This is a genomic window from Cellulomonas sp. P4_H4 (assembly GCF_056400865.1).
Genome location: NZ_JBFUKL010000002.1, coordinates 682,600 through 739,064, shown reverse-complemented (window position 1 = coordinate 739,064; position 56,465 = coordinate 682,600). Strand labels below are relative to the sequence as shown.

Here is a 56,465-nt window from a genome sequence, read left to right as displayed (position 1 = left end):
TCATCGAGAAGACCGACGGGGCCCAGCTGCTCTTCATCTAGCAGCTGGTCCCCTGCCGCCTACGAGAGGTGATCAGGCCGGGCAGCAGGCGACTGCCGCCCGAGGTGCCGGCCGCGCGGCCCGGGCTCGCTGCGCCAGCTGAGCGAGCACGTCGCCCAGCTGCCGACGAGCTCGGGGGGCGCTCGGTACGGGTGCGCGCTCCGCGACAGCCCGGCTGTGCCGCAGGCGCGCCTCCAGCTCGCGCTCGCGCTGCTGGTGGACGACGTAGTACAGGTCGGGGTGCATCAGTGCTCCTCGGTGGGCTTACGGGCGCGGACGACGGCACCGTGCATGCCGTCCGCGACCTGGTGGGTGAAGGTGACCTCGGTGTCGACGAACCCGGCGTCGGCCAGGCCCGTCAGGTACTCGGAGCGGGACAGCGCGCCCGCGATGCAACCGACGTAGGAACCGCGCTCTGCGCGCTCCGCGGGGGTCAGGTGGTCCTCGGCGACGACGTCGGAGATGCCGACCCGGCCGCCGTCGGCCAGGACCCGGAACACCTCGCCCAGGACGGCCTGCTTGTCGGGCGACAGATTGACGACGCAGTTCGAGATGACGACGTCGACCGAGCCGTCGTCGAACGGCAGCTCCTCGATCGTGCCCTTGCGGAACTCGACGTTGGTCGCACCCGCGCGGTCGGCGTTGGCTCGCGCGAGGTCGAGCATCTCGTCGGTCATGTCGACGCCGTACGCGAAGCCCGTCGGGCCCACGCGCCGGGCGGAGAGCAGCACGTCGATGCCGCCGCCCGAGCCGAGGTCGAGCACGCGCTCCCCTGCCGACAGCTGGGCGACGGTCAGCGGGTTGCCGCAGCCCAGCGAGGCCGCGACCGCCTCGACGGGAAGCCCTGCGACGTCGGTGGCGTCGTACAGCGCGGCACCGAAGGTCTCGTCGACCTCGGCCCTGGCTCCGCACGAACCGCCGCAACAGTCGTCGTTCGAGGTCTGCACAGCCGCCAGAGCGTAGCGCTGGCGGACCTGCTCGCGGACGTCGTCCATGGTTCCTCCTCAGATATTGATCACCGTCGATGTCATCTTGGACCCAGACATTCACCGGTGTCAATATCGACAACCGTCAATTTCTGTCTCATACTTGCCGCATGGCTCTCGATCTCCTTCCCGTCGTCTCTCCGGCCGCCTGCTGCACGCCCGCCACGAGCACGGCGATGAGCGAGCAGGACGCCATCCAGCTCGCCCGCACGCTGAAGGCTCTGGCGGACCCCGCGCGCCTGCGCCTTCTCTCCCTGATCGCCGCACAGGACGGCGCAGAGGCGTGCGTCTGCGACCTCATCGAGCCCGTGGGCCTCAGCCAGCCGACCGTGTCGCACCACCTGAAGGTGCTGACCGACGCGGGCCTGATCACGCGCGACAAGCGCGGTGTGTGGGCGTACTTCGCGCTCGTCCCCGGCGCGCTCGACTCCGTCACCCGCCACCTCGGCACGCACCTGACGAGCGGTGCCGCATGACCGGGTTCCACCTGCGCCCGCTGGCCGCCGAGGACTGGCCCGAGGTGGAACGCATCTATGCCGCCGGGATCGCGACGGGGCACGCCACCTTCGAGTCGGCCCCGCCGACCTGGGAGGACTTCGACGCGGGCAAGGTCCGCGAGCACCGGCTCGTCGCCGTCGACGACGACGGGCGGGTCCTCGGCTGGGCGGCGGCGGTGCCGGTGTCCGACCGGTGCGTCTACGCCGGGGTGATCGAGCACTCGGTGTACGTCGACCCCACAGCCCGCGGCCGTGGCGTCGGTCGGGCGCTGCTCGACGCGTTGCTCGACTCGGCGGCCACCGCCGGGGTCTGGACCGTCCAGTCCGGGATCTTCCCCGAGAACACCGCGAGCATCGCGCTGCACACCGCCGCCGGGTTCCGTACCGTCGGCACCCGCGAGCGCCTCGGCCGGATGACCTACGGCCCGTTCGAGGGCCGGTGGCGCGACGTCGTCCTCATGGAGAAGCGGCTCGACACCGTCTCCTGAGAGCACGGGGCATCAGTCGAGCAGGTGGATCGTGAAGGCGACGGCGAAGCCGAGCGTCGTGGCGATCCCGACGAGCTTGCCGCCCTCGTCGAACGCCTCGGGCATCATCGTGTTGGCGAGCATGGTGAGGATCGCACCGGCCGCGAAGGTGAGCACGAAGGCGAGCACGCCCGGGGACGCGTCCTGGAAGAGGCCGTAGCCGGCCGCCGAGGCGAGGCCCGACACGAGGGCGATCGCAATCCACATCCCCAGGATCCGCGCCCGGCTCCACCCGGCGGTCGCGAGACCGGTCGTCGAGCCGATCGACTCCGGCAGGTTCGAGATGAAGACGGCCGCCAGGTAGGCGGCTCCGACCTCCCCGCCCTGGAAGATGGTCAGCCCGATCACCATCGACTCCGGGATCCCGTCCAGGACGGTCCCGAGCACGATCGCGAGGGCCGAACCGCTCTGCTGGCCACCGGTGAGGTCCTTGCGCTGACCTCCACCGAAGCGGTCGATCAGCAGGTCACCGCCGAAGAAGACCAGGCAGCCCGCGAACAGGCCGCCGATCAGCGCACCGTTCCCCGTGGACATGCCCGAGGCGACCTCGACCAGGTCGAACGCCACCGCGCTGATCAGCACGCCGGCGCCGAAGGCCATGATCAGGCCGATCACCCGGACGCGAATGTGCAGGAACAGCGCGACGAGGGCGCCGATCACCAACGAGCTGGCCGCGAGCAGCCCCCACCCGAACGCACCCGCCATGAACGGATCCTCTCAGGGCGACGGAACAGATGTCCGGGCTCTGAGGCGTGTCACGGGTTGCACGCGTACGTGCGGAAGACGTCCGGTGCGCCGCCTGACACGTACCCGTCGTCCAGGAAGAGCACCTGACCGGGCTCGATCGACGCGAGGTCCTCGGCCGTGAACTCCACGCCCGACGCCTCGAACGTGTCGTCCTGCGTCCACCCGTGGACCCTGTAGGTCACGCCCGGCTCGAGCTCGCGCATCGGGTCCACCGTCGTCCAGCCGTCCTGCGGATCGGCCATCACCCAGCTCGCCGAGTGCGTCACCGGCGTCGACGACTGCCAGCGCCCGACGACATCCTCGTCATCGGGACCCGTGATCGTCACGCCGTCGATGTGATCGCTGCAGACCTCGAGGTAGCCCACCAACCGACCCTCGTCGTCCAGGCCGACCCCGGCCCGGCCGACCGGCGACGCGCTGCACGCGGCGAGGGTCGCGACGAGGACGAGGGCGGCGCCGACGCCACGGGCGACCATCGGGCGACCGTCAGTCCGCACGCGTCGCGGCCACGTCGGCCGAGCGCCTGCTGGATCGCGTGAGGTTGACGCCGGCCAGCACCAGGTCGGTGAGGGCCGCGACGGTGGTCGGCGCGGCGACGGCCGCCGTCAGGTCGGTCAGGACCGTGGCCGGGAACCCCGCGGCGGTCGCGTCGAGAGCCGTCGCCCGGACGCAGTGGTCGGTCGCGAGGCCGACCACGTCGACACGCTCGATCGCTCGCCCGGTCAGCAGATCCTTCAGGTCCGTCGCCTCCTGGTCGACGACCCGGCCCGAGAAGCCCGAGTAGTCCTGCCGGGACTCTCCCTTGACCACGTGCACCGTGCCGGTCGGCAACCCGAGCGACGGGTGGTACTCGGCGCCCGGCGTCCCCGCGACGCAGTGCACCGGCCAGGTCGTGACGTAGTCGGGATCGTCGTCGACGGCGAAGTGTCCCTCGTTCGTGTCGGGCAGCGCGGCGTGCCAGTCGCGCGTGGCGACGACGACGTCGTACGGGTGCTGCTGCAGGTAGCCGGTGATCCCGGCCGCGACGGCCGCACCACCGTCGACGGCGAGCGCGCCGCCCTCGCAGAAGTCGTTCTGCACGTCGACGACGATCAGCGCGGTGCGTCTCATGATGCCCTCCGGTCGTGGCCCTCCACCGAGCGTAGGACGACGCACCGCTTGTAGGGTCGCCGAGACCCGTGGTTGCCGAGCGGAGGGCCTGGCATGGAGCACGTCCAGGTGTTCGCACTCGTGGTGGTCGCCGTCGTCGTCACGGCGCTGTGCCGCAACCGTGGATGGCCGGCTCCCCTGGTGCTCGTCGGCAGCGCGATCGTCGTCTCGTTGATCCCCGGGGTGCCCCGCTACGAGATCGAGCCCGAGCTGCTCCTCGAGTTCGTCCTCCCGCCCCTGCTCTACTCGGCCGCGCTGTCGAGCTCGTACCGCGACTTCCGGAGCTCGTGGAACTCGATCACGCGGCTCGGCGTCGGGCTCGTGCTAGTCACGGCGTTCGTCGCGGCGCTCGTGTACTGGTGGCTCGACGAAGCCGCGATCCCCCTGCTCGCCGCTCTCGCGCTGGGTGCGGTCGTCGCGCCGCCGGACGCGGTCGCCGCGGCGGCCGTCGGCAGGCGGCTCGGCCTGCCCCGGCGGGTCATGACGCTGCTCTCGGGCGAGAGCCTGATCAACGACGCCACGTCGCTGACGCTGTACAAGGTCGCGCTCACGGGCGTCGCGACGGGCGCCTGGGCACTCGGCGAGGGCCTCGCGATCTTCGGCCTGGCCGTCGTGGTGGGCGTCGGGGTCGGCATGGCCATCGGGCTCGTCGTGCACGTCGTGCGGCTCCGGCTCGACGACCCGGTGGTCGCCTCGGCGATCGGCCTGCTCACGCCCTTCGCCGCCTACTGGGGTGCCGAGCAGATCATGGGGTCCGGCGTGCTGGCGGTGGTGACGGCGGGGCTCTACCTCGGGCACACCTCGCCGCGCGCCGGGTATGCCACGCGGCTGTACGAGGAGCCCATCTGGTCGACGGTCGACCTGCTGCTGGAGTCCTTCACGTTCGCGCTGATCGGCATGCAGCTGCCGTGGCTGGTCCGTGACGTCATCGCCTCCGACCAGGGGCTGCGGCACGGGATCGCGCTGTCGGTCGCGGTCCTGACGGCCGTGATCCTCGTGCGGCCGGTCTACATCTTCGCGACCGCCCGCTTCGACAACCTGCGCCTGCGCGGGAGCCACCGGCCGGCCATGGACTCGCTCTCCGCGAGGGAGTCCGCCGTCGTGTCCTGGGCGGGGATGCGCGGGGTCGTGACGCTCGCCGCGGCGGCCGCGATCCCGGTGACCCTGTCGAACGGCGACCCCTTCCCGGAGCGTGCGACCCTGCAGCTCGTCGCCTTCTCGGTGGCCATCGGGACGCTGCTCATCCAGGGGCTCACGCTGCCCTGGGTCATCCGTCGGCTCAAGGTCGGCAGTGCCGACGAGACCGCGAGCGACGCCGCGCAGGAGGCCTCGCTCCGTCTGGCGACCGCCGACGCGGTCGAGCAGGTGCTCGAGCGGCAGCGAGCCGACTGGAGCCGGCGCCTCGGGCCGGAGCGTGCGGGCGAGCTCATCGACAAGCTCTCGGCCGGCTGGCGGAACCGGGCGACCGCCGCCGCGGTGATGCTCGACCCCGAGTCCGCCGACGACCGCGTCCCCGAGGAAGGCCTCCGGCCCGAGGAGGTCTCGGGAGTCACCAGTGCCCTGCGGACGGTGAGCTCGTCGGACGTTCCGACGCCCGCCGAGGGGAAGAAGACCCAGAAGCTGCAGAGGGAGATCGTGTCCGCCCAGAGGGAGGTCCTCATGGACTGGCGCGACTCCGGTCAGCTCGACGAGGTCGTCATGCGCCGGGTGATGCGCGAGCTCGACCTGGAGGACGAGAGCCTGTCGTCGTCGTGGTTGTCGCGGGTCCGGACCTGACGTCCTGGAGCGTCGAAAGAGGCTCTCGCGGGCGCTGCCACGGACCGGTCATGCCCCAATAGGGACCTTTGCCTTTATCGCGGCCCCGGGCCCGCTCCGTAGCGTCGTAGCCATCAGCCACCACCCCGGCAGCGACAGGAGCATGACCGTGACCGTCACGGACCGCCCGGCCCGAAAGAGCAACTCCCAGACCTCGACCAAGGCGCCTGCCGGTGACGCAGCAGACGCGATCGCGACTCCCGACCCGATCGACGAGCTCGTCTCTCGTGCGACCGTGGCGCTCGCCGAGTACGCGCACTTCACGCAGGAGGACGTCGACCGCTTCGTCAAGAAGGGGTCCGTCGCGGCCCTCGACCAGCACGGCGCTCTGGCCCGCCTGGCGGTGACCGAGACCGGTCGTGGCGTCTTCGAGGACAAGGCCGTGAAGAACATCTTCGCGTGCGAGCACGTCACCAACTCGATCTCCGGCCTCAAGTCGGTGGGCGTCATCTCGCACGACGAGCTGACCGGCATCACCGAGATCGCCGAGCCCGTGGGCGTCGTCTGCGGCGTCACCCCCGTGACCAACCCGACGTCGACCACGATCTTCAAGTCGCTCATCGCGCTGAAGACCCGCAACCCGATCATCTTCGCGTTCCACCCGAGCGCGCAGAGCTCGTCGGTGGCGGCAGCCCGCGTCGTGCGTGACGCCGCGGTCGCGGCGGGTGCTCCCCAGGACTGCATCCAGTGGGTCGAGCAGCCGTCCATCGATGCGACGACCGCCCTCATGCAGCACCCGGGCGTGGCGCTCATCCTGGCCACCGGCGGCAACGCGATGGTCCGCGCCGCGTACTCGTGCGGCAAGCCGGCACTCGGTGTCGGCGCGGGCAACGTCCCGGCGTACATCGAGAAGTCGGCCAAGCTGAAGCGCGCCGTGAACGACATCGTGCTCTCGAAGGCGTTCGACAACGGCATGGTCTGCGCCTCGGAGCAGGCCGTCATCCTCGATGACGAGATCTACGACGCCGCCATGGCGGAGTTCGACGTCCTGCACGCCTACCGGGCGACACCGGCCGAGAAGGCGCTGCTCGAGCAGCTGATCTTCGGCGTCACCGCCGAGAGCACCAACTGCGCCGGCGCCAAGCTCAACGCCTCCGTCGTGGGCCAGTCGCCGGCGTGGATCGCGGCGCAGGCCGGCTTCTCGGTGCCCGACGACACGTCGATCATCCTGGCCGAGGTCCCCTCGGTCGGACCGCAGGAGCCGCTGACCCGCGAGAAGCTCGCGCCCGTCCTGGCGGTCCTGCGCGCGACGAGCACCGAGCACGGCATCACGCTCGCCGAGCAGATGGTGGAGTTCGACGGTCTGGGTCACTCGGCCGCCATCCACACCCGCGACGAGGCGCTCGCCGAGCGGTTCGGGATCCGGGTCGAGGCCACGCGCATCATCGTCAACGCGCCCTCGTCGCTCGGCGGCATCGGCGACATCTACAACGCGTTCATCCCGTCGCTCACGCTCGGCTGTGGCTCGTACGGCCACAACTCGGTGTCCAACAACGTCTCGGCGGTGAACCTCTTGAACATCAAGCGCGTCGGTCGCCGGAACAACAACCTGCAGTGGTTCAAGGTTCCGTCCAAGACCTACTTCGAGCCGAACTCGATCCGGTACCTCTCCGACATGCCGGACGTCGAGCGCGTCACCATCGTCACCGACGCGACCATGACGACCCTCGGCTTCGTCGACAAGATCATCGACGTCCTGAACCGCCGCCCCAGCAAGGTCGCGCTCCAGATCATCGACCAGGTCGAGCCCGAGCCGTCGGTCAAGACCGTCCAGGCGGGTGCGGCGCAGATGCGTCACTTCCGTCCCGACACGATCATCGCGCTCGGCGGTGGCTCGCCCATGGACGCCGCGAAGGTCATGTGGCTGCTGTACGAGCACCCCGAGATCGAGTTCTCCGACCTCAAGCAGAAGTTCTTCGACGTGCGCAAGCGCGCGTTCAAGTTCCCGGTCCTGGGTGAGCTGGCGCAGCTCGTCTGCATCCCGACCACGTCGGGCACCGGTGCCGAGGTCACGCCGTTCGCGGTGATCTCCGACCCCGACGCGGGCAAGAAGTACCCGCTGGCCGACTACGCGCTGACCCCGTCCGTCGCGATCATCGACCCGGTGCTCACGTCGCGGATGCCGGCATCGCTCGCGGCCGACTCGGGCTTCGACGCCCTGACGCACGCCACCGAGGCCTACGTCAGCGTCTACGCCAACGACTTCACCGACGGCATGGCGCTGCAGGCGATCCGCTTGATCTTCGCCAACCTCGCGACGTCGGTGAACGGCAACCCGAACGACCCTGCCACGCAGGACGCCCGGGAGAAGATGCACAACGCCGGGACGATCGCGGGCATGAGCTTCGGCAACGCGTTCCTCGGGATCGTGCACGCGATGGCCCACGTGGTCGGCTCCACGCACCACCTGGTGCACGGCCGGACCAACGCGACGCTCCTGCCGCACGTGATCCGCTACAACGGCACCATCCCGACCAAGCTGACCAGCTGGCCCAAGTACGAGCACTACGTGGCTCCCGAGCGGTTCCAGCAGATCGCGGCCATGCTCGGGCTGCCTGCGGCCACGCCGGCGCAGGGTGTCGAGTCGTACGCACAGGCCGTCGAGGAGCTGCGCGCAGCGGTCGGGATCCCTGCCTCGTTCCAGGCGCAGGGTGTCGACGAGGCCTCGTTCCTCAACCAGCTCGACGACGTCGCGATGGGTGCCTACGAGGACCAGTGCGCACCGGCCAACCCGCGCATGCCGATGATCGACGACATGAAGGACCTCATGGTCGCGGCCTACTACGGGAGCTCCGTCCAGGACGTGCGCGCACGTCGCACGCAGGACGCCCTGGCCTGACCAGCACGATCAGGACCCGCGCACCGCGCGGGTCCTGATCCACAAGCAGCCGCGGCGGGTGGGTTTCCGGGGTGGCGCCCACCCGCCACGGCGATAGTCTCGGGGACCTCACGCACTGTCCAGATGTGACGACGGAGGATCCCATGCACGGCGCGGCCACCCCGACCTCCCGACGACTGGCACGGCTCCTGCTGCCAGTCGTCGCAGGCACGCTGGCTCTCGGTCTGACCGCTTGCTCAGACGTCGACGATGCCGCGCAGAAGGCCAAGGATGCAGCATCGCAGGCGAGCGCCGCGGTCGACGACCTGACGGCGAAGGTCGACGAGGCGAAGTCGGCGGCGAGCGACGCGAAGGCCAAGGTCGACGAGCTCGCGGCCGACCTCCAGTCGTTCGACGCGAACGGCCAGCAGGCGGTCAACGACGCCAGCGCCGCCGTCGCCGAGGCACAGACGGCGATCGACGACGCCAAGGCGGACGGTGCGGCCGACGCACAGCAGAAGCTCGACGACGCGAAGCAGAAGGTCGAGGACGCGCAGGCGGAGGTCGACTCCGCGAAGGCGTCGGCGTCCGGCTCGGCAGCAGATGCCCTCGATGCGCTCTCCGCACAGCTGGCCGCCCTGAGCGACAAGCTGGACAGCGCCGGCTCCTGACGCGACGCGGAATCTCACGGTTCGCGCGGTTTGGGGCCCTGTGAAGGGGTGAATTCACTGCTCGACGGCGCGGGATGTTGTATGCAGCCGCCTCCCTGCCGATCTTGAAGGTATGGCACATCGTCAGGCGACACGCGAGCTGCGGCACCACCACGTCGAGTGGTGGATCGTGACTGCGTGGGCGTCCCTCGGGCTGGTCGTCGCGGCAGGCTTCACCGCTGCCGCGGGACTGGTGAGCTGAGCGCAACCGCTCCTCGGCCCGCTCCGGCGGGTCTCGATCGCCGCACGGCAGACGCGCTCCCGCTCCCCGACGACGAGCCGTCTACGCTCACCCGCATGACTGACGCTCGTTGGCAGGCGGTTGCACGCGCCACCGGTCTGCTCGGTGCCGACGGGGTCCCGCGTGCCACGGTGTTCGCGGAGATGTCGGCCCTGGCCGCCCGCACCGGTGCCGTGAACCTCGGGCAGGGCTTCCCCGACGTCGACGGTCCGCAGTCGGTCGCACGCGCCGCTGCCGACGCGATCATGGACGGCGCCAACCAGTACCCGCCCGGCCCGGGAATCCCGGCGCTGCGGGAGGCGGTCGCACGCCACCAGCTCGACCGCTACGGCCTGGCCTGGGACCCCGACACCGAGGTGCTCGTCACCGCGGGTGCCACGGAGGCGCTCGCGGCCGCTGTGCTCGCGCTGGCCGGTCCCGGCGACGAGGTGCTCACGCTCGAGCCGTTCTACGACTCCTACGCCGCGGTGATCGCGATGGCGGGCGCGAGGCACACGACCGTCCCGCTGCGCGCGACCGCGGACGGTTTCCGCCTGGACCTGGATGCGCTCGCCGGCGCGTTCACGCCGCGCACCCGGATCGTCCTGGTCAACACCCCGCACAACCCCACGGGCACGGTCCTGACGCGGACGGAGCTCGAGGCGATCGCCCGGCTGGCCACGGCGCACGACGCGATCGTGCTGACCGACGAGGTGTACGAGCACCTCCTCCTGCGCGACGGCTCGGGCGTGCGTCCCGTGCACGTCCCGATCGCGACCCTGCCGGGGATGGCGGAGCGGACGCTCACCGTGTCTTCGGCAGGCAAGACGTTCTCGTTCACGGGTTGGAAGATCGGCTGGGTGACCGGCCCGGAGCGCCTGGTCACCGCGCTGCGGACGGTCAAGCAGTTCCTGACCTACGTCTCCGGCGCACCGTTCCAGCCCGCTGTCGCGTTCGCGCTGGGCGACCCGGACGTCGCCGCCTGGGTGGACGACCTGGCCGACTCGCTCTCCCGCCGTCGCGACCTGCTGTGCGCCGGGCTCCTCGATGCGGGCTTCACCGTCGTGCGGCCGCAGGGGACGTACTTCGTGCTCGCCGACGCCGCACCGCTGGGCTACGCGGACGGGACCGAGCTGTGCCGCGACCTGCCGGGACTGGCCGGGGTCGTCGGCGTCCCGGTGAGCGCGTTCACGCACGCCGGCTCCGACGTCGACACGGCCCTGCGCTCGTGGGTGCGCTTCACCTTCGTGAAGCGCGACGACGTGCTCGAGGAGGCGGTGCGCCGGCTGCACCGGCTGCACCACGGACCGCCGTCAGTCCAGGACGGGCGTCCCGCCTGACCATGCTCCGTCGCGCCGGTAGGCGGGCGTGAGGAACGCGAGGACGAGGAGCGCGCCGACCGCCGAGGCGAGCATGACCGCCGCCATCGCGACGGCGTCGCCGCCGAGCATGCCGGACAGTGGGCTGACGACGCCCGCGACGCCCGACTGGGTCGCCCCGATCACGGCGGCGGCGGTGCCGGCGATGGCTCCGTGCCGCGTCAGCGCGAGGGCCGACGCGTTGGGCGGCACGAAGTTGACCATGAAGAGGATCAGCCACAGGACGACGAGCAGTGCCGCGAGACCACCCCAGCCGGTCAGCGCGATGCCGAGCAGCACCACGGCGAGCGTCACGGAGACCGGGAGCACGACGCGCAGGATGCGGATCGGTGCGACGCGGCGAACGAGCGACGCGTTCACCTGCGCGCCCAGGACGAGCCCGATGCCGTTGAGCGCGAACAGGCCGGCGAACTGCGTCGACGAGAGCCCGTACCCCTCGCGCAGCACGAACGGCGAGCCGACGACGTAGGCCATCAGGACGGCGACGCCGAGACCGGGCAGGATCGAGAGCGCGACGAAGTGCCGGTCCCGCACGAGCCGGCCGTACCCCGCCAGCGCAGTGCGCAGCCCACCGACCCGTCGGCGCTCGCGCGGCAGGGTCTCCGGCATCCGGAACCACACGACGACCCACAGCGCGGCACCGAACAGCGCGAGCGCTCCGAACACCGCGCGCCAGCCCAGCTGGCCCGCGATCAGGCCGCCGATGGACGGCGCGAACAGCGGAGCGACACCGATCACGAGCATGAGCCGGGACATCAGGCGCGACGCGTCAGCACCTACGAACCGGTCGCGGATGATCGCCATCGCCACGACCGACGCCGACGCGTTGAAGAAGCCCTGGAACGTCCGCAGCACGATCAGCGGGATGATCGCCGGCGCGACCATGCACAGCAGCGAGGTCACGACGTGCATGGCGACACCGAGGAGGACGGGCAGACGCCGCCCGAACCGGTCCGAGACCGGTCCGATCACGAGCTGCCCGACCGCGCCCCCGATGAGCATCGCGGTCATGGTCAGCTGCGCCATGGTCGCGGTGGTGTCGAGGTCCCGTGCGACGTCGGGGAGCGACGGCAGGTAGATGTCCACCGAGAAGGCCGGCAGCGCGCACATCAGGCCCAGCAGCAGGACGTACCGGAAGTCTGGCGTGTACGTCCGCCGGGGTGCGTCGAGGCCGACCGCTGCGGGAGCCGGGGCGGTCGGTGCGGTCATGCGGGGGGCGGTGGTGCGCAAGCTCATCGCGAGCCATGTTTCCATTGCGCCGGGCAGTTTGTCGAATCGATTCGATGTGATGTTCGTCGTCGCTCGGTCGTCGCTTCGCGTGGTCTTGGCACCGTCTTGGCCCCGTCGTGACGTCGGCCCGTTGTCCGCTTGACGTCGGCGCGCGCGGTGTCGGTGGTGGCTGGCACTCTGGACCCATGTGCGGTCGATACGCGTCCTTCCGGGAGGACCAGGCGCTGGCCGACGAGTTCGCCATCGCGACGGTCGCCGACGACGTGCGCCTGCTGGGCCCGTCGTGGAACGTCGCCCCGACGGACGGCGTGCGGATGGTCGTCGAGCGGGCCGACAAGGAGACGGGCGAGATCACGCGGCAGCTGCGGGTGGCGCGCTGGGGGCTCGTCCCCTCGTGGGCCAAGGACATCTCGGTCGGCAGCCGGATGATCAACGCACGGGTCGAGTCGATCGCGGACAAGCCGGCGTTCGCGCGACCGTTCGCGGTCCGGCGCGCCCTCCTTCCGGCCGACGGGTACTACGAGTGGAAGAAAGCGGATCCACGCCTGCCGGGTTCGACGAGCAAGCGCAAGCAGCCGTACTACCTGCACCCGGCTGACGGCGACGTCGTCGCGCTCGCCGGGCTGTACGAGTTCTGGAAGGACCCGAGCAAGGCCGACGACGACCCGGAGCGCTGGGTGGTCAGCGCGACCGTCATCACGCGCCCCGCGTCCGACGAGCTCGCCCACATCCACGACCGGCAGCCGCTCATGCTCCGGCGCGAGGCGTGGGACGCCTGGCTCGACCCCGCTGTCGGCGCCGACGAGGCCGCCAGGCTGCTCGAGGCACCCCCACCGGACATCATCGCGACGCCGGTCTCGAGCGCGGTCGGCTCCGTGGCCAACAACAGCCCGGCGCTCGTCGAGGAGGTCCCGCTCGAAAAGGACGGAGAGGACTGACCCGCGTCACCTCGGAGCAGTCGCTTCCCAGCGACGGCCGATCGCTCGGATCATCCGCGGGTAGACGATCAGGTACCGGAACGGTGCGATCAACGCCAGGTAGGCCCGGCCGCCGATCCCGTTCGGACGGACCAGGACCGTCATCTGGGCACGGTGGACGCCGTCCTCCCCCGCCACCCAACCGAGGTGCACGAGTGCGTGCACGGTGCGGTTCACGATCTCGGCGACGAACTCCTCGCGCGTCTGGAACACCGACGTGAAGGGAAGGGCGCCCGAGTCGGGCCCGCGAGGACCGTCCGCCAGGTCCTGCGGCAACCGCTCCCGCACGGACTGCTCGCGCGCACCCAGACCGTGGGACGGATCGTCCCAGCCGAAGATCACGCCGAGCCACCGGCGAACGGTCATCAGGAAGCCGACCACCCCGCCGCCGGAGCCCGACCCGTCGCCCTGGGCGAACGAGTGCACGAGCCGGTCGAGGTCGTCGGGACCGCCCGGCGTGGGGAGCTCCCAGACGTCCTCGACGAGGAAGTCGGGCGCGATCTCGTGCACGCGCCACGGGCGAGACGTGTACTCCGTGTTCGGGAGTCTCATCAGTCCGCCCCTCGTCGCCGCTCCGGTCTGTCGACCGTAGCGAGCAGCGCCGGCGCGCGGTGCGGCCTCTCAGCAGGTCCTCAGGCGTTGGTCGCGACGTTGCCCGGGTGGAGCCGCACGGGCGTGACCGTGCCGATTCCCGCGAGCCGCCGTGGCGGGCGGGGCTCCAGGACGAAGCGCGCGTCGGCGGAGAGGACCTGCGCGGTGGCCTCGTCGACGTAGACCGTGGACGGGTCGGCGATGTCCGTGAGCCGCGCGGCGAGGTTCACGTGCGGTCCGAACACGTCGCCGAACCGTGACAGCACCCGGCCCCAGACCAGACCCACCCGGACGGGCGTGACCCCGCGCGCACCCTCGAACAGCCCGCCCGTGGTGGTCTCGCGGTCGACGTCGAGCTCCTTGCCGAGCGCGTCGGCGAGCCGCAGGGCGATGATCCCGCCGGTCGCGGGGTCGTCGGCTACGAACAGGACGGCGTCGCCGATCGTCTTGACCACGCGACCTCCACCCGACGAGATGATGTCGCGCGCCGCTGTCTCGAACCGTTGCACGAACTGCGAGAGGTCGGTGGACCCCAGCCCCGCGGTACGACGGGTGAACGAGACCATGTCCGCGAACCCGACCGCGCGCGCGAGCGGCAGCGCGGTGCGGTCCGGCCCCGGGTCGCGCAGCTCGCCGAACTCGGCGGCATACCGTCCGGCGATCGCCGCGAGCTGCCGGCGGTAGGAGTGCACGAGCTGTGCCTCCAGGACGGGAGCCAGCGCGCCGAGCCGGTCCAGGACGAGCAGTCGGGCCGACGTGTCATCGAGCTCGTAGCGCGTGGCCATGTCCTCGACCAGCGCCTCGACCTGCCACAGCGCCAGGCGGTCCGAGGTGTGCCCGAGCGCGCGGGTGACCGTGATGACCGTGCGCAGGTCCAGGCCGAAGTCGCGGACCATCTCGGCTGCCCGGTCCACCGCCTCGGCGTCCCGCTCCGTGTAGACCTTGTCGTCCGGGTCGGCGTGCGGCAGGCCCATGGTCGTCCAGAAGCCCTGCACGATCTCGAGGTCGATCCGGGCCCGCGCGGCCAGGTCCCGGGCACTGAGGGTGCGCGGGCCGCCGAGCAGCCCGGCGTCCAGCTCTCCCACCGTCGACTCGAGGAAGTCGAGGTCCTGCGATCGTTCGTCCGGCACGGGTCGAGGGTAGTTCACCCAGCCGTGCGGACGTGGCGTACGTCACCTGCGAGCACGTGGTGCTCGGTACCTCCGGCATCCCGCACGAGGAGCCCCCCGTCGGCCGCGAGCGCCTCGGCGACGCCCGTGACCTCGCCGCCGCCCGGCAGCTCGACCCGGACGGTGTCGCCGATCGTGCCGCAGACCCGTGCGACCTCGTCGGCCAAGCCGGACCCGACCGCGTCCCCGCCCGAGTCACGCCACCGGCGAGCCACCTCCAGCAGGGCGTCCACGAGCGCGACCAGCATGCCCTCGCGGTCGACGTGCTGAGCGCCCGCGAGGGCGAGCGACGTGGCGCTCGGCACGGGCAGCTCGTGGGCCTCCTGGGACACGTTGATGCCGATCCCGACGACGACCGCAGCCGGCCCGCCGTCGGCCATCGGCACGACCTCGGCCAGGATGCCGCCGATCTTGCGGACCGGCCCCCAGCCCTCGACCTCGGTGTCGGACGGGACGAGCAGGTCGTTGGGCCACTTCAGGATCGCCGGCACGCCCGCGGTGGCCCTCAGCGCGTTGACCGACGCGAGGCCCGCGAGCAGCCCGAGCCAGCCCAGCGACGACGCCGGGATCGTCGGGCGGACGACGAAGCTGCACGTCAACGCCGCCCCCGCCGGCGTGTCCCAGGAGCGGCCTGCTCGCCCGCGGCCACCGGCCTGGTGCTCGGCGATCAGGACGCTCGCGTCGGGCCAGGACGCCGGGTCGAGCCGCAGGTCCGAGACCACGTCGGAGTTGGTCGACGAGGTGACGTCGACGATCTCGACCCGGGCGAGCGGACCCGACGGGGCGAGCAGGAGCGACCGGATCTCGTCGGCACGAAGGATCGGTCGGGGCATCGGCTCAGGCGCGGGCACGTGGAAAGGCACAGCGCCCATGATGTCGCGCGTTGTGGGAACCCGACACCCCGACGCGACGAACACCGTGATGCGCCTGCACGTGCATGGAGGGCTTCGACAACTAGCCTCGTCGGGTGACTGACATCCAACTGCCCGCGGACACCGCGGCTCCGCGCACCACCGCCGGCAAGCTCGCGGATCTCGCGGCGCGGTACGAGGCACAGGCCCGGGCCGAGCAGAACGCCGTCGACAAGCAGCACGCTCGGGGCAAGCGGTCCGCCCGCGAGCGGATCGAGCAGCTCCTCGACGAGGACTCGTTCACGGAGCTCGACGCGTTCGTGCAGCACCGGTCGGTGAACTTCGAGCTCGACAAGAAGAAGATCCCGGGCGACGGCGTGGTCGTCGGGCACGGCACGATCGACGGTCGTCCGGTCTGCATCTACTCGCAGGACTTCACGGTCTTCGGCGGCAGTCTCGGCGAGGTGCACGGCGAGAAGATCACCAAGGTCATGGACCTCGCGCTGCGCACCGGCGTCCCGCTCATCGGCATCAGCGACGGCGGCGGCGCGCGGATCCAGGAGGGCGTCGCGGCGCTCACGCAGTTCGCCGAGATCTTCCGGCGCAACGTCGCCGCGTCGGGTGTGATCCCGCAGATCAGCCTCATCCTCGGCCCGTCGGCCGGCGGGGCGGTGTACTCCCCCGCGCTGACCGACTTCATCGTCATGGCCGACGGCTCGTCCAACATGTTCATCACCGGCCCGGACGTGATCCGCGCGGTGACCGGCGAGGACGTGGGCTTCGAGGAGCTGGGCGGTGCGACCACGCACAACACCCGCTCCGGCGTCGCGCACTACATGGGTTCCGACGAGGACGACGCCTTCGACTACGTGCGCGCGCTGCTCACGTACCTGCCCCAGAACAACCTGACGGACCCGTGGACCTTCGACCACGCCGCCGATCTGTCGGTGTCCGACGCGGACCTCGAGCTGGACACGCTGCTGCCCGACTCGGACAACCAGCCGTACGACATGCGCACGGTGATCGAGCACGTCCTGGACGAGGGTGTACTTCTCGAGGTCATGCCGTTGTACGCCCAGAACGTGCTCATCGGGTTCGGGCACGTCGAGGGCCACCCCGTCGGGATCGTCGCCAACCAGCCCATGTCCATGGCGGGCACGCTCGACATCAACGCCGCCGAGAAGGCCGCGCGGTTCGTGCGCACCTGCGACGCGTTCAACATCCCGGTGCTCACGTTCGTGGACGTCCCGGGCTTCCTGCCGGGAACGGACCAGGAGTGGAACGGCATCATCCGCCGCGGCGCGAAGCTCATCTACGCCTACGCGGAGGCCACCGTCCCGCTCGTCACGGTGATCACCCGCAAGGCGTACGGTGGCGCCTACATCGTCATGGGGTCCAAGCAGCTCGGCGCGGACGTCAACCTCGCCTGGCCCACGGCACAGATCGCCGTCATGGGCGCCGGTGGCGCGGTGAACATCCTCCAGCGCGGCGCCCTCAAGAAGGTCGCGGACGCCGACGGCGACGTCGAGGCCGAGCGCCGCCGACTCACTGCGGAGTACGAGGAGGCGATCGTGAACCCGTGGGACGCCGCCCAGCGTGGCTACGTCGACGCGGTCATCGAGCCCTCCCGCACCCGTGCCGAGGTGACCAAGGCCCTGCGCCTCCTGCGCACCAAACGGGCATCGCTGCCCCCGAAGAAGCACGGGAACATCCCCCTATGAGCCAGCACGACGAGCACGGCGCGCACGACGACCACGGTGGCCACGACCACGAGGCGCACGGCCCGCAGCCTCTGGTGGGTGTCGACGGTGCCGACCTGCACACCGCGGTCGACCAGCTCGCGGCGACCCTGCACGCCTACGTCGACACCGCCGTCGGTGTGCGCGCCGAGTTCGGCTCGACCGAGGCCGACGAGGACCCGCGCATCCTGGCGCTCGAGTCGGAGATCGGCGGGCTCAACGCCCGTCTCTACGACCTGCTGCACGAGCGTCTCGGCCTGCACGCCGACCTCACGGGCATGTCGTGGGGCGACGAGGACGAGGGCGACGCGGACCTCCTGCCGGAGCCGCTGGAGCTGGACACGTTCCACCTCGGCTTCCTGGTCGGACCGCCGGCCGGGACGTCGGACCTCTCGCTCGACTCCGTGCTCGACCTGGTCGAGCAGGGCGGCTCCGAGCTGGCGGGTCGGCTCGTCGAGGCCGGGTTCGTCGTGGACGGCTGGGGCGCCTCCCGCGGCGCGCCGTTCGACTTCGACGAGGACGAGGACGACGACGAGGGCGACGCGTGAGCGCGCCGTCCGACCACACGCAGATGCAGGTCGTCCGGGGGACGCCGGACGACGACGAGCTCGCGGCGCTCGTCGCCGGTCTGATGGCGGCCGCGTCGGAACGCGCCCGGCACGCCGAGGAGTCCGCGGACTCGGTGGCCGCACCGTGGGCTGACCGTCGCCGCACGATGCGAGGCGTACGCATCGACGCGATGCGCCCCGGGCCGGATGCCTGGCGCTGGAGCCTGCGCGCCTGAGGCGCCTGCGCGCCACGACGGCGACCACTGCACCCTGCCGTACTCACCAGTACCGTGGTCGCCGTGACGACGACGCCGATCTCTGGACCGCGGACGACCTCGACCATCGACGGGATCGCCGAGGCGTTCCTGACGCAGTACGCGGCGCTCGACCCGCTCGCGGCGACCGCGATCGGGATCTCGGGGCACGACCACGAGATGACGGACTTCTCGCCCGCCGGACTGGCCGAGCGCGCTGAGCTCGCACGGTCGACGCTCGCGACGCTCGAGGGCCTGACCCCGGTCGACTCCGTCGACGAGCTCACCCTCGCGGCGATGCGGGAGCGGCTGGGTCTTGCCGTCGAGCTGTACGACGCGGGCGAGGACCACCGCTACCTGAACAACATCGCCTCCCCCGTGCAGAACCTGCGGGACATCTTCGACGTCATGCCGACCGACACCGTCGAGGCCTGGTCGAACATCGCGGCGCGGCTGAACGCGATGCCGCTCGCGATCGACGGCTACATCGAGTCGCTGCGGCTGGGCGCCACGCTGTCCGGCGTCGCGCCCGCGCGGCAGGTCGAGGAGGCCGCGCGCCAGTCGGCCGAGCTGGCGGACCCCGAGGGGTCGTTCTTCACCGCGTTCATCACGGGCTCCCAGGTGGACGCGGTCCTCGACGAGTCGGCGGCGTGCTCGCTGGTGCGCGCCGAGCTCGAGCACGGCGCGACGGCGGCCCGGCAGGCGTACACCACGCTGGCCGCCTTCCTGCGCGACGAGCTCGCGCAGCTGGCGCCGGCGTCCGACGCGGCCGGGCGCGAGCGGTACGCGCTGTGGTCACGGCAGTTCCTCGGCGCGACCGTCGACCTCGACGAGACGTACCAGTGGGGTCTCGACGAGCTGGCGCGGGTCGTCGCGGAGCAGGAGGCCGTCGCGGCGCAGATCGCCGGGCCCGGTGCGAGCGTCGCCGACGCCGTCGCGGTGCTCGACAACGACCCGTCTCGCCTCCTGACGGGGACCGACGCCCTGCAGACGTGGATGCAGGAGACCGCGGACGCGGCGATCGAGGCCCTCGACGGCGCCCACTTCACGATCCCCGACGTCCTGCGCAGCCTGGAGTGCCGGATCGCACCCACCCAGAACGGCGGGATCTACTACACGCCCCCCAGCGAGGACTTCAGCCGTCCTGGGCGGATGTGGTGGTCGGTTCCCCCCGAGGTCACCACGTTCAACACCTGGCGGGAGAAGACGACGGTCTACCACGAGGGCGTTCCCGGGCATCACCTGCAGATCGGCTGGGCGGTGTGCGAGAGCGCGACGCTGAACCGGTGGCGCCGTCTGGCGTGCTGGACGTCGGGATACGGCGAGGGCTGGGCGCTCTACAGCGAGCGGCTCATGGCCGACCTCGGGTTCCTGGACGACCCGGGCGACCACCTCGGGATGCTCGACGGCCAGCGCATGCGCGCCGCCCGCGTCGTCTTCGACCTGGGCGTCCACCTGGGCCTGCCCGCTCCCGAGGAGTGGGGCGGCGGCACGTGGGACGCCGACAAGGGCTGGGAGTTCCTCAAGGCCAACGTCAACATGCCCGAGGCCTTCATCCGCTTCGAGTGGAACCGGTACCTCGGCTGGCCCGGGCAGGCACCGTCGTACAAGATCGGCCAGCGCCTGTGGGAGCAGACCCGCGACGAGGCCGCCGCCAAGGCGCACGCCGCCGGGGAAGAGTTCGACATCCGGGCGTTCCACGCCCGCGCGCTGAGCATGGGCGCGCTGCCGCTGGACGTGCTGAAGGCGGCCTTCGCCGGCTGACCCAGGACGTACGAGGGCCGGTGCCGCATCGCTGCGGCACCGGCCCTCGTCTCGTCCCGCGTCAGGCGACCAGGCGCGATCCGTACTTGACGACGATCGCGGTGACCATGAACAGCAGCACGGCGATCGTCACGAACCAGTCGTTACCGTTCGCGACGAAGCGCCGGGCACCCGGCCCGATGTCGATGACGCGGTCGCGGACGTTGATGCGGGTCAGGCCGGCCCAGACGAGCGTCGTCGTGGCCGTGATGAGTAGGCACCAGGGGCACAGCGCGCCGATGACGAAGTACGACCGGGCGAAGAGCCACCACGCGAACAGGAAGCCCACCGAGTAGATCGCCTGCGCGGAGAGCATGAACCAGCGCGGGAAGATCACGCCGCCGAGCATCGCGACTGCGATCGTGATGACGACCGACTCCGCCGCGATACCCAGGAACGCATTGGGGAAGAACTCACCGAGCAGGTGCGCCTCCCAGCGCGCCGCCACCGACTTGCAGTTGATCACCGCGTTGATACTGCAGCCCAGCTGGGCGTTCGGGTCGGCGGCGAGCTTGAGCGCGTCGATCGAGAGCACGAACGAGGCGAGCAGCCCCAGGGCGCCCGAGATGACCATCTCGAGCGCGGTGCGCGCCCGCCAGGCCTGCGTCGGAGGTTCGAGCAGCTCCGGGTCGAGGTCGTCGTCGTCGCCGTACCCGTAGTCCTCGTCGAGCTCGTCGAGGTCCGTCTCGGGGTCGTGGACGCCGCCCACACCCGTCGAAGACGAACCGGTCACGTCAGCCATCTGCTCTCCTCGTGCCCCTCGGGCCGGTCTCATCGCCCGCCCGTCGGGCCGGCGGTACCTCCCGCCGCGACCCGATGCTTGTGCCGCACCCATTCTGCCCTGCGCGCCTGTGCGTCCGGACCAGACCAAAGGTCCCGTCCCCGAAAGACTTGACCGGTACAGCATCCCTTGCTACTTTATCGGTACAGAGCACTTTCCGACGACGAGAACGAGGACATCATGTCGATGGACAGCCCTCAGCTCGGGCTCCTCTTCGGGCCGCCCGCCACCTACCAGGAGGCGCACAGCGCCGAGCCGCAGGCACCCGAGCTCGTGGTCCGGCACCGCCGGCCACCACGCACCCACCAGCCGCCGGCCGCCCGCACCAGGCGGTCGCTGGCAGACCTCCTCCACCACCTGGCCGATGCCGTCGCGCCCGCTTCAGCCCCCCAGGGCGGCACGGCGACGCGGTGACAAGCGCCCGGGCGACCTACCCTGTCCCGCATGGAGCGGAACAGGGTGTCGTCGTGCCCGCAGCACCGCACGGGCTCGAGCCGCGCGTCGACGCGCCCCGGGACGGCGGTGACCCCGTGGCGCGCGTGACGCTCCAGACCATCGCGGACCGGGTCGGCGTGAGCCGCATGACGGTCTCCAACGCGTTCTCGCGGCCCGACCAGCTGTCGGCGGAGATGCGGCGCACGATCCTCGACGCGGCCGCGGAGCTCGGCTACGTCGGGCCGGACCCCTCGGCGCGCGCACTGGCACGCGGAACGACGGGTGCCGTCGGCGTCCTGCTGACCGAGTCGGTCGGTGCCGCCTTCCGCGACCCCATCGCGGCCGCGTTCTTCGGGGCGGTCGCCGAGGAGCTCGCGCCGACCGGCCTGGCGCTGGTGCTCCTGCCGGCGACCGGCGCGGAGGGGATGATCCCGGCTCGCGACATCCCGATGGACGCCGCGCTCGTCTACGGGTGCGCGGCCGACTACCCCGCCGTGGACTGGCTCGAACGGCGCAGGCTGCCACTCGTCTTCGTCGACGGCGACCCCAGGCCGGGTGCGGCCAGCGTGATCCTCGACGAGCGTGAGGGCGCCAGGCTCGCCGCCCAGCACCTGCTCGACCTGGGGCACCGCCGGGTCGCCACGTTCACCATGAACGTCTCGGTCCCGCCCGGCTGGGCGCCTGACGTGACCGCGGCAGCGAGCGGGTTCGTCGCCCGCGAGCGCCAGCTCGGCTGGGTGGAGACCCTCGGCGCGGGCGGCGTCACGCCGGTCACCTACGAGGTGTTCGACAACATGGAGCCGTACATCTCCGAGGGCGCCAAGGGCCTGTTCGCGGGCGACACCGTTCCGACGGCGGTCCTGTGCTTCTCCGACCTGATGGCCGCCGCGGTGGTGCACGCGGCCGAGGAGGCCGGACTGCGCGTCCCCGAGGACGTGTCGGTGATCGGGTACGACGACGTCCCGCTCGCCCGTCGTCTGCGCCCCACCCTGACCACGGTCCGGCAGGACTTCGAGGCCAAGGGCAAGGCCGCCGCCGCCGCGCTCACCCAGTCGATCGGCCGCGGACGCGCGGGCAGCGCCCCCGACGCGGCGCAGCACATGGTCCCGGTCACCCTCGTCGTCCGCGAGAGCACGGCCCCGCCACCCGGCTGACCGTCCAGCCGACCGTCCACCCTGCCGGGCGACGGCATAGGCTCCCGTCCCGTGACCCGACTGCTCCTCGCCTCTGCCTCGCCCGCCCGACGCGCCACGCTCGTCGCGGCCGGCATCGACCCTCTCGTGGCGGTCTCGGACGTGGACGAGGTCGCCGCGCTGGCCGCAGCGCAGACCCGGTTCGGCACCCTCGATGCCGCGGACGCGGTGCTGCTGCTCGCGCAGGCCAAGGTCGAGGACGTGTCGCGGAACCTGCCCGAGGAGCTCGAGGACGCAGACGACCTGCTGCTCCTCGGCTGCGACTCGATGCTCGAGCTCGACGGCGAGATCCACGGCAAGCCGGTCGACGCGGCCGAGGCGACGAGCCGCTGGCGCGCGATGCGCGGGAAGACCGGCGTCCTGCACACCGGGCACTGGCTCATGGACGAGCGCGCGACCCCGGCGATGCTCGGCGCGACGTCGTCGACCGTCGTGACGTTCGCGGACCTGTCCGACGACGAGATCGACGCCTACGTGGCCACCGGCGAACCTCTCTCGGTCGCGGGCGCGTTCACGGTCGACGGGCTGGGCGGTCCGTTCGTCGAGAAGATCGACGGCGACCACCACGGAGTCGTCGGGATCAGCCTGCCGCTGCTGCGCGAGCTCCTGCTCGAGGTCGGCGTGAGCATCCCCGATCTGTGGCGTCGGCCCTGATTCTTGTCCGTTGACGACAATCGGCGCACGGAACGTCGGCTTCCTCAGGTGCGTCGTCGTCGGATTCCTACAAGAACGTGCCCACAAGCCTTGGCCGGTTCCCCAATCTTGCCGGGGCACGCGCCGCGGGCACGAGCCGTTGGCCCGCTCCGCGTTACGGTGAGCCGTGCCCGTCATCTCCAAGGTCCTCATCGCCAACCGCGGTGAGATCGCCGTCCGCATCGCCCGTGCCTGTCGCGACGCGTCGATCGGCTCCGTCGCCGTCTACGCCGACACCGACCGGGAGGCCCTGCACGTCCGCATCGCCGACGAGGCGTTCGCGCTCGGCGGCTCCCGCGCCGCGGAGACCTACCTCGACATCAGCAAGCTCCTCGACGTCGCCCGACGCTCCGGCGCCGACGCCGTGCACCCGGGCTACGGCTTCCTCGCGGAGAACGCGGCGTTCGCCACCGCGGTCATCGAGGCCGGCCTGGTCTGGATCGGTCCGCCGCCGTCGGCCATCGAGTCGCTCGGGGACAAGGTCAGCGCGCGCCACATCGCGCAGCGTGCGGGCGCGCCCCTGGTGGCCGGCACCCCTGATCCCGTCGAGGGCGTCGACGAGATCCACGCGTTCGCCGCGGAGCACGGCATGCCGATCGCGATCAAGGCGGCGTTCGGCGGCGGCGGCCGCGGCCTGAAGGTGGCCCGCAGCGTCGACGAGATCGACGAGATGTTCGAGTCGGCGGTCCGCGAGGCCGTCGCGGCGTTCGGTCGCGGCGAGTGCTTCGTCGAGCGGTACCTGGACCGGCCGCGGCACGTCGAGACGCAGTGCCTGGCCGACGAGCACGGCACGGTCGTCGTCGTCTCGACGCGCGACTGCTCGCTCCAGCGCCGTCACCAGAAGCTGGTCGAGGAGGCGCCCGCACCGTTCCTCACCGACGAGCAGAACGAGCAGCTCGTCGAGTCGTCCAAGGCGATCCTGCGCGAGGCCGGCTACGTCGGCGCCGGCACCTGCGAGTTCCTCGTGGCGGCCGACGGCACGATCTCGTTCCTCGAGGTCAACACGCGCCTGCAGGTCGAGCACCCGGTCACCGAGGAGGTCAGCGGCATCGACCTCGTGCGCGAGCAGCTGCGCATCGCGGCGGGCGAGCCCCTCGGCTACGACTCCGTCCCCACGCGCGGGCACTCGATCGAGTTCCGCATCAATGGCGAGGACCCGGCCGCGGGCTTCCTGCCGGCGCCCGGCAAGATCACCACGCTGCGCCTGCCGACGGGTCCAGGCGTGCGCGTCGACTCGGGCGTGGTCGAGGGTGACAGCGTCTCGGGCCTGTTCGACTCGATGATCGCCAAGGTCATCGTCACCGGCGCCGACCGGCCGCAGGCCCTGGCCCGCGCCCGCCGCGCGCTCGCCGAGCTCGAGGTGGTCGGCATCCCGACCGTCGTCCCGTTCCACCGGGCCGTGCTCGACGCCAAGGCGTTCGCACCCGCCGACCCCGACGAGGCGTTCACCGTCCACACGCGCTGGATCGAGACCGAGTTCGCGGAGACCGTCGCGGCGCTCGGTGCGTCCGCGCCCGCTGCGCCGGTCGAGGAGGACGACGAGCCTGCCGTGCTGGAGCGGGTCGTCGTCGAGGTCGGCGGCAAGCGCATCGAGGTCGTCCTGCCCGCGGCTCTCGCGCTCGGTCGCCCGGGCACGGCTGGTCGAGGGTCGGCCGGTCCCGGCGCACGCCGCCCGGTCCGTCGCGCGGCCCGCACGGCGTCGGCCAGCGGCACCACCCTCGCGTCGCCGATGCAGGGCACGATCGTCAAGGTCGCCGTCGCGGAAGGCGCAGAGGTGGCCGAGGGCGACCTCGTCGTCGTGCTCGAGGCGATGAAGATGGAGCAGCCGCTGCTCGCGCACCGTGCCGGCACCGTGACGTCGCTGACCGCGGGCGTCGGTTCGAGCGTCAGCGCGGGAACGGCCATCTGCGAGATCGTCGGCTGAGCTTGTCCCCTGATGCGCTGCCGGTGCCGCCGCACCGACCTCGCCAGCCTGGTGACGGCTGGGTCGAGTGCGGCTGCGGCCTTCGGCACTGGGGCCTGTTCGGCGCCGCAGGGCTGCTGCTCGCGCGTCGCGACGACGACGGCCTCGCCACCGCGGTCGTGCTGCAGCACCGCGTCGAGTGGAGCCACCACGGCGGGACGTGGGGAGTCCCCGGTGGCGCCCGGCTGCCTGACGAGGACGTGGTCACGGCCGCGCTGCGCGAGGCCGCCGAGGAAGCCGGCATCGACCCGGTGGCCGTGCGCGTGCGGGGCCAGCACGTCCTGCAGCATCCCGACTGGTCGTACACGACCGTCCTGGCCGACGAGGTCTCCCCCGTGCACCCCGCGGTCACCGACGCCGAGAGCCTCGAGCTGCGCTGGGTACCCGCGGACGACGTGGCGGCGCTCCCGCTGCTGCCTGCGTTCGCCGACGCGTGGCCGACCCTGCGGGTCCAGCTCGACCGGTGACGGGCGTCACGGTCCGGATTCCCGGAGCGGCCTCGCACTGAGGACACCCTAAGGAGTAAGGTCCACCAAAGTGAGGTGAGCCTGTCCTCCTTCACGGTCGCACCGCCACTGCCTCACAGCCCCCGACGGAAGCTCCCATGGTCGCCAACTACCTCATCGGTCTGCGCGAAGGCCTCGAAGCCGCGCTCGTCGTCAGCATCCTCGTGGCCTACCTCGTCAAGTCCGAGCGCCGCGACCAGCTGCCGGCGCTGTGGACCGGAGTCGCCGCTGCCGTCCTGATCGCACTCGGCTTCGGCGCGCTGCTGACCTTCGGGCCGCAGGGGCTGTCGTTCGAGGCGCAGGAGGCCATCGGCGGGATCCTGTCCATCGCCGCGGTCGGCCTGATCACGTGGATGATCTTCTGGATGGCCAAGACCGCCCGCTACATGAAGTCGGGGCTGCACCACAAGCTCGACGACGCCATCGGCGGCGGTCAGAAGGCCGTGTTCGTCGTCGCCCTCCTCGCCGTCGGGCGCGAGGGCCTGGAGACCGCCCTGTTCCTGTGGGCCGGCGCGCAGGCGACCAGCGGCAACATCCCCGGCAGCACCCCGAACTCGGGGCCGCTCGTGGGTGCCGCCCTCGGGCTGGCCACGGCCGTGCTGCTCGGCTGGCTCGTCTACCGCGGCGCGCTGAAGCTCAACCTGCGGACGTTCTTCGCCTGGACCGGGCTCTTCCTCATCGTCGTCGCCGCGGGCGTCCTGTCGTACGGCGTCCACGACCTGCAGGAGGCCGGGATCCTGCCCGGCCTGAACAACCTCGCGTTCGACGTGTCGTCGACCGTCCCGCCGAGCAGCTGGTACGGGTCGCTTCTGAAGGGCGTCTTCAACTTCTCGCCCGCGACGACCTGGCTCCAGGCGTTCGCCTGGCTGGCCTACATCGTCCCGACGCTCTACTTCTTCATCCGCACCACCTGGGGCAACGTGCCGTCCCGCCCGGCCGCCGCTCCTGCGGTCGCCGTCACCGCAGCCTGACACCACGCGCTCACACCCGTCTCGAAGGAGACCCATGTCCCACAGTCACGCCCGGACCGCCACGCTGGTTGCCGGACTGGCCGCGCTCGTGCTCCCGCTCACCGCGTGCGTCTCCAACGACACCGCCGGTGCTGGCCCCAGCTCCTCGGCCGGGACGCTCACCGTGACGTCCACGGCCGACGCGTGCGACGTGTCGGCGGACACCGCTCCCTCGGGCACCCTGCAGTTCTCCGTCACTAACGGCGGGGACGACGTGACCGAGTTCTACCTGCTGGGCGAGGACGGCCTGCGCGTGATCTCCGAGGTCGAGAACGTCGGCCCCGGCCTCAGCCGCGACCTCGTCGTCCAGGTCAAGCCGGGCACGTACTACGCCGCGTGCAAGCCCGGCATGGTCGGCGACGGCATCCGGTCCGAGTTCACCGTGACAGACTCCGGCACCGAGGTCGGCCCGACGGGCGACACCGCCGACCAGATCGCCGCCGCCGAGGCCCAGTACGTCGCCTACGTGAAGGACCAGGTGGGCGCGCTCATCACCGGCACACAGGCGTTCGCCGACGCCTACACCTCGGGTGACGACGAGACCGCGCGCAGCCTGTACGCGGACACGCGCGTGCACTGGGAGCGAGTCGAGCCCGTCGCCGAGTCGTTCGGTGACCTGGACCCGCTGCTCGACCTGCGCGAGGCCGACGTCGAGGAGGGGGCCACCTGGAGCGGCTGGCACATGGCCGAGAAGGACCTGTGGCAGCCCACGCCCGAGGCGAACGGTGGCGTCGCGTACGTGCCGCTGACGCAGGAGCAGCGTGACCTGGTCGCGTCCGAGATGGTCGCCAACACCCAGAAGCTCGTCGACGAGGTCAACGCCCCCGACTTCACGTTCGAGGCGTTCCAGATCGCGAATGGCTCCAAGGAGCTGCTCGACGAGGTCGCCACGGGCAAGGTCACCGGCGAGGAGGAGATCTGGTCGCACACCGACCTCTGGGACTTCCAGGCGAACGTCGACGGTGCACGCGTGGGCTATGAGACGCTCTCCGACGTCGTCACGGCGCAGGACCCGGACCTCGCCACGGAGCTGGAGTCGCGGTTCGCCGAGCTGCAGACGCTCCTGACCGAGCAGGGTTCCGTCGAGGACGGCTTCACCTACTACGACCAGCTGTCGGACGCGCAGGTCAAGGCGCTCGCTGCGGCCGTCGACGCGCTCGCCGAGCCGCTGTCGCAGCTCACCGCCACCGTGACCAGCTGACGCCGGTCCTCTACCGCTAGGAGTCACGTGTCCGCCCCCACGGACCCGTCCGACACCCCGGACACCGAGCCCGCCGACCCGACCGAGCGTGCCCGCCTCTCACGGCGCGGCTTCCTCGGGCTGGGCGGCGGGCTCGCCGTCGGTCTCGCCGCCGCCACCGGCTTCGGCGTCGGCCGCGCGACGGCACCGGCGCCCACCACGACGAGCGGGAGCCCGGGCACCTACCCGTTCACGGGCGTGCACCAGGCCGGCATCGTGACACCCGCGCAGGACCGGCTCTACCTCGCCGCGTTCGACCTGACGACCACCTCGCGCGACGAGCTGATCGCGCTGCTGCGCCGCTGGACCACGATCGCGGCACGGCTCACGCAGGGGATGTCGGCCGGTCCGTTCGGCCCCGCGTCCGGACCGTACGACGCACCGCCGGACGACACCGGTGAGGCGGCCGACCTGCTGCCGGCCGGGCTGACGATCACGTTCGGCTTCGGCCGGTCGATGTTCGTCGGCACCCCCTCCGCCGACGGGACGCCGGGCGAGGACCGGTTCGGGCTCGCCGACAGGCTCCCCGACGGACTGGTCGAGCTCCCGCACTTCGCCGCAGACGACCTCGACCCCGCCCGCAGCGACGGCGACATCGTCGTGCAGGCCTGCGCCGACGACCCGCAGATCGCCGTCCACGCGATCCGCAACCTGTCCCGTGCGGCGTTCGGGACCGCGACGATCCGCTGGACCCAGCTCGGCTACGGCCGTACGTCGTCGACGAGCACCGCCCAGCTCACCCCGCGCAACCTGTTCGGGTTCAAGGACGGCACCGCGAACGTCAAGGCCGAGGAGACCGACGCGCTCGAGGATCACGTCTGGGTCCCCTCGGGCGACCTCACCCCGGAGTCGTCGTGGCTCGCTGGCGGCTCCTACCTCGTGGCCCGCCGGATCCGGATGCGCATCGAGACGTGGGACCGCACCTCGCTCCGCGAGCAGGAGGGACTGGTCGGTCGGACGAAGGGCGTCGGGGCACCGCTGTCGGGCGGCACCGAGTTCACCGAGCCGGACTTCACCGCACAGGGCGGTGACGGCAAGCCACTGATCGCGGTCGACTCGCACGTCCGCCTCGCGCACCCGACCGAGAACAAGGGTGTGCGGATGCTGCGCCGTGGGTACAACTTCACGGACGGCAACGACAGCCTCGGGCGCCTCGACGCCGGGCTTTTCTTCCTGGCGTTCGTCAAGGACCCGCGCACGCACTACATCCCGATGCAGTCGGCACTGTCGAGCAAGGACAGCCTCATGGAGTACTTGACCCACACGGCGTCGGGCCTCTTCGCGGTACCGCCCGGACTGCCGGACGACACGCTCGTCCTGGGCGCGGACGGCACGCCGGTGACCACCGACGACAGCCCGTACGTCGGCCAGGGCCTGTTCGCCTGACCACGGGGGTACTCTGCCGCGCGTGACGACTGAGGCGCCGGCGCGCACGCCGCTCGACGCAGGCACGCCCACGCGCGTGTGGCTCGTCGCGATCCTGACGGTCCTGGCGCTCGAGATGGTCCGTGCCAGCGGCCCCCTGCTCGACCGGGCGTTCGCGGTGGGCACGGTCGACGCCGCACTCGCCTCCCTGGGCACGTACGCGGGTGCGGGCGTGGTCGTCGCTGTCGTGCTCCTGGTCGTCGGCTGCACCTCGGGGACTCCGGACTCGCGTGCGCTCCTGCTCGGCTCGGCGGTTCTCGCGGTGCTGCGCGTCGTCCTCCAGGGTCTCGACGGGATCGCGCTGGACGTCGTCGGCCTCGTGACCGTCGCGATCGCCGTCGGGGTGCTCACGCTCGGCGTCGCGTTCGTGGCGGGGCGCCCCTCGGGCGGGCGGCAGGCAGCCGTCGGGCTCGTCATCGGGTGCGGCCTGTCCGTGGGGCTGCAGCTGCTGCTAGGCACGTGGGACGCGCTGTGGCAGCCGGGCTGGTCGGGGTGGATCGTCGCCGTGGCGCTCGGCGTCTCCGTGCTCGGCACGGCCCGCGGCCTCGCGGCGTTCACCACCGCCGCGTCCGAGCCGACCGGCCGGCCACGACGCCTCTGGGCTCTCGGGCCGTTCCTCGCGCTCGCGGCGATGATCGTCGCCAACCCCGCGTTCGCGGCCTCGCAGTCCGGAACCTCGCTGCGTACCGCCGGGATCGTGCTGGTCGCCACGAACTTCGTCGGGGCGAGCGTGCTGCTCCGGCCCGCCCAGTGGACGGCACCGTGGCGGGTGGGTGCCGCCGCGCTCCTCGTCCTCGGTGTGGGTGGTGCGCTCTGGCTGACGGACTTCTGGGCGCTCGTCGCGATCGCGGTGCTCGAGGTGTGCGTCGGCGTCGTGCTCGCCGCGGCGCTGAGCGCGCACCGGCCGGCACCGCGCGGCATCCCCCGGACGGCCTTCGCCACGCTCGCCGTCGGTGTGCTCACGATCGCGCCGCTGCTGGTCTACATGCTCGACTACGACGTGCCGCTGCCCGTCGACAACGCGTGGGTCGTCGTCGTGACCTCGATCGCGCTCGCCCTGTCGGGGCTGCGCCGCCGCACGCCCCTTGCCGGCTCGTCGGAACGGCTCCCCCGCAGCATGGCCTCGGTCCAGCTCCTGCTGCTGCCCGCGCTCGTGCTCGCCGCGATCGGCCTCGTCGCGCTGCGTCCGCCGACAGTCCCCGCGCAGGCCGCCGACGGCTCCCTCACGCTCGTCGACTGGAACCTGCACTACGGCGTCTCACCGCTGACGGCCGTCGACCTCGAGGGCATCGCGCAGACGATCGAGGCGCAGGACGCCGACGTCGTGACGCTGCAGGAGGTGGAGCGCGGCTGGATCTTCGGCGGCGGCGCCGACATGGCCACGTGGTTGTCCCACCGGCTCGGCATGACCATCGAGTTTGCCCCCGCGGCCGACCGTCAGTTCGGCAACGCGGTGCTCTCGCGGTCAGGCATGACCGACGTCGCGATCCACGACCTGCCCTACGGGGACGGCCCCCAGAACCGCTCGGCGCTGGCGACGACCGTGACGACGCCGTCCGGGCCGCTGCGCGTGACGTCGGTCCACCTGCAGCACCGCGCGTCGAACACCCCGACCCGGCTCGACCAGCTCGCAGCGCTCGCCGACGCCGAGACCGTGACGCCGCCCGCCCTGCTCGCGGGTGACCTCAACGCGACGCCCGGCTCGCCGGAGGTCACGTTCCTCACGGACGCCGGCTGGGTCAGCGCGATCGACGTCGCCGGCGACCCGGACGCGCTCACCTCGACGTCGACCGATCCGACCGAGCGCATCGACTGGATCTTCGGCCAGGGCGTCACGTTCGAGTCCGCCGAGGTGCTCACCGGCCAGACGGAGTCCGACCACCTCCCGGTCGTCGCCCGCTTCACCCTGGGCAGCTGACACGCGCGATCGACGCCCACCCACGCGTGCGCCCGAGAACACACTTGTCGACGCCATCGAGCCGTTTGGCGTAGACAACTCTGTTCTCGGCACTCGGTCTCGGGCCAGTGCTTGTTGGTCGGCCTGACCCTGCGCTCCGCTACGGGCGGGTGGCGCTTCGCGGCCCCCACCCTTCGCTGCGCTCCGGCTCAGTCCTCCGAGTCAGTCCTCGATGCGGTGGTGGAGCATGCGTGCCACCTCGGCGATCGTGCCCGAGTACGAGGGGTACACCGTGGACGTCTCGGCGATCTGGTCGGTGGTCAGGCGATAGGTCGCTGCGAGGGCGAGCGGGAAGATCGACTCGCTCGCCCGCGGACCGACGATGACCGCACCGACCACGACGCCCGAGCCGGCGTGCGCGAAGATCTTGATGAACCCGTCGCGGACGCCGAGCATCTTGGCGCGCGGGTTGCGGGACAGCGGGAGCATGCTGACCGAGTACTTGACGCCCATCTCCTGCATCCGGGCCTCGGACAGACCGACGGTCGCGATCTCGGGCATCGTGAAGATGTTCGACGACACACCACGCAACGAGAGCGGGGTGACGGCGTCGCCGAGCGCGTGCGCCATCGCGAGGCGCCCCTGCATGGCCGCAACGGACGCGAGCGGCAGGACCCCGGTCACGTCGCCCGCGGCGTAGATGCCGCGGACGTTGGTGCGCGAGACCTTGTCGACCTCGATGTGCCCGGACGCCGTGAGGCGCACGCCCGCCTCCTCCAGCCCGAACCCGTGCGAGCTCGGGATCGAGCCGACGGCGAACAGGACGTGCGAGCCCTCGACGACGCGCCCGTCGGCCAGGGTGACCTCGACGCCGTCGGCGGTGCGCACCGCGCCGGAGGCGCGCGACTGGGACATGACGGTCATGCCGCGGGTCTTGAACACGTCCTCGAGCAGCTGGGCGGCGTCGGCGTCCTCGCCGGGCAGGACCCGGTCGCGGCTGGAGACGAGCACGACCTCGGCGCCGAGCGACGTGTAGGCGCCGGCGAACTCGGCGCCCGTGACGCCCGAGCCGACGACGATCAGCTTCCTCGGCAGCTCGGCCAGGTCGTACAGCTGCGTCCAGGTGAGGATGCGCTCGCCGTCCGGCTGCGCCTCCGGCAGCATCCGCGGCGTGGCGCCCGTCGAGACGAGGATGACGTCCGCATCCAGGACGAGGTCGTCGGCGCCCTCGGGGGTGCTCACCAGCACGCGCGACGGTCCGTCGAGGCGGCCGCGCCCGAGCACGATCCGGACGCCCTCCCGCTCGAGGCGCGCGCGGATGTCCGCGGACTGCGCGGCCGCGAGCGCCTTGACGCGGGTGTTGACGGCGGCGAGATCGATGCGGTGCCGCAAGCCGTCGACACCGGCGCCCTCGAGCGGGGTGCCGTCGAGCCGGATGCCCAGCTCGGGCGCGCGGTCCGCGATCGTCATCCACTCGGCGGTCGCGATGAGCGTCTTGGACGGGACGACGTCGGTGAGGACGGCGGCGCCCCCGAACCCGGCGGCCTCGACGACGGTGACGTCCGCGCCGAGGCGACGACCGACGAGCGCCGCCTCGTACCCACCGGGTCCACCGCCGATGACGACGACGCGGGTGACGGCCAGGTCCTGCGACGGGGTGCTCACAGCAATCCATTCTGCCGTTCCGGCCCGCTGCGTCCACCGGGCTAGCCTTCGACCATGAGCGACGTCACATCCCTGGACGACCCGACCACCGACCCGTTCGAGATCGCGCGAGCCGCCGCGGGCTACATCGCACGCGCCACCGGCGTCCCGAAGCACGACGTCGCGCTCGTGCTCGGCTCAGGCTGGGGCGGCGCGGCCGACCTGCTGGGCGAGACCGTCGCAGAGCTGGCGAGCCACGACGTCCCCGGGTTCTCCGCGCCCGCCGTGGTCGGTCACGTGGGCACCATCAGGTCGATCCGCATCGCAGGAACCGACAAGCACGCCCTCGTCCTCGGCAGCCGGACGCACCTGTACGAGGGCCGCGGGGTGCGGCGCGTGGTGCACGGCGTGCGCACGGCTGCGGCGACCGGCGCGGGCACTGTCGTGCTCACCAACGGCTGCGGTGGCTTGAACCTTGCGTGGGGCCCGGGCACCCCGGTCCTGATCAGCGACCACATCAACCTCACGGCGACCTCCCCGCTTGAGGGTGCGACGTTCGTCGACCTGACGGACCTGTACTCGCCGCGACTGCGTGCCCTCGCCCGCGAGGTCGACCCGACGCTCGACCAGGGCGTCTACGTGCAGTTCCCGGGGCCGCACTACGAGACCCCGGCCGAGGTCAAGATGGCCGGCGTCGTCGGCGGCGACCTGGTCGGCATGTCCACGACGCTCGAAGCGATCGCGGCCCGGCACGCCGGCCTCGAGATCCTCGGCATCTCGCTCGTCACCAACCTCGCGGCGGGCATCAGCCCCGTCCCTCTCAGCCACGCGGAGGTGATCGAGGCGGGCGCCGCGGCCGGTCCACGGATCAGCGCGCTGCTGGCCGAGATCGTCCGACGCCTCTGACGGGAGGCTCGCGGGGACCTGAGTGAGCGTCCACCCGGGCGCGTGAGTAGTTTGGGCCCATGACCGGCAACGATGCGTGGGAAGACCTCGAGGCGCGCGTGCGGACCTGGATCGAGGACGACCCCGATCCCCAGACAGCAGACGAGCTGCGCGCACTGCTCACCCTGGCCGTCGCGGACCAGCCCGACCTCCCCGAGCCTGACCCCTCGCAGCGGCAGGTGATCGACGCGCGCAACGCGGCCCGCACCGAGCTGGCCGACAGGTTCAGCGGGCTGCTGCAGTTCGGCACCGCTGGCCTGCGCGGGCGGCTCGGCGGTGGCCCGCACCGGATGAACCGCGCGGTGGTGATCCGCGCCGCATCGGGCCTCGCGGACTACCTGCTGGGCGAGCTCGACGGCGTGCACCCCCAGCCGCGGGTCGTCATCGGGTACGACGCGCGCCACAAGTCGATCGACTTCGCGCGCGACTCGGCGGCGGTGCTGACGGCGGTCGGCATCGAGGTGCTGGTCCTGCCCGAGTCGCTGCCGACGCCCGTCCTGGCGTTCGCGGTGCGACACCTGAACGCGGACGCCGGGATCATGGTCACGGCGTCGCACAACCCGCGCGAGGACAACGGCTACAAGGTCTACCTCGGTGGCCGGGTGGTCACCGACTCCGGCCAGGGTTCGCAGATCGTCCCGCCGGCCGACGCCGCGATCGCCGCGGAGATCGCGCACGTCCCGTCCGTCGCGTCGGTCCCGCGGACGAGCAACGGCTGGACCGTCCTGGGCTTCGACGTGCTCGACGCCTACGTGGACGCGGTCGTCGCCCTGGCGCCCACCGACGAGACGAGCCGCGCAGCGGCGTCGAGGCTCAAGATCGTGCTCACGCCCATGCACGGCGTCGGGGGCGAGGTCGCGCAGCGGGTGCTCACCCGGGCCGGGTTCGGCCGCGTGCTCGTCGTGCCCGAGCAGTTCGAGCCGAACCCCGACTTCCCGTCCATCGCGTTCCCCAACCCCGAGGAGCCGGGCGCCATCGACATGGCGACGGGCCTCGCCAGCGACGAGGGCGCGGACATCGTGATCGCGCTCGACCCGGATGCGGACCGGTGCGCCGTGGCGGTGCGGGACCCGCGGCACCGCACCTACCGCGGTCCGGACACGGCCGAGGCCGAGGGCTGGCGCATGCTGCACGGCGACGAGACCGGCGCGCTCCTGGGCACGGCGATGGCGGCGCGATGGCTGGCCGCGGACGCCGAACCGGACGCTGCGACGCCGACGTTCGCCAGCTCGATCGTCTCGTCGCGCCTGCTCGGCAAGATCGCGCGGTCGGCGGGCCTCGGCTACGCGCAGACGCTCACGGGGTTCAAGTGGATCTCCCGGGTCGACGGCCTCGCGTTCGGCTACGAGGAGGCCCTCGGCTACTGCGTCGACCCCGCGAACGTGCGCGACAAGGACGGTATCTCCGCGGCGCTGCTGATGGCGGGCGTCGCCGCCCGGCTGCACGCCGAGGGACGCACGCTGATCGACGCGCTCGACGACATCGCCCGTACGCACGACCTCTACCTGACCGATCAGGTCTCGGCCCGCTTCGCCGACCAGTCCGAGATCCTGCCCCTGGTGCACTCGCTCAAGCGCACACCCCCGCACGTGCTCGGCGGTTCGCGGGTCTCCGAGGTCGTGGACCTGGCCAGCGGCACCGAGGACGACCGCGACGGTCTCCCCGCCACCGAGGGCCTGCGCTTCCTGACGCAGGACGGGACCCGCGTCGTCGTCCGGCCCAGCGGGACTGAACCGAAGATCAAGGCCTATCTCGAGGTGATCCAGCCGGTCCCGGTGCACGCCGACGAGCACGCCGTCAGCCAGGCGCGCACCGCGGCCCGGACGCGCCTGGACGCCGTCGCAGCCGACATCCGGGTCGCTCTCGGCATCTAGGTGCATCCGGTGCGCTCGAAGGCCCGCGGATGAGCGAAGATCTATGAGTGAGGAACAGCGAGGACCACGCATGACCGGAACCCAGATCGCCCCCGCGGAGCACGCTCTCGCGCTGATCGGCGGCGAGGCCAACGACGCCAACCTCCGCCGCTACCTGCACGGGATCCCGGGCGTCGACGCGGTCGGCCTCGAGCAGCGTGCCGCTGGGCTCGGCACGCGGTCGATCAAGACGACGTCGAAGGCCTGGGCACTGGACCGGATCATCGGCCTCATCGACCTGACGACCCTCGAGGGCGCCGACACGCCCGGCAAGGTGCGCTCCCTCGTCGCCAAGGCTGTGACTCCCGACGCCGCCGACCCCGGCTGCCCGCGGGTCGCCGCAGTCTGCGTGTACGGCGACATGGTGCCGCACGCGGTGGAGGCGCTCGGCGCCCTGCACGGCGACCCCGCGAAGGGCGGCATCGCGGTCGCCGCTGTCGCGACCGCCTTCCCGAGCGGGCGCGCGTCGCGCTCGATCAAGCTCGAGGACACCGCCGACGCCGTGGCCGCGGGTGCCGACGAGATCGACATGGTCATCGACCGCGGCGCGTTCCTGGCGGGCCGGTACGGGCAGGTCTACGACGAGATCGTCGCCGTGAAGGAAGCCTGCCGACGAGCCGACGGCACGTACGCCCACCTCAAGGTGATCCTCGAGACCGGCGAGCTGAACACGTACGACAACGTCCGGCGGGCCAGCTGGCTCGGGATCCTGGGCGGCGGCGACTTCATCAAGACGTCCACCGGCAAGGTCGCCCCCGCGGCCACGCTCCCGGTGACCCTGCTGATGCTCGAGGTCGTGCGCGACTGGGCCCGGCTGACCGGGCAGCAGATCGGCGTGAAGCCCGCCGGTGGCATCCGCGCGTCGAAGGACGCGATCAAGTACCTGGTGACCGTCGCCGAGACGGTCGGCGAGGAGTGGCTCACGCCGCACCTGTTCCGGTTCGGCGCGTCGAGCCTGCTCAACGACGTGCTCCTGCAGCGCCAGAAGATGACGACCGGCCACTACTCCGGTCCCGACTACGTCACGATCGACTGAGGCCCCCTGATGACATTCCTCGAGTACGCCCCGGCGCCGGAGTCGCAGGCGATCCTCAACCTGCGCAGCGAGTACGGACTGTTCATCGGTGGCGAGTTCCGGCCGGGCGGCGGTGCGCCGTTCTCCTCGATCAACCCCGCGACCGAGAAGCACATCACGACGATCGCGCACGCGAACGAGGCTGACGTCGACGCCGCCGTCGCCGCGGCGCGCAAGGCGTACGAGAAGACCTGGTCCCGCCTGTCCGGCGCCGACCGCGGCAAGTACCTCTTCCGCATCGCCCGCCTGCTCCAGGAGCGGGCCCGCGAGCTCGCCGTCGCAGAGAGCCTGGACAACGGGAAGCCGATCAAGGAGAGCCGGGACGTCGACATCCCCCTGGTCGCCGCGTGGTTCTTCTACTACGCCGGCTGGGCGGACAAGCTCGACCACGTCGGACTCGGCTCGTCGCCTGCTGCCCGGGGCGTCGCCGCGCAGATCATCCCGTGGAACTTCCCGCTGCTGATGCTCGCCTGGAAGATCGCACCCGCGCTCGCCGCGGGCAACACGGTGGTGCTCAAGCCCGCGGAGACGACGTCTCTGACGGCGCTGCTGTTCGCCGAGATCGTGCAGCAGGCCGACCTGCCCCCCGGTGTCGTCAACATCATCACGGGCGCGGGAGACTCCGGCATCCCGCTGGTGGGGCACCCGGACGTGGACATCGTCGCCTTCACCGGCTCGACCCCCGTCGGGCGCGCGATCGCCAAGAGCACGGCCGGCACGCGCAAGAAGGTCATCCTCGAGCTGGGCGGCAAGGCAGCGAACATCGTCTTCGACGACGCGCCCATCGACCAGGCGATCGAAGGCATCGTCAACGGCATCTTCTTCAACCAGGGGCACGTCTGCTGCGCGGGAAGCCGCCTGCTGGTCCAGGAGTCGGTGCACGACGAGGTCGTGGACCGCCTCAAGGCGCGTCTGTCGACGTTGCGCCTGGGCGACCCGCTCGACAAGAACACCGACATCGGGGCGATCAACAGCGCGAGCCAGCTCGAGCGCATCCGCGAGCTGAGCGACATCGGGGAGGCGGAGGGGGCCGAGCGGTGGACGGCGGCGTGCGAGATCCCGGCCAACGGGTTCTGGTTCGCGCCGACGATCTTCACCAACGTGTCGACGAGCCACCGGATCGCCCGCGAGGAGATCTTCGGCCCCGTGCTGTCGGTGCTGACGTTCCGGACGCCGGCCGAGGCGGTCGCCAAGGCGAACAACACCCCCTTCGGTCTGTCGGCGGGCATCTGGACCGACAAGGGCAGCCGCATCCTGGCCGTCGCCGACAAGCTCCGCGCCGGCGTGATCTGGGCCAACACGTTCAACCGGTTCGACCCGTCGAGCCCCTTCGGCGGCTACAAGGAGTCGGGCTACGGCCGCGAGGGCGGCCGGCACGGCATCGCCGCCTACCTGTCCTCGAACGGAGCCACGAAGTGAGTCGCCTGGCCGTGCCCAAGACGTACAAGCTGTACATCGGCGGGGCCTTCCCCCGCAGCGAGTCCGGGCGCACCTACGAGGTCACCACCAGCAAGGGCGCCTTCCTGGCCAACGCGGCCAAGGCCTCCCGCAAGGACGCCCGCGAAGCCGTCGTGGCGGCCCGTGCGGCCGTCTCCGGGTGGTCGGGCGCGACCGCGTACAACCGCGGCCAGGTGCTGTACCGGATCGCCGAGCTGCTCGAGGGCCGTCGCGAGCAGTTCGTCGCCGAGATCGTCGACACCGAGGGTGTGTCCGTCGCCAAGGCGACCGCGCAGGTGGACGCCGCGATCGACCGCTGGGTCTGGTACGCCGGGTGGGCCGACAAGTACGCCCAGGTGACCGGGAACGCGAACCCGGTCGCCGGTCCCTACTTCAACATCTCGGTCCCCGAGCCGACCGGTGTCGTCGCGATCGTCGCCCCGCAGGACTCGTCGCTGCTCGGCCTGGTGTCCGTGGTCGCACCGGCCCTCGTCGCGGGCAACACGGTCGTCGTCGTGGCGTCGGAGAGCCTGCCGCTGTCCGCGATCAGCCTCTCGGAGGTCCTGGCGACGAGCGACGTGCCCAAGGGCGTCGTCAACGTGCTGACGGGCTCCCCCGCCGAGATCGCGCCCTGGCTCGCGAGCCACGCGGACGTCAACGGCCTCGACCTGGCCGGCGCCGGTGACCTCGACTGGGTGGACCTGCAGATCGCGGCCGCCGACACCCTCAAGCGCGTGCTCCCGCCCGAGGTCGTCGGGCGGTCCCTGGGTCGCATCACGGCGTTCACCGAGACGAAGACCGTCTGGCACACGAAGGGCATGATCTAGAACGGTGACCGCCCGAAAGGGCGATCCCTGCTGCCCCTGCGACGGGTTACCCGCCGGACCGCAACGACACACAATGGTGTGTCCCAGGTGCGGAAGGAACGGTGTGCAGGAGCGAGACCATGCACGGGCCGGCGCCCCGGCGGCACCCGGCCAACAGCTGCGTCATCCGACACCTGCCCGGTCGCAAGGCCGCGCGGGGCCGCTCTCCCGCGGCCAGGTGACGTGGCTCCAGGCCGCCGCCGGCAACGCCGCGGTGGCACAGCGGCTCACCGTGCAACGAGATGCGACGCCCCCGACCCCGGCGCAGGCGGCGGCTTCCGGCGACGCTGACACGGTCTCCGACGTGCCCGCCGCAGCATGGTCCGGCGCTGAGAACGTCGACCGGCGCAACGCCGTGCTCGCGATGCTGAGGAAGTCGTTCATGTTCCCGTGGAACGACACCACGGTCGCGACCATCCTCAACTCCTACCCGGACCGCGAGTCGATGAAGGACCAGGACATCGAGGTGCTCCGCCGGGCCGCGGACCGCGGCTCCATCCGAGGCGGCGAGCTCTACAGGTACACACTGCTGGCGAACGACTTCGACCTCACAGTGAACGAACGCGCCCGGCAGAATGTCGCGAAGAACCTCGACGAGCTGGCCGAGATGGCGAAGAAATACGGCATCGGTCGGGAGGCCGAGGGCGGCGCGTCGGGCGTTGCGAGCTCGATGGACGAGCTGCAGCTCGCCGCCGGCCGGGTCGCCGACGCCCGCGCGGTGCAGGCAGAGCTCCGCAAGGTGCCGGTGGGAAAGAAGCCGCTCGACCCGCAGGCGCCCTTCCTGCCGTCGAACGACCTTGTGCTGTTCGACCCGGACGCGCAGCCGATCGCGCTGGGACCGGGTGGGGCGTCGTCGGTGATCGCGACTCCGAGCGCCGGCGGGTCGGGGATCGTGCCGTGGGAGCAGGTCAAGCGGGCGCACGACGCGGTCGAGCTGCAGACCGGCAAGCTGATGGCCGGCAACCCTGCGCTGTACGTGCTTGCAGCGGCACCCGCGCTGGACCAGCGGCTGCGCACCGACACCGAGCGCCTGCAGTTCGGCCGCAGCGCCCTGGCCGGTTTCGACACGCTCGGCCCGGACCAGGCCAAGAAGGAGCTCACGGCGGCGCACGAGCGGGCAAGGACCGCGCTCCTGAAGGTGCAGGCCGAGATCGGCATGCCGGGCGAGCCGGTCGACCGCTCCCGGATCGACACCGGTTCGATGGACGAGCTGGGGATGAACGTCGCCCACTACCCACGGTTCGACACGCCGTTCGCACGCTGGGTCACCCAGCACCATCTGGCCGCGCAAGTCACGCGCAAGGAGCGGATCGCCAACATCATCGACGCCGCCACCGCGGTCATCCTCGTTGGCGCCACGGTCGGCACCATGGGTGGGGCGGCCGCCGCGGCCGTCGCGCTGGGCGGCGCCGCTGCTGTGGCGGGGGTGGCCTCCGCAGGCACGCGGTGGTCGAACGCGGACGACCTGCGGACCAAGCAGGCAGCAGGCTTCAACCCCGAGGACAAGCTGACCAGCGACGCGAAGGTGGCCTCAGCCGAGCTGGAGGCCGTGCTGGCGACCGCAACGTCGATCCTCGCCGTCGTCGCGGCGGCGAAGGGTCTCGGCGCCCTCGGACTCTTCCGCCGGTCGTCGGTGGCTGACGACCTGGTGCGGCTGAACACCCTCAGCTCGCGACGCGCCGCCGAGGTGGTGGCAACCAGCGTCCGGGAGACCGGTCCACTCGCCACGGCTCAGGGCGCCGGCCTCGGCAACGACGTCTACGCGCTGCACAAGTACCTCGTTCCCGGCAGCCCGGAGGCCGCCGAGGTGCTCAAGGTGGCCGAGCTGATCTCGCACGGTCTGATGCCCGGCGTCGAGGGCGGCCTCTGGCGACCCGAGCTGGCGGGCGCCCGTCAACGCGCGACTCTCAACCAGCTGAAGGAGTGGGACGGCAGCAAGCGGATCTTGCTGACGCACCGCACGACCAACCTGGAAGCGGTGATGAACGGGACGCTGGAGCCGATGGAGCTGCCGCCGAACCTGAGGGCGAACCCGATGGCACCCAACGGCGTCTACTTCGTCTCTTCGCTGGAGGGCATGAACTACGGGCCGTACTGCTTCACGATCGAGCTCGACCAGATCGGGATGCACACCACCCCGAAGCCCGGAGAGTTCGTGGCGCGCGGCTCCTTCCCGCCGAGCGTCGGCCACTGGTTCCACATCGACGACCTGGCGGCGGCACGCGCGGCTAAGAAGTAGGACGTCGTCGCTCCAGGAGCCGGGGCGCGTTCCTCACGGTCCGGGTCGCGACGACGAACCACGACACGACGAGGTCTACGCCCAACACGACCGCAGGCCACGAGAAGGCGGCGAGGCCAGTGGTGGCGGCCCGCGCGCTCTCCCTAGGCGCGGTGCCGTCCCGGACGGGCGGCGGCGTACGCGGGCAGCAGCACGTTCTCGATGAGCGCCTGACGCTCGTCGTGGTGCAGGAAGCTGTGCTCGGCGGCCGTCACGGCGACGTCCCGGAGGTCGTCGAGGGTCCAGCCTGCCTGCTCGACGAGGAGCGTGAGCTCGCGGGTCAGCGACGTGCGCGACTGCAGGCGGTTGTCGGTGTTCACGGTGACGGCGAAGCCGAGCTGCTTCAGCCGGGTCACCGGGTGCTCGCCCACCGACGGCGCACCGCCCGTCTGCACGTTCGACGACGGGCACAGCTCGAGGGGGATGCGCCGGTCGCGGACCCAGTTCGCCAGCAGGCCCAGCCGCTCGCCCAGCTCGTCGGCAGACACGTCGTCGATGAGTCGCACGCCGTGGCCGATGCGCGCCGCCTGCGCCAGGTGCACGGCTTCGGCGATCGAGTCCAGCCCGGCCGCCTCGCCGGCGTGCACCGTGGCCGGGAAGTTCGCGTCGCGCAGCGTGTCGAATGCCGAGATGTGCCGCGACGGCGGGAAGCCGTCCTCGGCGCCGGCGATGTCGAAGCCGACGACGCCGTTGTCGCGGTTCGCGAGCGTCAGCTCGGCGATCTCGTCCCAGCGGTCGGCGTGCCGCATCGCCGTGACCAGGGTGCCGATGCGGATCGAGTTCCCCTGTGCGGCGGCCTCGGCCACGCCCTCGGCGAAGCCGGCCTGCACGGCCTCGACCACCTGCTGGAGCGAGAGGCCGTTGCGCAGGTGCTGCTCGGGCGCGTACCGCTGCTCGGCGTAGACCACGCCGTCGGCCGCGAGGTCGATCGCCGACTCGCGCGCGACACGACGCAGGTGCTCCTCGGTCTGCATGACGGCGATCGTGTGCTCGAACGTCTCGAGGTACAGCGGGAGCGTCCCCGACGACGCCGCCTCGTAGAACCAGGTGCCGAGCGCGTCCGCGTCGGTGGCAGGCAGGACGTGTCCGGCCTCCGCGGCCATCTCGATCATGCTCTGCGGACGTAGGCCGCCATCCAGATGGTCGTGCAGGAGCACCTTGGGCAGGCTCGGGATCAGGGCGACGAACGCGCCACGATCGTCAGCGGGAACTGCGACAGCGTCGTCGACGGCAGGCGCGACGGCAGACGGCTCGGCGGGGGTGCTCATGGCCTCACCGTACCGAAATGTCCGACGGCGTCACCTGGGCTCGTCGTCGTCCTCGGGAACCTCGGTGTCCTGCTCGACCACGTCGGCCTCGTCGGCCTGGCCGTCGAGGTCAGCGCGTGCGAACCCCGGCTCGTAGTCCTCGTCGTCGTCGGTCGTGTCGGTGTCGTCCGCGAGGCTCAACGGACGGTGCGGGTCCACCGGTGCCAGACCGGCGTCCTGCCAGGCGTCTTTCCCGGGAACGGTGCTCATTGCTCCATCGTGCCCCCGTGCAGCACGAGGCGCTCGTCAGGCCTCGATGCGGTCGATCACCAGCGGACGGACGCCGACCGGCGTGCCCGCGGGCGCGACCACGACGCCGCCCACGAGGGCCTCCTTGGCCCGCGCGAACCGCTCCGGCGTGTCCGTGTGCAGCGTCAGCAGCGGCTGCCCTGCACGCACGATGTCTCCCGGCCGTGCGTGCATCTCGACGCCCGCACCTGCCTGCACCGGGTCCTCCTTGCGGGCACGACCGGCGCCCAGGCGCCACGCCGCGATCCCGACCGCGTACGCATCGAGGACGGTGACGGTCCCGTCCGCCTCGGCCAGCACCTGCTCGGTCTCGCGCGCGACGGGCAGCGGCGCGTCGGCGTCGCCACCCTGCGACCGGATCATCCGCTTCCAGGCGTCCATGGCCCGTCCGTCCGCGAGCGCGGCCGCCGGGTCGGCGTCCGTGACCCCGGCGGCGACGAGCATCTCGTGCGCGAGTGCCACGGTCAGCTCGACCACGTCGGCCGGGCCGCCGCCGGCCAGCACCTCGACGGACTCCCGCACCTCGAGCGCGTTGCCCGCGGTGAGGCCGAGCGGCGTGGACATGTCGGTGAGCAGAGCGACCGTCTTGACGCCGGCGTCCGTGCCCAGCTCGACCATCGTGCGGGCCAGCTCACGCGCGCGGTCCAGGTCCTTCATGAACGCGCCGGAGCCGACCTTCACGTCGAGCACGAGTGCGCCCGTGCCCTCGGCGATCTTCTTGCTCATGATCGACGCCGCGATCATCGGGATCGACTCGACGGTGCCCGTGACGTCGCGCAGCGAGTAGAGCTTGCGGTCGGCCGGGGCGAGCCCGGACCCTGCCTGGCAGATGACGGCGCCGACGTCGTCGAGCTGCGCCATCATCTCCTCGTTGCTGAGGGCAGCGCGCCAGCCCGGGATCGACTCGAGCTTGTCGAGCGTGCCGCCCGTGTGCCCGAGCCCGCGACCCGACAGCTGCGGCACGGCGACGCCGAACACCGCGACGAGCGGGGCCAGAGGGAGCGTGATCTTGTCGCCCACGCCTCCGGTCGAGTGCTTGTCGGCGGTCGGGCGGGACAACCCGGAGAAGTCCATCCGCTCGCCCGACGCGATCATCGCGGCGGTCCAGCGGGCGATCTCGGCACGGTCCATCCCGTTGAGCAGGATCGCCATGGTCAGCGCCGACATCTGCTCCTCGGCGACCGCACCACGCGTGTAGGCGTCGACCACCCAGTCGATCTGCGCGTCCGACAGCCGGTGGCCGTCCCGCTTGGCGACGATCACGTCGACGGCGTCGAAGCTCATGCTCGCTCCTCCAGGTCGGCCGGTCCGAAAGCGTCCGGAAGGACCTCGGTCATCGGCTTGACGCCGTGCACGGTCTCGACGAGCAGGCGGGCTCCCCCGTGCTCCCACAACAGCTGCCGGCAGCGCCCGCACGGCATGAGGACGTTGCCGTGCTTGTCCACGCAGGTGAACGCCACGAGCCGACCGCCTCCGGAGACGTGCAGGCCGGAGACCAGGGCGCACTCGGCGCACAGCGTGACGCCGTACGACGCGTTCTCCACGTTGCAGCCCACCACGACGCGACCGTCGTCGACGAGCGCCGCGGCGCCGACCGGGAAGCTCGAGTAGGGCGCGTAGGCCCTGTGCATGACCTCGGTGGCGGCCGCCCGCAGGGCGTTCCAGTCGATCGGGTCGGTGCTCACGGTGCTCACTTCGTGTAGGGAACGCCCTCGGCGGCCGGCGGACGGACGCGGCCGACCAGACCGGCCACGGCGAAGATCGTCGCGAGGTACGGAAGCATCGCGAGCACGTCGCTCGGGATGGGCGATCCGAGGTTGTTGAGCACCCGGCGCAGCGCGTCGGCGAGGCCGAAGAACAGCGAGGCCGCGAGCGCGCCCTTGGGGCTCCACCTGCCGAGGATCATGGCCGCGAGGGCGATGTAGCCCTTCCCGGACGTCAGCTCCTTGGTGAAGGCCAGCCCGGCCGACACGAGTGCGGCGCCGCCGAGGCCGGCCAGCGCAGAGCCCAGGATCGTGGACCGCACACGCGTGACGTTGACCTTGATGCCGACGGTGTCGGCCGCCTTCGGGTGCTCGCCGACCGCGCGCATCCGCAGGCCCCAGCGGCTGCGGAACACGAGGATCTGCAGCACCGCGACCGTGACGTACATCAGGTACACGATCAGCGAGTGGTTGAACAGGACCGGGCCGATGACCGGGATCTGCGACAGCCCCGGGATCGGCAGGTTGGGCAGCCGCGGCGGCGAGTTGAGGTTCTGCGGGTCGTCGGTCAGGAGCGTCGAGAACAGGTAGTTGGTCAGGCCGATGACCAGCACGTTGAGCACGACGCCAACGATGATCTGGTCCACTCGGTACCGGATGGCGAACAGGACGAGCCCGCAGCCGACGAGCGCCCCGGCCACGAGTGCCGCGATCAGGCCGGTGTAGGCGTTCTTGGTGGTCGACGAGACGACGACGGCCAGGAACGCGCCGGCCAGCATCTGGCCCTCGATCGCGATGTTGATGATGCCCGAGCGCTCGCTGAGCAGACCGGCCATGGCGCCGAAGACCAGGGGCACGGACGCCACGAGCGCGGTGGTCAGAAGCAGCGTGAACGGCAGCGCGTTCGAGTTGCCCGCCATGACCCAGACGAGCAGCGCGAACAGGATGAGCACGCCGTACACGGGTGCGAGCCAGACGGGCGCCTTGCGCCGCGCACGGGCGAGCACCAGCGCGTACACGCCGAGGCCGATCGCGAGCAAGGACAGGATCGTCGCGGTCAGCCGTGACGGCACCGCGAACTGGTCCACCTTGAAGAAGTCGTTCGGCGTGGCGACCTGGAACGTCGTGGTGTCGGCGGCCGGCGTCAGCAGGCCGAAGAACACGAGCGACAGGACGCCGACGACCAGGTAGGTGATCGGCCCGCGCCAGCGGATGCCGACCTGGACGGGCTGCACGAGGGACTCGTGGACGATGGGCGCGTCGGGCCCGCTTGGCACGATCATGGTGCTCACGCCGCCGCCGCCTTCCGGTCGTAGCCGAACAAGGTCGCCACCCAGTGGAAGATGGACAGCTCACGCACCAGGGGCGGTGCGGCGATCAGCAGGACGATCACTGCCTGGATGACGAGCACCAGGTCGATGGGCGTCCCGGCCGCGGTCTGCATCAGGGGTGAGCCCGCGCGCAGCGCCCCGAAGAGCAGCGCGGCGAGCACCGTGCCCAGAGGTCTGGACCTGCCCAGCAGCGCGACGGTGATGGCGTCGAAACCGATCGAGCCCGCACTGCCCGCCTGGAACGTGCGGTCCGTGCCGAGGATCTGCATCGCGCCACCCAGGCCGGCCAGGGCACCGGCGAAGAGCATGACCAGGACGAACATGAGCGGCACGCGGATGCCGGCCGTGCGGGCTGCGTCCTGGTTGGCGCCGATCGCGCGGAACTTGAACCCGAGCGTCGAGCGCTCCATGATCCACCACACGATCACGGCGGCCAGGATGGCCACGATGAACCCGGCGTGCAGCCGGAACTGGGGCCCGAGCAGCAGCGGCATCAGGGCCGTGTCCCGCACGGGTGCGGTGACGGGCCGCTGGCCGCCGGGCTGACGCAGCACCGACGTGGTGAGCAGGTAGGACACGAGGTAGAACGCGATCGAGTTCAGCATGATCGTGACGATCACCTCGCTGGCTCCCGTGCGCGCCTTGAGGAAGCCCGCGATGCCGGCCCAGAGGCCACCGACGACCATCGCCGCGAGGCACGCCGCGATGACGTGCACGACGACCGGCATGTCGAACTTGAAGCCCACGTACGCGCCGGCTGCGGCGCCGACGAGCACCTGGCCCTGGGCGCCGATGTTGAACAGCCCGGACCGGAAACCCATACCGAGTCCGAGACCGGCCAGGATCAGCGGCACCGAGGCCACCATCGTCTCGGTGATCGGCCTGATCCTGCGGGCGCCGGTCGCCTCGTAGTCGAAGATCGCGCCGCGGAACAGGGCCGAGTACGTCGAGAAGATCGAGTCCCAGGCGGCGCCGAAGAAGTCTCCGGGCTTGGCGAAGATGTAGGCGGCGGCCTTCTGCGACGCCGGGTCGGCCGCGACGACGAGGATCGCGGCGAGGCAGAGGGCGATGAAGATCGCGACGATGACGGTGGTCGTCGTCGAGTCCATCACCGCCTGCAGGTAAGGACGCTTCGGGCCGGTCGGCTGCTCCGGCGCCGGAGCCGGCGCCGGGGCGTCCTGGACGGTGGTGGTCACGCCTGCTCCTCGTCGTCGGTCGCGGGGGCTTGGTCGGAGGGGGCGGGCGAGGCCTCTGCCGCGGGCACGGCAAGCTCCGCGTCGAGGTCGAGGTCCTCGACGACCGCGTCCACCTCGGCCAGTGCCGTGTGGTGCCCGAGGGCCTGCTCACGCGCCTGCTCGAGCGGGATGCCCGCCATCATCAGGCCGAGCACGTCCCGGTCGGAGGTGTGACCACCCGGCACGACGCCGATGATCTTGCCGCGGTACATGACGGCGATCCGGTCAGCGAGCGCGAGCACCTCGTCGAGCTCGGTCGAGACGATGATGACCGGCGTGCCTTTGTCGCGCTCGGAGACGATCCGCTTGTGCACGAACTCGATCGAGCCGACGTCCAGCCCGCGCGTCGGCTGTGACGCGACGAGCAGGCGCAGCGGCCGGGACATCTCACGCGCCAGGACGACCTTCTGCTGGTTGCCGCCGGACAGCGTGCTCACCGGGTCCTGGACCGAGCGGACACGGATGTCGAACTCCTCGACCCGGACCGCGGCGTTCTCGGCCACACGAGCGGGGCTCAAGGACCCGCCACGGGCGAACGGCTTGCTGCGGTGCATGTCGAGGATCAGATTCTCCGCGATCGAGAACGAGGAGATCAGTCCGTCGCTGCTGCGGTCCTCGGGCACGAAGCCCACGCCCGCCTCGAGGACACCGGCCACGGAGCGCCCGCCGAGCTCGGTGCCGTCGAGCAGGAGCGAACCGCTGGCAGGCTTCTGCAGCCCGAGGATCGTCTCGGTCAGCTCGGTCTGGCCGTTGCCCTGGACGCCGGCGATCGCGAGGATCTCGCCGCGGTGCACGTCGAAGGAGACGTCGTCGACCACGGCCACGCCGTTGGCGTCGAACACCGTGAGCGCTCGGACCGCGAAGGACGCGTCACCGGGCGTCGCGTCCGCCTTCTCGACCGCGAGGCTGACCGACCGCCCGACCATGAGGGAGGCGAGCTCGACCTCGGTGCTCGCGGGGGTGGCCGTACCGACGACCTTGCCTCGGCGGATGACGCTGATGGTGTCCGCGACGGCGCGGACCTCGCGCAGCTTGTGCGTGATGAAGACGATGGACGTCCCGGCCGCCTTGAGCTGGCGCATGATCGCGATCAGCTCGTCGGTCTCCTGGGGCGTGAGCACCGCCGTCGGCTCGTCGAGGATGAGGACCTCGGCGTTGCGCGACAGCGCCTTGATGATCTCGACGCGCTGCTGGACGCCCACGGGCAGGTCCTCGACGAGCGCGTCCGGGTCCACGGCGAACCCGAACCGGTCCGAGATCTCGCGGACGCGGCGACGCGCTTCCTTGAGGTCGATCAGACCGCCGGCCGCGGTCGGCTCGTGGCCGAGCACCACGTTCTCGGCCACGGTGAACACCGGGATGAGCATGAAGTGCTGGTGGACCATGCCGATCCCCGCGGCCATCGCGTCGCCCGGCCCGGCGAACGTGCGCTGCTGGCCGTCGACGAGGATCTGCCCTGCGTCGGGCTGGTAGAGCCCGTACAGGACGTTCATCATCGTCGACTTGCCGGCGCCGTTCTCGCCGAGCAACGCGTGGATCTCGCCTGGTGCGAACGTCAGGTCGATGCCGTCATTGGCAACCAACGAGCCGAAACGCTTCGTGATGCCTCGCAGTTCGAGCTGCACGCTCGCCGCCTTTCACCCGGTCCTGTGAGCGACATTAGCCCTGATGGGCGCCGACGCACGGGTGGCCCGGGACGTGTCCGTCCCGGGCCACCCGTCGACGTCGACGCCTACTGCTCGAAGGTCAGCTGACCTTGTTCGCGGAGGGCGAGTCGACGACGAGCGAACCGTCGATGATCGACGCCTTGAGCTCGTCGATCTTGGAGGCGAGCTCCGCCGGGACCTTCGACTCGAAGTCGTGGTACGGCGCGAGGGCGACGCCCTCGTTCTCGAGCGTGCCGACGTACGGCGTGTTGCTGAAGTCGCCCGCGGACGACGTCTTGATGGTGTCGAAGACCGCTGCCTGGATCTGCTTCATCACCGAGGTGAGCAGCAGCGACTTGTACTGGTCGTTGGCCGGCTGCAGGAAGCCGTCCGAGTCGACCCAGATGACCGCGGTGTCGGGGTGCTGGCTCGCGGCGTTGAGCGCACCGGCACCGACCGGACCGGCGACGGGCAGGATGATGTCCGCGCCCGCGGCGATGAACTGCTCGGTCGTGGTGCGACCCGCCTCGGTGTCGGAGAAGTTGCCGATCATCGAGCCGTTCTGAGCGGCCTTGTCCCAACCGAGGAGCTTGACGGACTTGCCGCTGTCCGTGTTGTACGCGGTGATGCCGTCGGAGAAGCCGTCCATGAAGATCGTGACGGACGGGAAGGGCTGACCGCCGAACGTGGCGACCGTGCCCGTCTTGGACATGCCCGCGGCGAGGTAGCCGGCGAGGTACGCGGACTCCTGCGTGTTGAACAGCAGGGGCTTGGCGTTGTCGAGCGTGACGGGCGCGAAGTTCGCGTCGGAGAACGCCGAGTCGACCAGCGCGAAGTCGATGTCCGGGTTCGCCTCGGCCGCCGCCTGGACGGCGTCCTCGAGCGCGAAGCCGACGCCGATGATCAGGTTGCAGCCCTGCTGCACCATGGAGTCGACGTTGGTCGTGTACTGGCCCGGGTCCGTGGACTCGGCGGACTTGATCGTGATGCCCAGCTCGTCCTCGGCCTGCGTCATGCCCTTGTAGCCCGACTCGTTGAACGAGGCGTCGTCGAAACCGCCCTCGTCGGACACCATGCACGCGGTGTAGTCGACCGTGGTGGCGGCGCTGGATCCGCCGTCGGTGGGCGAGCTCTCGTCCTCCGGTGCACTGCCACACGCCGCAAGCGCGAGCGCGAGCGCCCCGCCGAGCGCAGCCACTCGAATGATCTTGTTCACGCGCGTCTCCTGAATCTCGTCAGCTTCTTGCCCTACAGGTTTCGATCGCCATGCGGCGCCACGGTTCGCCTGCCCGGCATTGATGGTTCGGACCTTAGCCAGCGAGGCGTGACGCGGATGTTACCGACAGGTATCGGAGGCGTTCTGTTACCGACTTGGAACATCGGACCAGGTGGCGGACGCGGCGTCTCAACCTGCGAGCAGAGCTGCCCGCGCGAGGAAGAGCGCGCCGACCTCGACAGCGCGCTCGTCGACCCGGAGGTCGCCCTGGTGGATGTCGTACGTGTGGCCGCCGGGCGTGCGGGTGCCCAAGCGCGCCATCGCGCCGGGAACCCTGGTCAGGTACCACGCGAAGTCCTCTCCGCCCAGGGACTGCTCGGTCAGCAGCACGGAGCCCGCGCCCAGCACGGCGTGCGCGGCCTCCTCGAGGACCCCGGTGGCGTGGGACGCGTTCTCGACGGGCGGCACCCCACGGTGGTGGCGGACGTCCACCTCGACCTCGAGGGAGGCGACGACGTTCTCGACAGCCGCGTGGAACACCTCGGACGCCTTCTCCCACGCGCGCACGTCGAGGCAGCGCAGGGTGCCACGCAGCGTGCCGCTCGCGGGGATCGCGTTGTGGGCGGAACCCGCCTGGACGGCTCCCCACGTCAGGTTGACGCCCGAGCGTGGGTCCAGACGGCGACCGAGGATCGCGGGCACCTGCGTGATGACCTGTCCGAGCGCGAACACCACGTCGCCGGTCAGGTGCGGTCGGGACGTGTGCCCGCCGGGTCCGGAGATGGTGACCGTGACCTCGTCGCTGGCCGACGTGATCGGACCGATGCGCGTGCCCACCTGGCCGACGTCCACCTTGGGGTCGCAGTGGAACGCGAAGATCTGCCCGACGCCGTCGAGCCCGCCCGCCGCGATCACGTCGAGCGCGCCGCCCGGCTGGACCTCTTCCGCCGGCTGGAACACGAGCCGGACCCCGGTGGTCAGCTGGTCCGCCACCTGCGCGAGCAGCAGGCCGGCGCCGAGGACCGCGCTGGTGTGCACGTCGTGGCCGCACGCGTGCGCGATGCCGCGATTCTTCGACGCCCACGGCAGACCGGTGGTGTCGGCGACGGGCAGCGCGTCGAGGTCCGCGCGCAGTGCGATGCGCTGCCGCCCGGTCACCGTCGGCCCCGGCCCGATGTCGCAGACCAGGCCGGTGCCCGGCAGGAGGTGCGGTTCGAGGCCAGCGGCACGCAGCCGGTCCGCGACCAACCGGGTGGTCCGCACCTCGGTGCGACCGAGCTCGGGGTGGGCGTGGATGTCTCGGCGGACGGCGACGAGCTCGTCGCGCAGCGGGTCGAACAGCGCGGCCAGCTGCACCGAGACCGCCTCCGTGGGGGCTGGGCGCAACGAGGTCAGCGGGGCGACGGTGGTGAGGTCGGGCACGCTTGTGACCCTAGCCGCGGGTGGCGGTCGCAGCGGAGCGCGTCGACCTACAGGAGGTCGTCGCGACCCTGCGCGCGCCAGCCGTCCACGGCCGACTTGACCGACTGTGCGTGCGCGCGTGTGGTCACGAGCACCGCGCCGGGGGTGTCGACGACGACGACGTCGGGCAGTCCGACGACCGTCACGGTCCGACCGTCGGCCGCGACGACGAGGGACCCGTCGGAGTCGATGCGCTGGACGGCGGCGGCGTCGCCGAGCGTCCCTCCGCTCAGCAGGCCCGCGAGCGACGCGAAGTCACCGACGTCGTCCCAGTCGAAGTCCCCGGGGACCACAGCGACACCACCCGCGGCCGCGACGGGCTCCGCGATGGCGTGGTCGATCGCGATCTTGGTCAGGCCCGGCCAGACGCGCTCGAGCACGGCTGGGCCGTCGGGTCCGTCCCAGGCGGCGGCGATCTCGAGCAGACCGGCCGCGAGCGGCGGGAGCTCGCGCGCGAGGTGGTCGAGCAGCACCCGCGCCGAGACGATGAACATGCCCGCGTTCCAGCGGTACTCCCCCGTGGCCAGGTACTCGGCCGCGGTCTGCGCGTCCGGCTTCTCGGTGAACCCGGCGACGTGCTGGGCACGCGGTGCCTCGTCGAGACCCAGGCTCGCCCCGGACCGGACGTACCCGAAGGCCGTCGACGGCTCCGTCGCACGGATGCCGATGGTGACGACGTACCCGGCACGCGCGGCGACGACGCCCTCGCGCACGGTCTGCTCGAACGCGGCCGTCCCCGAGATCACGTGGTCCGCTGCGAACGAGCCGAGCACGACGTCCTCGCCGTGCCGCTCCAGCAGCACGGCGGCCGCGAGCCCGATGGCCGCCATCGAGTCGCGCGGTGACGGCTCGGCCAGCACCTGGCCTGCGGCGAGCTCGGGCAGCTGCGCGGCGACGGCCTGGGCGTGCCGCGTGCCGGTCACGACGAGGAGCCCCTCGGTCAGCGGGCTCAACCGGTCGACCGTGGCCTGCAGAAGGGTGCGGCCCGACCCGGTCAGGTCGAGCAGGAACTTGGGGTGCCCGGCCCGAGAGAGCGGCCACAGGCGCGTCCCGGCGCCACCTGCAGGGATGACGGCGTGGAAGCCCGCGATGACCGAGGCGCTGGAAGACATGGGGGTCAGGCTAGTCATCGCCCGGCCGCGGTCCGCCTGTGGAGTACCTCACACGCGGCCGTCCACGGCGCGACCCTCCACAAGTCGTTCACTACAGTGAGGCTGTCTAGGGACGACGACGTCCGCACCCCCGACTCGCCAGGAGGGTCACCCAGTGTCCGCAGCGCCCGATGCGCCGGTGAAGCGCAAAGCGCCCGCCGGAACGCTCTACCGAGGGCGGGAAGGCATGTGGTCGTGGGTCGCGCACCGCGTCACAGGTGTCGCGATCTTCTTCTTCCTCCTTGTGCACGTGCTCGACACGTCCCTGGTCCGGATCTCCCCCGAGGCCTACAACGACGTCATCGGTACGTACAAGAACCCGATCATGGGGCTCGGTGAGGCCGGCCTGGTCGCCGCCATCGTGTTCCACGCGTTCAACGGCATCCGGATCATCCTCGTGGACTTCTGGGCCAAGGGCCCGAAGTACCAGCGGCTCATGCTCTGGATCGTCGTCGGCCTGTTCGTCGTGACGATGGCCGGCTTCCTGCCCCGCCACCTGATGCACGTGTTCGGGGGCGAGTGATGAGCACCATCGCCGACCCGAAGGCCCCGCGCGCACCTCGCGCCCGCCCGTCGCGACTCACCACGCGCGGCAACACCGAGCTGTACGGCTGGGTGTTCATGCGGGCGTCCGGCGTCATCCTGCTGGTCCTGATCTTCGGGCACCTCTTCGTCAACCTCGTCCTGGGCGAGGGCGTCAAGGCCATCGACTTCGGCTTCGTCGCCGGCAAGTGGGCGTCGCCCTTCTGGCAGGTCTGGGACCTGCTCATGCTCTGGCTCGCGATGATCCACGGCACCAATGGCATGCGGACGATCGTCAACGACTACGCCGAGCGCGACGGTCTGCGGCTCGCCCTCAAGGTCACGCTGTACCTCGCGTTCACGGTCGTCGTCGTCCTGGGCACGCTGGTGATCTTCACGTTCGACCCGTGCCCGTCCGGCTCACCCGCGGACCTGCTCCCGTCGTTCTGCACCGCCTGACCCTCGCGATCCCCCGAAGCAACAGGAAGGCATCGACCCCGATGCAGACCCACCAGTACGACGTCGTGATCGTCGGCGCGGGCGGCGCCGGCATGCGCGCGGCCCTCGAGTCCTCGACGCGCGTGCGCACGGCCGTCATCTCCAAGCTCTACCCGACGCGCTCCCACACGGGTGCGGCGCAGGGCGGCATGTGCGCCGCGCTCGCCAACGTCGAGGAGGACAACTGGGAGTGGCACACGTTCGACACCGTCAAGGGTGGTGACTACCTGGTCGACCAGGACGCCGCCGAGGTCATGGCCAAGGAGGCCATCGACGCGGTGCTCGACCTGGAGAAGATGGGCCTGCCGTTCAACCGCACGCCCGAGGGCAAGATCGACCAGCGCCGGTTCGGCGGGCACACCCGCAACCACGGCGAGGCCGCCGTGCGCCGGTCCTGCTACGCCGCGGACCGCACCGGCCACATGATCCTGCAGACCCTCTACCAGCAGTGCGTGAAGAACGAGGTCGAGTTCTTCAACGAGTTCTACGTGCTCGACCTGCTCGTCGACCACGACCTCGCCGCCGGCCACGTGCCGGACGGCGAGGAGGTCAACGTCTCGGGCGTCGTGGCCTACGAGCTGGCCACGGGCGAGATCCACGTCTTCCGCGCCAAGTCGGTGGTCATGGCCACGGGTGGCGCCGGGAAGATCTACAAGACGACCTCGAACGCCCACACCCTCACCGGTGACGGCATGGCGCTGGCGTACCGCCGCGGCATCCCGCTCGAGGACATGGAGTTCTTCCAGTTCCACCCGACCGGCCTCGCGGGACTCGGCATCCTGCTGTCGGAGGCGGCGCGCGGCGAGGGCGGCATCCTGCGCAACTCCGAGGGCGAGCGCTTCATGGAGCGCTACGCCCCCACCATCAAGGACCTGGCCCCACGTGACATCGTCGCGCGGTCCATGGCCAACGAGGTGCGCGAGGGCCGCGGCGCCGGTCCCAACAAGGACTACGTGCTGCTCGACCTGACGCACCTCGAGCCCGCGCACATCGACGCCAAGCTGCCGGACATCACCGAGTTCGCGCGCACGTACCTGGGCATCGAGCCCTACTACGAGCCCGTCCCGGTGTACCCGACCGCTCACTACGCGATGGGCGGCATCCCCACCAACATCGAGGCGCAGGTGCTGCGCAACTCGACCGACATCATCCGTGGGCTCTTCGCCGCGGGCGAGGTCGCGTGCGTGAGCGTGCACGGCTCGAACCGTCTGGGTACCAACTCCTTGCTGGACATCAACGTGTTCGGCAAGCGGGCCGGCATCTCGGCGGCCGCGTACGCGCTGCAGGCGTCGTGGGTCGAGCTGCCCGAGGGGGCCGCGGACTCCGTCGTCGCCGGCCTCGAGGAGATCCGGACCCGTCCCGACGGCGAGCGCGTCGCCGACCTGCGCAAGGCGCTCCAGGAGTCGATGGACCTCAACGCCCAGGTTTTCCGCACCAAGGAGTCGCTCGAGCAGGCGCTCGAGGACGTGAAGAGCCTGCAGAAGCGCTTCCGGCACGTGAGCGTCCAGGACAAGAGCCGGATGTTCAACACCGACCTGCTCGAGGCCGTCGAGCTCGGGTTCCTGCTCGACATCGCGGAGACCGTCGTCGTCGGCGCCCTCAACCGCGCCGAGTCCCGCGGCGGGCACTTCCGCGAGGACTTCCCGGACCGCGACGACAAGAACTACATGCTGCACACGATGGCGTACCGGCGTCCGCTGCCCGTCAAGGGGCACCGCCTGTGGGGCACGAACACCGACGGCGACCACAAGGGCGCGTTCGCCCACACCACCGTCTTCGAGGACTACCAGCTCGTGCTGGGCTCCAAGCCCGTCACGGTGACCCGCTACCAGCCGATGGAGCGTAAGTACTGATGACCGCAACGCTCGACGCTCCCTCGGCAGCGCCCGTGATCCCGTCGTTCGACGTCACTCTCAAGGTCCGTCGCTACCTGCCCGGCGACGACGGCACCGCTGAGCCGTACTGGGACGAGTTCACCGTCCGCGCGCACGGCACGGACCGCGTGCTCGACGCGCTGCACAAGGTGAAGTGGGAGGAGGACGGCTCGTTGACCTTCCGCCGTTCCTGCGCCCACGGCGTGTGCGGTTCCGACGCCATGCGCATCAACGGCCGCAACCGCCTGGCCTGCAAGACGCTGCTCAAGGACCTCGACATCAAGAAGCCGATCACGGTCGAGCCCATCAAGGGCCTCCCGGTGATCAAGGACCTCGTCGTCGACATGGAGCCGTTCTTCGCGTCGTACCGCGAGATCATGCCGTTCCTCATCACCACGGGGAACGAGCCCACCAAGGAGCGACTGCAGAGCGCCGAGCAGCGCGAGCGGTTCGACGACACGACCAAGTGCATCCTGTGCGCCGCGTGCACCTCGTCGTGCCCGGTCTTCTGGACCGACGGGCAGTACTTCGGCCCCGCGGCCATCGTGAACGCGCACCGGTTCATCTTCGACAGTCGTGACGAGGGCGGCGCCCAGCGCCTGGAGATCCTCAACGACAAGGAGGGCGTGTGGCGCTGCCGCACGACCTTCAACTGCACCGAGGCGTGCCCGCGTGGGATCGAAGTGACCAAGGCGATCCAAGAAGTGAAACGCGCGATGATCACGCGCGCCTTCTGACCCAGCACGGCCCAGGCCGCGACGAGCACCGCGAAACGCGCGATGATCACGCGCGCCTTCTGAGCGACGCATCGGGATCGACGATCGATTCGGTCTGTGCTCGACTGTCGTCGTGAACACCGCATGGCACGAGACGCACGTGCTCGGACAGGGCGCTCCGCTCGACGCGCGCGTCGCCTGGCACG

Annotated in this window: 54 protein-coding genes (2 of these 54 only partly in view); 33 read left to right on the top strand and 21 right to left on the bottom strand. The window is 71.2% G+C overall.

Annotated features, from left to right (window positions below):
* On the top strand, nucleotides 1-41 hold the 3' portion of the coding sequence (locus tag AC1DPN_RS09645; RefSeq protein ID WP_477084511.1) for a DsrE/DsrF/DrsH-like family protein. Its footprint begins 481 nt before the window's first position; only the last 41 of its 522 coding nucleotides appear in the window; the start codon falls outside the window, past its left edge; it ends in the stop codon at nucleotides 39-41.
* Nucleotides 42-72: 31 nt separating this feature from the next.
* On the opposite strand, the gene AC1DPN_RS09640 is transcribed toward AC1DPN_RS09645, so the two are convergent.
* Both AC1DPN_RS09640 and arsM read right to left on the bottom strand, forming a co-directional pair.
* A complete protein-coding gene (locus tag AC1DPN_RS09640) occupies nucleotides 73-285 on the bottom strand; it encodes a hypothetical protein (RefSeq protein WP_477084510.1) in 213 nt (70 codons plus the stop codon).
* Nucleotides 285-1,034, bottom strand: coding sequence for an arsenite methyltransferase (gene arsM, locus AC1DPN_RS09635; RefSeq protein ID WP_477084509.1), 750 nt, complete (start codon nucleotides 1,032-1,034; stop codon nucleotides 285-287). The genes AC1DPN_RS09640 and arsM overlap by 1 nt, the downstream gene beginning before the upstream one ends.
* 101 nt (nucleotides 1,035-1,135) lie before the next feature.
* Between arsM and AC1DPN_RS09630 the strand changes: the two genes are divergently transcribed.
* On the top strand, nucleotides 1,136-1,501 hold the full coding sequence (locus AC1DPN_RS09630; RefSeq protein ID WP_477084508.1) for an ArsR/SmtB family transcription factor: 366 nt from the start codon (nucleotides 1,136-1,138) through the stop codon (nucleotides 1,499-1,501).
* Nucleotides 1,498-2,010, top strand: coding sequence for an N-acetyltransferase family protein (locus tag AC1DPN_RS09625; RefSeq protein ID WP_477084507.1), 513 nt, complete (start codon nucleotides 1,498-1,500; stop codon nucleotides 2,008-2,010). The genes AC1DPN_RS09630 and AC1DPN_RS09625 overlap by 4 nt, the downstream gene beginning before the upstream one ends.
* A gap of 12 nt (nucleotides 2,011-2,022) precedes the next feature.
* Here the strand turns inward: AC1DPN_RS09625 and AC1DPN_RS09620 are convergent, their stop codons facing one another.
* The 3 genes from AC1DPN_RS09620 to AC1DPN_RS09610 are packed head-to-tail and all read right to left on the bottom strand — an operon-like array spanning nucleotide 2,023 to nucleotide 3,906.
* Nucleotides 2,023-2,754: a ZIP family metal transporter gene (locus AC1DPN_RS09620; RefSeq protein ID WP_477084506.1), complete on the bottom strand. Its 732-nt coding sequence runs from the start codon at nucleotides 2,752-2,754 to the stop codon at nucleotides 2,023-2,025.
* Nucleotides 2,755-2,804: 50 nt separating this feature from the next.
* Complete coding sequence (locus tag AC1DPN_RS09615; protein WP_477084505.1) at nucleotides 2,805-3,272, bottom strand: hypothetical protein; 468 nt, start codon at nucleotides 3,270-3,272, stop codon at nucleotides 2,805-2,807.
* 10 nt (nucleotides 3,273-3,282) lie between these two features.
* Entirely contained in the window at nucleotides 3,283-3,906 is a 624-nt protein-coding gene (locus AC1DPN_RS09610) for an isochorismatase family protein (RefSeq protein WP_477084504.1), read from the bottom strand.
* Nucleotides 3,907-3,999: 93 nt separating this feature from the next.
* Between AC1DPN_RS09610 and AC1DPN_RS09605 the strand changes: the two genes are divergently transcribed.
* The 5 genes from AC1DPN_RS09605 (at nucleotide 4,000) to AC1DPN_RS09585 (ending at nucleotide 10,848) form a co-directional block, all read left to right on the top strand.
* Complete coding sequence (locus AC1DPN_RS09605) at nucleotides 4,000-5,721, top strand: cation:proton antiporter (protein ID WP_477084503.1); 1,722 nt, start codon at nucleotides 4,000-4,002, stop codon at nucleotides 5,719-5,721.
* A gap of 142 nt (nucleotides 5,722-5,863) precedes the next feature.
* Nucleotides 5,864-8,599 (top strand): bifunctional acetaldehyde-CoA/alcohol dehydrogenase, encoded by a 2,736-nt coding sequence (gene adhE, locus AC1DPN_RS09600; protein ID WP_477084502.1) that lies wholly within the window; start codon nucleotides 5,864-5,866, stop codon nucleotides 8,597-8,599.
* Nucleotides 8,600-8,724: 125 nt separating this feature from the next.
* Nucleotides 8,725-9,249, top strand: a complete 525-nt coding sequence (locus AC1DPN_RS09595) for a hypothetical protein (RefSeq protein WP_477084501.1) — start codon at nucleotides 8,725-8,727, stop codon at nucleotides 9,247-9,249.
* 112 nt (nucleotides 9,250-9,361) lie between these two features.
* Nucleotides 9,362-9,490: a molybdopterin oxidoreductase gene (locus tag AC1DPN_RS09590; protein WP_477084500.1), complete on the top strand. Its 129-nt coding sequence runs from the start codon at nucleotides 9,362-9,364 to the stop codon at nucleotides 9,488-9,490.
* Between the two features lie 95 nt (nucleotides 9,491-9,585).
* A complete protein-coding gene (locus AC1DPN_RS09585; RefSeq protein ID WP_477084499.1) occupies nucleotides 9,586-10,848 on the top strand; it encodes a pyridoxal phosphate-dependent aminotransferase in 1,263 nt (420 codons plus the stop codon).
* On the opposite strand, the gene AC1DPN_RS09580 is transcribed toward AC1DPN_RS09585, so the two are convergent.
* A complete protein-coding gene (locus AC1DPN_RS09580; RefSeq protein ID WP_477084498.1) occupies nucleotides 10,822-12,096 on the bottom strand; it encodes a multidrug effflux MFS transporter in 1,275 nt (424 codons plus the stop codon). The genes AC1DPN_RS09585 and AC1DPN_RS09580 overlap by 27 nt on opposite strands.
* A 206-nt stretch (nucleotides 12,097-12,302) precedes the next feature.
* Here AC1DPN_RS09580 and AC1DPN_RS09575 point away from each other — a divergent pair, with 206 nt between their 5' ends.
* Nucleotides 12,303-13,055: an SOS response-associated peptidase gene (locus tag AC1DPN_RS09575; RefSeq protein ID WP_477084497.1), complete on the top strand. Its 753-nt coding sequence runs from the start codon at nucleotides 12,303-12,305 to the stop codon at nucleotides 13,053-13,055.
* 6 nt (nucleotides 13,056-13,061) lie between these two features.
* Here the strand turns inward: AC1DPN_RS09575 and AC1DPN_RS09570 are convergent, their stop codons facing one another.
* The 3 genes from AC1DPN_RS09570 to AC1DPN_RS09560 form a co-directional block, all read right to left on the bottom strand.
* A complete protein-coding gene (locus AC1DPN_RS09570) occupies nucleotides 13,062-13,646 on the bottom strand; it encodes a DUF2867 domain-containing protein (RefSeq protein WP_477084496.1) in 585 nt (194 codons plus the stop codon).
* Nucleotides 13,647-13,726: 80 nt separating this feature from the next.
* Nucleotides 13,727-14,815 (bottom strand): adenylate/guanylate cyclase domain-containing protein, encoded by a 1,089-nt coding sequence (locus AC1DPN_RS09565; protein WP_477084495.1) that lies wholly within the window; start codon nucleotides 14,813-14,815, stop codon nucleotides 13,727-13,729.
* A gap of 14 nt (nucleotides 14,816-14,829) precedes the next feature.
* Nucleotides 14,830-15,687, bottom strand: coding sequence for a biotin--[acetyl-CoA-carboxylase] ligase (locus tag AC1DPN_RS09560; RefSeq protein ID WP_477084494.1), 858 nt, complete (start codon nucleotides 15,685-15,687; stop codon nucleotides 14,830-14,832).
* A gap of 134 nt (nucleotides 15,688-15,821) precedes the next feature.
* On the opposite strand from AC1DPN_RS09560, the gene AC1DPN_RS09555 reads away from it, so the two are divergent.
* The 4 genes from AC1DPN_RS09555 (at nucleotide 15,822) to AC1DPN_RS09540 (ending at nucleotide 20,010) form a co-directional block, all read left to right on the top strand.
* Nucleotides 15,822-17,426: an acyl-CoA carboxylase subunit beta gene (locus AC1DPN_RS09555; RefSeq protein ID WP_477084493.1), complete on the top strand. Its 1,605-nt coding sequence runs from the start codon at nucleotides 15,822-15,824 to the stop codon at nucleotides 17,424-17,426.
* The gene (locus AC1DPN_RS09550) at nucleotides 17,423-17,992 is read left to right on the top strand and encodes a hypothetical protein (RefSeq protein ID WP_477084492.1); all 570 of its coding nucleotides are present in this window, start codon (nucleotides 17,423-17,425) and stop codon (nucleotides 17,990-17,992) included. The genes AC1DPN_RS09555 and AC1DPN_RS09550 overlap by 4 nt, the downstream gene beginning before the upstream one ends.
* A complete protein-coding gene (locus AC1DPN_RS09545; RefSeq protein ID WP_477084491.1) occupies nucleotides 17,989-18,228 on the top strand; it encodes an acyl-CoA carboxylase subunit epsilon in 240 nt (79 codons plus the stop codon). The genes AC1DPN_RS09550 and AC1DPN_RS09545 overlap by 4 nt, the downstream gene beginning before the upstream one ends.
* A 63-nt stretch (nucleotides 18,229-18,291) precedes the next feature.
* Entirely contained in the window at nucleotides 18,292-20,010 is a 1,719-nt protein-coding gene (locus AC1DPN_RS09540; RefSeq protein ID WP_477084490.1) for a DUF885 domain-containing protein, read from the top strand.
* Between the two features lie 61 nt (nucleotides 20,011-20,071).
* On the opposite strand, the gene AC1DPN_RS09535 is transcribed toward AC1DPN_RS09540, so the two are convergent.
* Nucleotides 20,072-20,791: a vitamin K epoxide reductase family protein gene (locus tag AC1DPN_RS09535; protein ID WP_477084489.1), complete on the bottom strand. Its 720-nt coding sequence runs from the start codon at nucleotides 20,789-20,791 to the stop codon at nucleotides 20,072-20,074.
* A 219-nt stretch (nucleotides 20,792-21,010) separates the two neighbouring features.
* Between AC1DPN_RS09535 and AC1DPN_RS09530 the strand changes: the two genes are divergently transcribed.
* The 9 genes from AC1DPN_RS09530 to AC1DPN_RS09490 all read left to right on the top strand — a co-directional run bounded on the left by AC1DPN_RS09530 (nucleotide 21,011) and on the right by AC1DPN_RS09490 (nucleotide 31,213).
* Nucleotides 21,011-21,244: a hypothetical protein gene (locus tag AC1DPN_RS09530; protein ID WP_477084488.1), complete on the top strand. Its 234-nt coding sequence runs from the start codon at nucleotides 21,011-21,013 to the stop codon at nucleotides 21,242-21,244.
* Nucleotides 21,245-21,297: 53 nt separating this feature from the next.
* Nucleotides 21,298-22,419, top strand: a complete 1,122-nt coding sequence (locus AC1DPN_RS09525) for a LacI family DNA-binding transcriptional regulator (protein WP_477084487.1) — start codon at nucleotides 21,298-21,300, stop codon at nucleotides 22,417-22,419.
* Nucleotides 22,420-22,470: 51 nt separating this feature from the next.
* Nucleotides 22,471-23,112 carry a Maf family protein gene (locus AC1DPN_RS09520; RefSeq protein ID WP_477084486.1) on the top strand — a complete coding sequence of 214 codons (642 nt, stop codon included), beginning with the start codon at nucleotides 22,471-22,473 and terminating at the stop codon, nucleotides 23,110-23,112.
* A gap of 166 nt (nucleotides 23,113-23,278) precedes the next feature.
* Nucleotides 23,279-25,075, top strand: coding sequence for an acetyl/propionyl/methylcrotonyl-CoA carboxylase subunit alpha (locus tag AC1DPN_RS09515; protein ID WP_477084485.1), 1,797 nt, complete (start codon nucleotides 23,279-23,281; stop codon nucleotides 25,073-25,075).
* A gap of 2 nt (nucleotides 25,076-25,077) precedes the next feature.
* Complete coding sequence (locus AC1DPN_RS09510; RefSeq protein ID WP_477084484.1) at nucleotides 25,078-25,581, top strand: NUDIX domain-containing protein; 504 nt, start codon at nucleotides 25,078-25,080, stop codon at nucleotides 25,579-25,581.
* A 137-nt stretch (nucleotides 25,582-25,718) separates the two neighbouring features.
* Nucleotides 25,719-26,591 carry an iron uptake transporter permease EfeU gene (gene efeU / locus AC1DPN_RS09505; protein WP_477084483.1) on the top strand — a complete coding sequence of 291 codons (873 nt, stop codon included), beginning with the start codon at nucleotides 25,719-25,721 and terminating at the stop codon, nucleotides 26,589-26,591.
* 34 nt (nucleotides 26,592-26,625) lie between these two features.
* The gene (gene efeO / locus AC1DPN_RS09500) at nucleotides 26,626-27,831 is read left to right on the top strand and encodes an iron uptake system protein EfeO (RefSeq protein ID WP_477084482.1); all 1,206 of its coding nucleotides are present in this window, start codon (nucleotides 26,626-26,628) and stop codon (nucleotides 27,829-27,831) included.
* Between the two features lie 27 nt (nucleotides 27,832-27,858).
* Complete coding sequence (gene efeB / locus AC1DPN_RS09495; RefSeq protein ID WP_477084481.1) at nucleotides 27,859-29,256, top strand: iron uptake transporter deferrochelatase/peroxidase subunit; 1,398 nt, start codon at nucleotides 27,859-27,861, stop codon at nucleotides 29,254-29,256.
* A gap of 22 nt (nucleotides 29,257-29,278) precedes the next feature.
* On the top strand, nucleotides 29,279-31,213 hold the full coding sequence (locus AC1DPN_RS09490; RefSeq protein ID WP_477084480.1) for an endonuclease/exonuclease/phosphatase family protein: 1,935 nt from the start codon (nucleotides 29,279-29,281) through the stop codon (nucleotides 31,211-31,213).
* Nucleotides 31,214-31,414: 201 nt separating this feature from the next.
* On the opposite strand, the gene AC1DPN_RS09485 is transcribed toward AC1DPN_RS09490, so the two are convergent.
* Nucleotides 31,415-32,857, bottom strand: coding sequence for an NAD(P)H-quinone dehydrogenase (locus AC1DPN_RS09485; protein WP_477084479.1), 1,443 nt, complete (start codon nucleotides 32,855-32,857; stop codon nucleotides 31,415-31,417).
* A 54-nt stretch (nucleotides 32,858-32,911) separates the two neighbouring features.
* Between AC1DPN_RS09485 and AC1DPN_RS09480 the strand changes: the two genes are divergently transcribed.
* The 6 genes from AC1DPN_RS09480 (at nucleotide 32,912) to AC1DPN_RS09455 (ending at nucleotide 41,311) form a co-directional block, all read left to right on the top strand.
* Nucleotides 32,912-33,742 carry a purine-nucleoside phosphorylase gene (locus AC1DPN_RS09480; protein WP_477084478.1) on the top strand — a complete coding sequence of 277 codons (831 nt, stop codon included), beginning with the start codon at nucleotides 32,912-32,914 and terminating at the stop codon, nucleotides 33,740-33,742.
* 59 nt (nucleotides 33,743-33,801) lie between these two features.
* A complete protein-coding gene (locus AC1DPN_RS09475) occupies nucleotides 33,802-35,655 on the top strand; it encodes a phospho-sugar mutase (protein ID WP_477084477.1) in 1,854 nt (617 codons plus the stop codon).
* A gap of 70 nt (nucleotides 35,656-35,725) precedes the next feature.
* Nucleotides 35,726-36,730, top strand: a complete 1,005-nt coding sequence (gene deoC, locus AC1DPN_RS09470; protein WP_477084476.1) for a deoxyribose-phosphate aldolase — start codon at nucleotides 35,726-35,728, stop codon at nucleotides 36,728-36,730.
* Between the two features lie 9 nt (nucleotides 36,731-36,739).
* Nucleotides 36,740-38,188, top strand: a complete 1,449-nt coding sequence (locus AC1DPN_RS09465) for an aldehyde dehydrogenase family protein (RefSeq protein WP_477084475.1) — start codon at nucleotides 36,740-36,742, stop codon at nucleotides 38,186-38,188.
* Nucleotides 38,185-39,033 (top strand): aldehyde dehydrogenase family protein, encoded by an 849-nt coding sequence (locus AC1DPN_RS09460; protein ID WP_477084474.1) that lies wholly within the window; start codon nucleotides 38,185-38,187, stop codon nucleotides 39,031-39,033. The genes AC1DPN_RS09465 and AC1DPN_RS09460 overlap by 4 nt, the downstream gene beginning before the upstream one ends.
* Nucleotides 39,034-39,250: 217 nt before the next feature.
* Nucleotides 39,251-41,311, top strand: a complete 2,061-nt coding sequence (locus tag AC1DPN_RS09455) for a hypothetical protein (protein ID WP_477084473.1) — start codon at nucleotides 39,251-39,253, stop codon at nucleotides 41,309-41,311.
* 143 nt (nucleotides 41,312-41,454) lie between these two features.
* Here the strand turns inward: AC1DPN_RS09455 and AC1DPN_RS09450 are convergent, their stop codons facing one another.
* From AC1DPN_RS09450 to AC1DPN_RS09405, 10 genes are all read right to left on the bottom strand, one after another.
* Nucleotides 41,455-42,618, bottom strand: a complete 1,164-nt coding sequence (locus AC1DPN_RS09450) for an adenosine deaminase (RefSeq protein ID WP_477084472.1) — start codon at nucleotides 42,616-42,618, stop codon at nucleotides 41,455-41,457.
* 30 nt (nucleotides 42,619-42,648) lie between these two features.
* The gene (locus AC1DPN_RS09445; RefSeq protein WP_477084471.1) at nucleotides 42,649-42,867 is read right to left on the bottom strand and encodes a hypothetical protein; all 219 of its coding nucleotides are present in this window, start codon (nucleotides 42,865-42,867) and stop codon (nucleotides 42,649-42,651) included.
* Nucleotides 42,868-42,903: 36 nt separating this feature from the next.
* The gene (locus AC1DPN_RS09440; protein ID WP_477084470.1) at nucleotides 42,904-44,190 is read right to left on the bottom strand and encodes a thymidine phosphorylase; all 1,287 of its coding nucleotides are present in this window, start codon (nucleotides 44,188-44,190) and stop codon (nucleotides 42,904-42,906) included.
* Complete coding sequence (locus tag AC1DPN_RS09435; protein ID WP_477084469.1) at nucleotides 44,187-44,591, bottom strand: cytidine deaminase; 405 nt, start codon at nucleotides 44,589-44,591, stop codon at nucleotides 44,187-44,189. The genes AC1DPN_RS09440 and AC1DPN_RS09435 overlap by 4 nt, the downstream gene beginning before the upstream one ends.
* A 5-nt stretch (nucleotides 44,592-44,596) precedes the next feature.
* Complete coding sequence (locus AC1DPN_RS09430; protein WP_477084601.1) at nucleotides 44,597-45,892, bottom strand: ABC transporter permease; 1,296 nt, start codon at nucleotides 45,890-45,892, stop codon at nucleotides 44,597-44,599.
* 5 nt (nucleotides 45,893-45,897) lie between these two features.
* A complete protein-coding gene (locus AC1DPN_RS09425) occupies nucleotides 45,898-47,136 on the bottom strand; it encodes an ABC transporter permease (protein ID WP_477084468.1) in 1,239 nt (412 codons plus the stop codon).
* Nucleotides 47,133-48,800: an ABC transporter ATP-binding protein gene (locus tag AC1DPN_RS09420; protein ID WP_477084467.1), complete on the bottom strand. Its 1,668-nt coding sequence runs from the start codon at nucleotides 48,798-48,800 to the stop codon at nucleotides 47,133-47,135. Before AC1DPN_RS09420 ends, AC1DPN_RS09425 begins: the two co-directional genes overlap by 4 nt.
* 121 nt (nucleotides 48,801-48,921) lie before the next feature.
* Nucleotides 48,922-50,037, bottom strand: coding sequence for a BMP family lipoprotein (locus AC1DPN_RS09415; RefSeq protein WP_477084466.1), 1,116 nt, complete (start codon nucleotides 50,035-50,037; stop codon nucleotides 48,922-48,924).
* A 189-nt stretch (nucleotides 50,038-50,226) separates the two neighbouring features.
* On the bottom strand, nucleotides 50,227-51,459 hold the full coding sequence (locus tag AC1DPN_RS09410) for an amidohydrolase (protein ID WP_477084465.1): 1,233 nt from the start codon (nucleotides 51,457-51,459) through the stop codon (nucleotides 50,227-50,229).
* A 47-nt stretch (nucleotides 51,460-51,506) separates the two neighbouring features.
* Nucleotides 51,507-52,610, bottom strand: coding sequence for a mannose-1-phosphate guanylyltransferase (locus tag AC1DPN_RS09405; protein WP_477084464.1), 1,104 nt, complete (start codon nucleotides 52,608-52,610; stop codon nucleotides 51,507-51,509).
* A 178-nt stretch (nucleotides 52,611-52,788) separates the two neighbouring features.
* Between AC1DPN_RS09405 and sdhC the strand changes: the two genes are divergently transcribed.
* From sdhC to AC1DPN_RS09380, 5 genes are all read left to right on the top strand, one after another.
* Nucleotides 52,789-53,172: a succinate dehydrogenase, cytochrome b556 subunit gene (gene sdhC, locus AC1DPN_RS09400; RefSeq protein ID WP_477084463.1), complete on the top strand. Its 384-nt coding sequence runs from the start codon at nucleotides 52,789-52,791 to the stop codon at nucleotides 53,170-53,172.
* The gene (sdhD, locus tag AC1DPN_RS09395) at nucleotides 53,172-53,630 is read left to right on the top strand and encodes a succinate dehydrogenase, hydrophobic membrane anchor protein (RefSeq protein ID WP_477084462.1); all 459 of its coding nucleotides are present in this window, start codon (nucleotides 53,172-53,174) and stop codon (nucleotides 53,628-53,630) included. Before sdhC ends, sdhD begins: the two co-directional genes overlap by 1 nt.
* Before the next feature lie 41 nt (nucleotides 53,631-53,671).
* The gene (gene sdhA / locus AC1DPN_RS09390) at nucleotides 53,672-55,522 is read left to right on the top strand and encodes a succinate dehydrogenase flavoprotein subunit (RefSeq protein WP_477084461.1); all 1,851 of its coding nucleotides are present in this window, start codon (nucleotides 53,672-53,674) and stop codon (nucleotides 55,520-55,522) included.
* A complete protein-coding gene (locus AC1DPN_RS09385; protein WP_477084460.1) occupies nucleotides 55,522-56,280 on the top strand; it encodes a succinate dehydrogenase iron-sulfur subunit in 759 nt (252 codons plus the stop codon). The genes sdhA and AC1DPN_RS09385 overlap by 1 nt, the downstream gene beginning before the upstream one ends.
* A 112-nt stretch (nucleotides 56,281-56,392) precedes the next feature.
* Nucleotides 56,393-56,465: the beginning of a hypothetical protein gene (locus AC1DPN_RS09380; RefSeq protein ID WP_477084459.1), read on the top strand. The gene runs 104 nt beyond the window's last position; 73 of the gene's 177 nt are visible here — the first part of the coding sequence; it begins with the start codon at nucleotides 56,393-56,395; the stop codon falls past the right edge of the window.

What these genes read in the sequence shown, in the direction of transcription:
- AC1DPN_RS09640 (WP_477084510.1), bottom strand. Translation starts at nt 285, where the DNA reads ATGCACCCCGACCTGTACTACGTCGTCCACCAGCAGCGCGAGCGCGAG.
- sdhD (WP_477084462.1), top strand. Translation starts at nt 53,172, where the DNA reads ATGAGCACCATCGCCGACCCGAAGGCCCCGCGCGCACCTCGCGCCCGC.
- AC1DPN_RS09405 (WP_477084464.1), bottom strand. Translation starts at nt 52,610, where the DNA reads ATGTCTTCCAGCGCCTCGGTCATCGCGGGCTTCCACGCCGTCATCCCT.
- AC1DPN_RS09580 (WP_477084498.1), bottom strand. Translation starts at nt 12,096, where the DNA reads ATGACCGCACCGACCGCCCCGGCTCCCGCAGCGGTCGGCCTCGACGCA.
- AC1DPN_RS09530 (WP_477084488.1), top strand. Translation starts at nt 21,011, where the DNA reads ATGTCGATGGACAGCCCTCAGCTCGGGCTCCTCTTCGGGCCGCCCGCC.
- adhE (WP_477084502.1), top strand. Translation starts at nt 5,864, where the DNA reads ATGACCGTGACCGTCACGGACCGCCCGGCCCGAAAGAGCAACTCCCAG.
- AC1DPN_RS09620 (WP_477084506.1), bottom strand. Translation starts at nt 2,754, where the DNA reads ATGGCGGGTGCGTTCGGGTGGGGGCTGCTCGCGGCCAGCTCGTTGGTG.
- AC1DPN_RS09610 (WP_477084504.1), bottom strand. Translation starts at nt 3,906, where the DNA reads ATGAGACGCACCGCGCTGATCGTCGTCGACGTGCAGAACGACTTCTGC.
- AC1DPN_RS09550 (WP_477084492.1), top strand. Translation starts at nt 17,423, where the DNA reads ATGAGCCAGCACGACGAGCACGGCGCGCACGACGACCACGGTGGCCAC.
- AC1DPN_RS09570 (WP_477084496.1), bottom strand. Translation starts at nt 13,646, where the DNA reads ATGAGACTCCCGAACACGGAGTACACGTCTCGCCCGTGGCGCGTGCAC.
- arsM (WP_477084509.1), bottom strand. Translation starts at nt 1,034, where the DNA reads ATGGACGACGTCCGCGAGCAGGTCCGCCAGCGCTACGCTCTGGCGGCT.
- AC1DPN_RS09605 (WP_477084503.1), top strand. Translation starts at nt 4,000, where the DNA reads ATGGAGCACGTCCAGGTGTTCGCACTCGTGGTGGTCGCCGTCGTCGTC.
- efeO (WP_477084482.1), top strand. Translation starts at nt 26,626, where the DNA reads ATGTCCCACAGTCACGCCCGGACCGCCACGCTGGTTGCCGGACTGGCC.
- sdhA (WP_477084461.1), top strand. Translation starts at nt 53,672, where the DNA reads ATGCAGACCCACCAGTACGACGTCGTGATCGTCGGCGCGGGCGGCGCC.
- AC1DPN_RS09480 (WP_477084478.1), top strand. Translation starts at nt 32,912, where the DNA reads ATGAGCGACGTCACATCCCTGGACGACCCGACCACCGACCCGTTCGAG.
- AC1DPN_RS09465 (WP_477084475.1), top strand. Translation starts at nt 36,740, where the DNA reads ATGACATTCCTCGAGTACGCCCCGGCGCCGGAGTCGCAGGCGATCCTC.
- deoC (WP_477084476.1), top strand. Translation starts at nt 35,726, where the DNA reads ATGACCGGAACCCAGATCGCCCCCGCGGAGCACGCTCTCGCGCTGATC.
- AC1DPN_RS09445 (WP_477084471.1), bottom strand. Translation starts at nt 42,867, where the DNA reads ATGAGCACCGTTCCCGGGAAAGACGCCTGGCAGGACGCCGGTCTGGCA.
- AC1DPN_RS09385 (WP_477084460.1), top strand. Translation starts at nt 55,522, where the DNA reads ATGACCGCAACGCTCGACGCTCCCTCGGCAGCGCCCGTGATCCCGTCG.
- AC1DPN_RS09615 (WP_477084505.1), bottom strand. Translation starts at nt 3,272, where the DNA reads ATGGTCGCCCGTGGCGTCGGCGCCGCCCTCGTCCTCGTCGCGACCCTC.
- AC1DPN_RS09430 (WP_477084601.1), bottom strand. Translation starts at nt 45,892, where the DNA reads ATGATCGTGCCAAGCGGGCCCGACGCGCCCATCGTCCACGAGTCCCTC.
- AC1DPN_RS09575 (WP_477084497.1), top strand. Translation starts at nt 12,303, where the DNA reads ATGTGCGGTCGATACGCGTCCTTCCGGGAGGACCAGGCGCTGGCCGAC.
- AC1DPN_RS09590 (WP_477084500.1), top strand. Translation starts at nt 9,362, where the DNA reads ATGGCACATCGTCAGGCGACACGCGAGCTGCGGCACCACCACGTCGAG.
- AC1DPN_RS09560 (WP_477084494.1), bottom strand. Translation starts at nt 15,687, where the DNA reads ATGCCCCGACCGATCCTTCGTGCCGACGAGATCCGGTCGCTCCTGCTC.
- AC1DPN_RS09630 (WP_477084508.1), top strand. Translation starts at nt 1,136, where the DNA reads ATGGCTCTCGATCTCCTTCCCGTCGTCTCTCCGGCCGCCTGCTGCACG.
- AC1DPN_RS09625 (WP_477084507.1), top strand. Translation starts at nt 1,498, where the DNA reads ATGACCGGGTTCCACCTGCGCCCGCTGGCCGCCGAGGACTGGCCCGAG.
- AC1DPN_RS09475 (WP_477084477.1), top strand. Translation starts at nt 33,802, where the DNA reads ATGACCGGCAACGATGCGTGGGAAGACCTCGAGGCGCGCGTGCGGACC.
- AC1DPN_RS09450 (WP_477084472.1), bottom strand. Translation starts at nt 42,618, where the DNA reads ATGAGCACCCCCGCCGAGCCGTCTGCCGTCGCGCCTGCCGTCGACGAC.
- efeU (WP_477084483.1), top strand. Translation starts at nt 25,719, where the DNA reads ATGGTCGCCAACTACCTCATCGGTCTGCGCGAAGGCCTCGAAGCCGCG.
- AC1DPN_RS09535 (WP_477084489.1), bottom strand. Translation starts at nt 20,791, where the DNA reads ATGGCTGACGTGACCGGTTCGTCTTCGACGGGTGTGGGCGGCGTCCAC.
- AC1DPN_RS09585 (WP_477084499.1), top strand. Translation starts at nt 9,586, where the DNA reads ATGACTGACGCTCGTTGGCAGGCGGTTGCACGCGCCACCGGTCTGCTC.
- AC1DPN_RS09440 (WP_477084470.1), bottom strand. Translation starts at nt 44,190, where the DNA reads ATGAGCTTCGACGCCGTCGACGTGATCGTCGCCAAGCGGGACGGCCAC.